Source organism: Bradyrhizobium sp. HKCCYLS1011 (assembly GCF_051167795.1).
In the GTDB taxonomy this organism is placed as follows: domain Bacteria; phylum Pseudomonadota; class Alphaproteobacteria; order Rhizobiales; family Xanthobacteraceae; genus Bradyrhizobium.
Genome location: NZ_JBNPTT010000016.1, coordinates 1 through 52,478 on the forward strand (window position 1 = coordinate 1; position 52,478 = coordinate 52,478).

The window sequence follows — 52,478 nt, forward strand, 5'->3', positions numbered from 1 at the left end:
GGCTGCGACCCGAAGGCGGATTCGACCCGCCTGATCCTGCACGCCAAGGCGCAGGACACGATCCTGAGCCTGGCGGCAGCCGCGGGCAGCGTCGAGGACCTCGAGATCGAAGAGGTCATGAAGGTCGGGTATCAGAACATCCGTTGCGTGGAGTCCGGCGGTCCGGAGCCGGGCGTGGGCTGCGCCGGCCGCGGCGTGATCACCTCGATCAACTTCCTGGAAGAGAACGGCGCCTATGAGGACATCGACTACGTGTCCTACGACGTGCTGGGCGACGTGGTGTGCGGCGGCTTCGCGATGCCGATCCGCGAGAACAAGGCGCAGGAGATCTACATCGTGATGTCCGGCGAGATGATGGCGATGTATGCCGCCAACAACATCTCGAAGGGCATTCTGAAGTATGCGAATTCGGGCGGCGTGCGTCTCGGCGGCCTGGTCTGCAACGAGCGTCAGACCGACAAGGAGCTGGAGCTTGCGGAAGCCTTGGCCAAGAAGCTGGGCACCAAGCTGATCTACTTCGTGCCGCGCGACAACATCGTGCAGCACGCCGAGCTGCGCCGCATGACGGTGCTGGAATATGCGCCGGATTCGGTTCAGGCCGGCCACTACCGGGAACTGGCGACCAGGATCCACAACAACGCGGGCAAGGGGATCATCCCGACCCCGATCACGATGGACGAGCTCGAAGACATGCTCATGGAGCACGGCATCATGAAGGCCGTCGACGAGTCCCAGATCGGTAAGACTGCCGCCGATCTCGCCGCGACGGCTTAAATCCAAACCGGCCATCCGGCCCTTCGCGAGAGGGCCGGATGGATGTCCGCAAATCGTATCATCGAGGAAAGCCAGATGAGCGTCACCGAGAAACAAAGCGTTGCCGAGATCAAGGCGCGCAACAAGGAACTGATTGCAGAGGTTCTGCAGGTCTATCCGGAAAAGACCGCAAAGCGTCGTGCCAAGCACCTCAACGTGCATGAATCCGGCAAGTCCGACTGTGGTGTCAAGTCGAACATCAAGTCGATCCCGGGTGTCATGACCATCCGCGGCTGCGCCTATGCCGGCTCGAAGGGCGTGGTATGGGGTCCGATCAAGGACATGATCCACATCAGCCACGGCCCGGTCGGCTGCGGTCAGTACTCCTGGGCGGCTCGCCGCAACTACTACATCGGCACGACCGGAATCGACACCTTCGTGACCATGCAGTTCACTTCCGATTTCCAGGAGAAGGACATCGTCTTCGGCGGCGACAAGAAGCTCGCCAAGATCATGGACGAGATCCAGGAGCTGTTCCCGCTGAACAACGGCATCACCGTGCAGTCGGAATGCCCGATCGGCCTGATCGGCGACGACATCGAGGCGGTCTCCAAGACCAAGTCGAAGGAATATGATGGCAAGACCATCGTGCCGGTCCGCTGCGAAGGCTTCCGTGGTGTGTCCCAGTCGCTCGGCCACCACATCGCCAACGACGCGATCCGCGACTGGGTGTTCGACAAGATCAACCCGGACACGCCGGCGCGCTTCGAATCCACGCCCTATGACGTCGCGATCATCGGCGACTACAACATCGGAGGCGACGCCTGGTCGTCGCGCATCCTGCTCGAGGAAATGGGCCTGCGTGTGATCGCCCAATGGTCCGGCGACGGCTCGCTCGCCGAGCTCGAAGCGACGCCGAAGGCGAAGCTCAACGTGCTGCACTGCTACCGCTCGATGAATTACATCTCGCGTCACATGGAAGAGAAGTACGGTATTCCGTGGTGCGAGTACAACTTCTTCGGGCCGAGCAAGATCGCGGAATCGCTGCGCAAGATCGCCAGCTATTTCGACGACAAGATCAAGGAAGGTGCTGAGCGCGTCATCGCCAAGTATCAGCCGCTCATGGATGCCGTGATCGCCAAGTACCGGCCGCGCCTCGAAGGCAAGACCGTCATGCTGTTCGTCGGCGGCCTACGCCCCCGTCACGTGATCGGCGCCTATGAAGACCTCGGCATGGAGGTGGTCGGCACCGGCTACGAGTTCGGCCACAATGACGACTATCAGCGCACGGCCCAGCATTACGTCAAGGACGGCACGCTGATCTATGACGACGTCACCGGCTACGAGTTCGAGAAGTTCGTCGAGAAGATCCAGCCGGATCTGGTCGGCTCGGGCATCAAGGAAAAGTACGTGTTCCAGAAGATGGGCGTGCCGTTCCGCCAGATGCACTCCTGGGACTACTCCGGTCCCTATCACGGCTATGACGGGTTCGCGATCTTCGCGCGTGACATGGACATGGCCATCAACTCGCCGATCTGGAAGATGGCCAAGGCTCCCTGGAAGCAGGCGCCGAAGCCGTTCCTGCAGGCCGCCGAGTAACCGTAACTAGCTCCACGGCCCGGCCCTCCTTCGGCGGAGGGCCGGTGCTCCCGATCGACACAGGAAATTGAGAGGGTTGTCCTATGACACAAAGTGCCGAACATGTGCTCGATCACTTCGAGCTTTTCCGTGGTCCCGAATACCAGCAGATGCTGGCCAACAAGAAGAAGATGTTCGAAAACCCGCGCGATCCCGCCGAGGTGGAGCGCGTGCGCGAATGGGCCAAGACGCCCGAATATCGCGAGAAGAATTTCGCCCGTGAGGCGCTGACGGTCAATCCGGCCAAGGCCTGTCAGCCGCTCGGCGCCGTGTTCGTCGCTGTCGGTTTCGAAGGCACGATGCCGTTCGTCCACGGCTCGCAGGGCTGCGTCGCTTATTATCGCAGCCATCTGTCGCGCCACTTCAAGGAGCCGAGCTCCTGCGTGTCGTCGTCGATGACCGAGGACGCGGCCGTGTTCGGCGGCCTCAACAACATGATCGACGGCCTCGCCAACACCTACAACATGTACAAGCCGAAGATGATCGCGGTCTCCACCACCTGCATGGCGGAGGTGATCGGCGACGACCTGAACGCGTTCATCAAGACCTCGAAGGAGAAGGGCTCGGTTCCGGCCGAGTACGACGTGCCGTTCGCCCACACGCCCGCCTTCGTCGGCAGCCATATCACCGGCTACGACAATGCGCTCAAGGGCATCATCGAGCACTTCTGGGATGGCAAAGCCGGCACGGCGCCGAAGCTGGAGCGCCAGCCGAACGAGAAGATCAACTTCATCGGCGGCTTCGACGGCTACACCGTCGGCAACCTCCGGGAGATCAAGCGCATCTTCAAGATGATGGGGATCGACTACACGATCCTCGGTGACAACGAGAATGTGTTCGACACCCCGACCGACGGCGAGTTCCGCATGTATGCCGGCGGCACTACGCTCGAAGACGCCGCCAACGCGATCCACGCCAAGGCCACCATCTCGATGCAGCAATATTGCACCGAGAAGACGCTGCCCGTGATCGGCAATCATGGCCAGGAAGTGGTCGCATTCAATCATCCGGTCGGCGTGACCGGCACCGATGCCTTCATTATGGCGCTGTCCCGCATCACCGGCAAGGAGATCCCGGAGGAGCTGGCGCTCGAGCGTGGCCGCCTGGTGGATGCGATCGCCGACTCCAGCGCGCATATCCATGGCAAGAAGTTCGCCATCTATGGCGATCCGGACCTCTGCCTCGGGCTCGCCTCGTTCCTGCTCGAGCTCGGCGCCGAGCCGACCCATGTGCTTGCCACCAATGGCAGCAAGCAGTGGGCTGAAAAGGTGCAGGAGGTGTTTGACGCGTCGCCGTTCGGCAAGAACTGCCACGTGTATCCGGGCAAGGATCTCTGGCACATGCGCTCGCTGCTGTTCACCGAGCCGGTCGACTTCCTGATCGGTAACACCTACGGCAAGTACCTGGAGCGCGACACTGGCACGCCGCTGATCCGCATCGGCTTCCCGATCTTCGATCGCCACCACAAGCATCGCTACCCGGTGTGGGGTTATCAGGGCGGCCTGAACGTGCTGGTCACGATCCTCGACAAGATCTTCGACGAGATCGACCGCAACACCAACGTGCCGGCCAAGTCGGACTACAGCTTCGACATCATCCGTTAAGACGCGACGGAGCGCGGTGGTCCTTAGTGGCCGCCGCGCTTCGGCTCTGACACGAGCAGGGCTCTTGGGGAAGACAACAGCTGTCTGAGCCGTGCTCGAAAGGCGCAAACGGTCCGTCAACAGGAGAAGCCAATGAGCTCGCTTTCGGCCACCATTCAGGACGTCTTCAACGAGCCGGGGTGCGGCAAGAACGCCAACAAGTCCGAAGCGGAACGCAAGAAGGGCTGCACCAAGCAGCTGCAGCCGGGCGGTGCGGCGGGTGGCTGCGCCTTCGACGGCGCCAAGATCGCGCTACAACCGCTCACTGACGTTGCGCACCTGGTGCATGGCCCGATCGCCTGCGAAGGCAATTCCTGGGATAATCGCGGCGCGGCGTCGTCTGGCCCCTCGATCTGGCGCACCGGCTTCACCACCGACATCAACGAGACCGACGTGGTGTTCGGCGGCGAGAAGCGCCTCTACAAGGCGATCAAGGAAATCATCGAGAAGTACGATCCGCCGGCGGTCTTCGTCTATCAGACCTGCGTGCCCGCGATGACCGGTGACGATATCAACGCCGTCTGCAAGGCGGCATCGGCCAAGTTCGGCAAGCCCTGCATCCCCGTCAATTCGCCGGGCTTCGTCGGCCCGAAGAACCTCGGCAACAAGCTCGCCGGCGAAGCGCTGCTGGAGCATGTGATCGGCACGGTCGAGCCGGAATTCACCACGCCCTACGATCTCAACATCATCGGCGAATACAACCTCTCCGGCGAGCTCTGGCAGGTGAAGCCGCTGTTCGACGAGCTCGGCATCCGCATCTCGGCCTGCATCTCCGGCGATGGCCGCTACAACGAAGTCGCGTCCTCGCATCGCGCCCGTGCGGCGATGATGGTCTGCTCCAAGGCCATGATCAACGTCGCCCGCAAGATGGAGGAGCGCTACGGCATCCCGTTCTTCGAGGGTTCGTTCTACGGCATCCAGGATTCCTCGGACTCGTTGCGCGAGATCGCGCGGCTCTTGGTCGAGCGCGGTGCGCCGGCCGATCTGCTGGAGCGCACCGAGGCCGTGATCGCGCGCGAGGAGGCCAAGGCCTGGGCTGCGATCGAGCCGTTCAAGCAGCGGCTCACCGGCAAGAAGGTGCTGTTGATCACTGGCGGCGTGAAGTCGTGGTCGGTGGTCGCGGCGCTGCAGGAGGCCGGCATGGAGCTGGTCGGCACATCCGTCAAGAAGTCCACCAAGGAGGACAAGGAGCGCATCAAGGAGCTGATGGGCCAGGATGCGCATATGATCGACGATATGGCGCCCCGCGAGATGTACAAGATGCTCAAGGACGCCAAGGCCGACATCATGCTCTCCGGCGGCAAGTCGCAATTCGTCGCGCTGAAGGCGGCGATGCCCTGGCTCGACATCAACCAGGAACGCGCCCACGCCTATATGGGCTATATCGGCATGGTGAAGCTGGTCGAGGAGATCGACAAGGCGGTTTATAACCCGATGTGGGAGCAGCTGCGCAAACGGGCTCCGTGGGAGACCGCTGGTAACAACTGGCAGGCCAGGGCGATCGCGCAGGCCGAGGCCGAAGCGGCCGCGCTCGCCGCTGATCCGGTCGCTGCCGAGGCCGCGCGCCGTGCCAAGAAAATCTGCTTCTGCAAGTCGGTCGATCTCGGCACCATCGAGGATGCGATCAAGGCCCATGGCCTGACCGACGTCGCCGGTGTCAGGCAGCACACCAACGCCTCCGGCGGCTGCGGCGCCTGCGCGGTCCGGGTCGAGGACGTCCTGGCCCAGTCAAACGCGCCGGCGAACCTGCTGCAGGCAGCCGAGTAGGGCAGGCGCCATGGCCAAGGTCATTACCGGAAAGAAAGCCTGCGCGGTCAATCCGCTCAAGATGAGCCAGCCGATCGGCGGTGCCTTCGCCTTTCTCGGCTTGCGCGGGGCAATGCCGCTGTTGCACGGCTCGCAAGGCTGCACCTCGTTCGGACTGACCCTGTTCGTGCGCCATTTCAAGGAAGCGGTGCCGATGCAGACGACCGCGATGAGCGAGGTTGCGACCGTGCTCGGCGGCTATGAGAACGTCGAGCAGGCGATCCTCAATATCCATAAGCGGCAGAAGCCGGAGATCATCGGCATCTGCTCGACCGGTGTCACCGAGACCAAGGGCGATGACGTCGACGGCTATATCAAGCTGATCCGCGAGAAACATCCGCAGTTGGCCGACTATCCGCTGGTCTATGTCTCGACGCCTGACTTCAAGGATGCGTTCCAGGACGGCTGGGACAAGACGGTGGCCAAGATGGTCGAGGTGCTGGTCGAGACCCCGAAATCCACCCGGCGCGACCCGGCGCGCGTCAACGTGCTGCCAGGCTGTCACTTGACGCCCGGCGACATCGAGGAGCTTCGCACCATATTCGAGGATTTTGGCCTCGAGCCGTCCTTCCTGCCCGATCTCGGCGGATCGCTCGACGGGCATATTCCCGATGAGTTCGTGCCGACGACGATCGGCGGCATCGGGCTCGAGGAGATTGCGACCATGGGCCGGGCCGCCTGGACCATCGCGATCGGCGCCCAGATGAAGCGCGCCGCCGAGGCCATGCAGGCCAAGACCGGTGTGCCGTACCGCCTGTTCGAGCGGCTGTGCGGGCTGTTGCCGAACGACGAGTTCATGATGTTCCTGAGCGAGATCTCAGGGCGTCCGGTGCCGGCGAAATATCGCCGCCAGCGCGGCCAGCTGGCGGACGCGATGCTGGACGCACATTTCCACATCGGGGGCCGCAAGCTTGCGGTCGGCGCCGAGCCGGACCTGCTATTCGACGTTTCCAGCATGCTGCAGGAGATGGGCGCCAAGTTGAGCGTCGCCGTGACGACGACGCAGTCGCCGGTGCTCGAGCGCATGCCGTGCGAGGAGGTGCTGATCGGTGATCTCGAGGATCTCGAGAACCTGGCCAAGGAGCGCGGCTGCGATCTGATGATGACGCACTCACACGGCCGCCAGGCGGCATCGCGCCTGAACATTCCGTTCTACCGCATTGGTTTTCCGATGTTCGATCGGCTCGGCGCCGGGCACCTGATGTCGATCGGCTATCGCGGCACCCGCGACCTGATCTTCACCTTGGCCAATCTCGTGATCGCCGATCGCGAAGACAATCGCCAGCCGACCCCGGATACGTGGCGGGACGCCTGGCACGATTCCTTACGCGAGACGACCGGCACTCCGCTGGAGTCCGCCGTCGTGGCGCCGCTGCACTGATCGCCTAAGTTCGAGAGAAAGGACGCTTGCATGAAGGTGGCATTCGCAACGCAGGACTTGAAGAGGGTCGATGCGCATTTCGGCTGGGCCAAGAACATCGCGATCTACGATGTGAACCCCGAAGGTCATCGCTTCGTCGAGGCGGTCGAGTTCGACGGCGACCTGAAGGAAGACGGCAACGAGGACAAGCTCGCGCCCAAGATCGACGCGATCAAGGACTGTGCCATCCTTTATGTCGCCGCGATCGGCGGCTCCGGTGCCGCGCGCGTCGTGGCCAACAACATCCACCCGATGAAGGTCAACCAGCCCGAGGAGATCACGGGTCTGCTCGACAAGCTGCAGGACGTGCTGAAAGGAACCCCGCCGCCCTGGCTGCGCAAGGCGCTGGCCAAGGGCCAGGAGCGCGCGCTCGATTTCGAGGAATGAGGATCAATCATGTCTGATATTGCGGTCGCAATCGAAGCCGTGCCCGACCAGGAACGGCCTTTTGTCAAGGAGCTCATCAAGATCTGGCGGGCTCAGGACACCCACGGCGCCTGGGAAGGCAAGAGCGACATGGATCTGCTCGAACCCTACCTCCTCGACAAGGAGAAGCGCCGGGCGCTGCCGATCGTCGGCGATCCCGATCCCGAGACGATCTGGCGGCTGGAGCTGTTCTACAACGCCGTCGCGCTCTCGATCGAGAGGGCGACCGGCGTGATGATCTCGCCGATGCTCAAGATGCATCACGAGGGCTTTGGCCGGATGGTCTTGATCGGCGGCCGGCTGATCGTGGTCAACAAGCAGCTGCGCGACGTGCATCGCTTCGGTTTCGACAATCTCGGCAAGCTCGCCGACGAAGGCGACAAGTTCGTCAAGTCCGGTGTCGAGATGATCGAGAAGTTCAAGGACGTCGCAAACTACTGAGAACGGCGAGGAGACGAGATGAGCGACCTGGAAGCGCTGAAAGCCGAGATCAAGAAGCTTTCCGCACGTGCGATGCAGGCCAAGATGGACCTGCATGACCTGTCGGAAGAGCTGCCCGTGAACTGGCAGCAGATCCTCTCGACTGCGCAGAAGACCCATGAGGCGTTCGCCGAACTGGAGAAGAAGCGCGCCGAGCTGAAGAAGCTCGAGGCCGCGTAGCCGAGGAAGGACCGACTGTCATGTCGAATGCAACCCGCGACGGCCGCGACTGGCAGCCGGACTATCTGGTCGCGATCGATGCCCACAAATGCATCGGTTGCGGCCGCTGCTACAAGGTCTGCGGCCGCGAGGTCATGACCTTGAAGGGCATCAACGACGAGGGCGAGTTCGTCGAGCTCGACGACGATGAGGATGACGAGGTCGAGAAGAAGATCATGGTCATGAACGACACTGGCGCCTGCATCGGCTGTGGTGCCTGCGCCCGCGTCTGTCCGACCAATTGCCAGACCCATACACCGGCGCCTTGATATCAGCGAGTGCTGCCATGAACACCATGGAGGCCAAATTCACGATCGGGCAGGTGGCGCGGCACCGCGTCTATGATCTGCGCGGCGTGGTGTTCGATGTCGACCCCTCATTCTCGAGCGACGAGGGATGGCGTGCGATCACCATGGACGCGCGCCTCGCGAAAGACCAGCCGTTCTACTACCTGCTCGCTGAATGCGGCGAGAACAGCTATATCGCCTACGTTCCAGAGCAGAACCTAGTGGAGGACGTCTCCGGCGATCCCGTGCGGCATCCTGACATCGGGGAGCTGTTCGATCGGGACGATCAGGGAAGCTATCGGTACCGCGGCCGGATATTTCAGTAAAACGTTTGGAGCTCGCAGCGCGGGCAGAGCGGCGGCTGTGGGGACGGTTCGTCAGCTGCCGTCCTTCGAGACGCCCGCCTCCGGCGGGCTCCTCAGGACGAGGCTTTAAATCCGGGCGAGATCTCGCACCTCATGGTGAGGAGCGCCGCTTGCGCCGTCCGGACGATGCTGACGCATCGCCGGGCGAACCATGAGGCAGGATAGCTGATGCAGCCTACTCAATCCCCTGTTCGCGCGCTTTCCACATCGCCGCGATCCGGAAACGTTCGTTGATAGCGGTCGGATTGGCCAGGATCTCGGTCTGCGCGGCAGCAAAGGCCTCGTTTACGATCTCGGCCTGCTCCCTGGTCAAGGTGACGCGCCCGGCCATATGGGTCGCATCCGGCGCCGCCTGCCAGATCTTGCGGCGATTGGGGTGCATCTTCACCTCGACCAGCTCGAACGCCTCGAGTTCGCCATCGAGACAGATCGCCAGTCCAACGACTTCGAGCTTGCGGCCGTCTTCGGTGGTCTTGACCAGGGTCCTTGCCATGTGTGCTGCTCCCGTCGTGGTGTGCTCGTTACGCCGCCGCCGGCGTGTCGTCCGTCAAGCTCCATTCCGCCCATGAGCCGTCATAGACGGCCGCGGTCGGAACGCCGATCCGGTAAAGCGCCAGCGCCACCATGCACGAGGTGATGCCGGAAGCGCAGCTCGTTACGATGGGCTTCTTCAAGTCGATCCCAGCTGCCGCGAAACGCGCCGCAAGCGCATCACGCCCGAGCAGCACACCTGTGTCCGCGTCGACCAGGTCGGCCCAGGGCAGATTGATCGCGCCCGGAATGTGCCCCTGCCGGCGGAAGGCGAAGACATCGGCCTGGCTGCCGTCAAACTTGCCGGGGCCGCGCGCATCGATCAGCTGCGCGGCGCCGCTCTGCAGCTTCGCTCTGATATCGTCGAGCGTCTCGACCAGATGGCCGTTGAAGCTTGCCTTGAAGCTATCAGGCGCGGGGCGCACCGGTGTCATTTCCGCCGGCAGCTTCTCCTTGGTCCATTTGCCGAAGCCACCGTCGAGCATCGCGATATTGTCGTGGCCGAACACGCGGAACATCCACCACACCCGCGCCGCCGCGGCTCCGCCATAGAGCCGATCGTAGACGACCACACGGTGCGCATTGCCGATGCCGAGCAGCCCGACCTTGTGGGCGAAGTCCTCGGAAGAAGGCAGCATATGCGGCAGTGCGGTCGATTTGTCGGCGACCTGGTCGATGTCGAAATGCACCGAGCCCGGCAGATGCCGGCCGCGATATTGCGTGCGGCCGTCGAGATTGGTGCTCGGATGATGCCAGGTGCAGTCGAGAATCTTGACGCTGGGATCCGTCAGATGCGCTGCCAGCCATTCCGTGCTGACCAGGGCGTCACAGGCTTCGGTGCTCATGGGGTGGCTCGTATCCGGAACATGACAATGAGGGCGGACAGCGTGGCTTGCCGAGCTCTGTTCAGAGCGATTTCGGCATCGGGAAGCCGGGACGCGGATGCGTGTCGTAGTATTCCGGCCGCTCCGGCCAGCCGCCCTCGGCGATGATCTTGAAGCTTGCCACGGTCACCGGTGCGCCCGGCGAGCACGACACCTCCGTGAACTTGATCTCGCGATCGCCCGGGCCGGCCGAGAAGTCCGCCACGGTGCTGCCATCCGCCTTGCGTGCGCGAGCGAAGCCGGGTGTGCCCACGGTCGAGGCGGGGACGGAGGCGGCGACGAAATTGGGCTGCTCCAGTCCGTCTTTGGCCGGGCCGAACGCGGGTGAGCCGAAAGTGAAGATAGCGAGCACGCCGCTGCGATCGACCGCCTTCTCGGCTGTGATCGGACGCGCGACCGAATAGACGGTCAACGTCCCACCATCCAAGCCGGCCTTGATGTCATCCAGCGAGCTTTCGACGAAATCCAGCGCGACGTTCATGTCGATCTCCTTACACAACGGTGTTGAGATCGAAATTTTTCAAGTTTTGTGCCAGTTTGCCGCGGGCGCGAAGGCGGACGGCCCGGGGCCTCGAGTTGCGCGAATCTTGCAATGTCGATGGTAGGTGGCCCGATTGGACGGCGCGAGGTCAGCGTCGGCCGATGTCGGGAGTACTCCGAAAGACGAGGGCCGACATGACGACAAACATCGCCTACGCGATCTGCAGCATCAACGACATTCCCAGCCGGCGCGCCATGGGCTTCAATCTGATGATCGTCGATGAGTACGGCACCAAGCGGCCGTGGCCGATCATCGTCGTGCGCTGGGGCAAGCAGGTGTTCGGCTATGTCAACCAATGCCCGCACGACAAGGTCAATCTCGATTGGGAACGCAATCAGTTCCTCGATCCGAACGGCCTGCGTATCATGTGCGGCAAGCATGGATCGTTGTTCGAGATTGGCACCGGCGTCTGCGTCGACGGGCCCTGCAAGGGCGACAGCCTGACGCCGGTGGCGCTGACCTTGCTCGACGATGATATCTGCGTCACCGGCGTGACCCTCGTCGAGGACGATGAGGTCCTCCCCGACGAGGAGCGCGAGGAAAACTAGAGCGAGCGCCCGGCTTACACCGGGCGGTTCTCGTTGCGGTTCTTGACCGGCTCCATCTTGGCTAGCGCGTCGGCGTAGGCGACGAGATCGTAGGGCTCGCTGAAGCTTTTCGCGGCATCCAGCACATAATCAAGCTTGCCGGCGGTATCGAGTTTCTTGATGTCGTTCTTGTCGATCGACAGCAGATCGAGCATCTCCTTCCACACCGTGGATTCGTCGCAGGGCAGCACATAGAAGGTGATGTCGCCGATCTTGATGCGGTATTTCGCCAACAGATCGATGTTGTTGCAGAACATGAAGTAGCTACCGTCGGGACGCAGCAGGCCGCTTAAAACCTCAGCGGCAGTCTCGAGATAGGCAAGTGAATGAATATAGCCGGCGAGCACGGGAATGGTGCTCTCGCCGTCCTGCACCACGGTCAGGACTTGTTCGACGGAAAAGTCCGGTGGCCGCTTCTCGTCGGCGACCTGGGCCTGGAATTTCAGCGCAATATCGCCGCGGAAGCCGAACCGGCCGGGCTTCGTGGTCGGCCCCTTCAGCACCGCGTTGAGGAGTCGCCCTTCAGCGTCGAGGCGCGCCAGTGCCGTGGCCTCGATCGCGACCGTCTTTTCCATCGTTGTCATCAACAATCCCTCGCATGTCCTGATGTCATGAGCCGTCTCGCCGTACGGCGCGGTCGAGCCAAGACGATGCAAATTGTCTGCCGTTGTTCATTGCGTGCTGATTTCCTTGAGCTTTCGCTGTTTCCGGCGTGGCTTTGTCGGTTTTGTGCCGAACAGCCAGATCCTGGCAGGGCCGGCCGGCATGAACCCGCCCTGTCGGAAACCCGACACGCGTCGGAAACGCCACAGCCGCTGAGCCTTAGAAATTGAGGCAGATCAAATAATTGCTGCATGGCACGAGACTTGCCAAACCCTTCACCAACGGCCGAAAGCAACGAGGGCTCAGCAATGATGATGATCAATCTGACCGACAGCGCAATCAGCGCGGTGCGTAACGCGATCTCCACTTCGGACAAGCCGGTCGACGGCTTGCGGATCATGGTGGAAGCCGGCGGCTGCGCCGGGCTGAAATACAATATGGGCCTCGTCAGCGGCACCGAGCCCGAGGATACCGTGATCGAGCGCGAAGGCGTGCGCGTTCTCGTCGATCACAAGAGCCTCGAATATCTCGAGGGCACCACGATCGATTTCGTGGTGGCGCTGGAAGGCTCCGGCTTCACCTTCGACAATCCCAACGCGAAGTCGAGCTGCGGCTGCGGCAAGTCATTCGCTTAAAGTCCTTCGCCTGATCATCAAGCATCATCGAGAGAAGTGAAATCATGCTGGTCGAATCCCAGGGCATTACCGAAGCGCCGGCGCCGATGAGCGAGCGCGAACGCATCATCCGCGCCGTCATCGAGGAGGTCCGCCCCAACCTGAAGCGGGACGGCGGTGACTGCGAGCTGGTCGAGATCGACGGCAACAAGGTCATGGTGAAGCTTGCCGGTGCCTGCATCTTCTGCAAGCTCGCCAGCGCGACCTTGGAAGGCATCCAGGCGCGGATGATCGAGAAGCTCGGCGAATTCGTCCGTCTCGTTCCGGTGGCCGGCCCAGCGAAGGCGCGGCATTAAGGAGCGGTCGTGCGCCCGGTCTATCTCGACAACAACGCCACGACGCGCGCCGATCCTGCGGTCGTCGCGGCGATGTTGCCGTTCTTCTCGGACCAGTTCGGCAATGCCTCGTCCTCGCATGCCTTCGGCAGCGAGGTGGCAGGCGCGCTGCGGGCTGCGCGCAAGAGCCTGCAGGCGCTGCTGGGTGCGGCGTTCGACCACGAGATCGTCTTCACCTCGGGTGGGACGGAATCAGACAATGCGGCGATCCTGTCGGCGCTGGAGACCCAGAGCGAGCGCGACGAAATCGTCACCGCGGCGGTCGAGCATCCGGCCATCCTGTCGCTCGTCGAATATCTGCGCGACCGGCGCGGCATAAAGGTGCATCTGATCGGAGTCGATGCTGCCGGCTGCCTCGACCTGGACGCCTACAAGCGTGCGATCGGCCCTCGCACCGCGATCGCCTCCGTGATGTGGGCCAACAACGAGACCGGCACCCTGTTTCCGATCGCCGAACTCGCCCAGCTCGCGCATGAGTGTGGTGCGCTGTTTCACACCGACGCGGTGCAGGCGGTCGGCAAGCTGCCAATCGATCTCAAGGCGATCAGCGTGGATATGCTGTCGTTGTCCGGCCACAAGCTGCACGGGCCTAAGGGCATCGGCGCGCTGTATGTACGGAAGGGCACGCCGTTCGCGCCGCTGGTGCGGGGCGGCCCGCAGGAGCGGCGCCGTCGTGGCGGCACCGAGAATGTCACGGGGATCGTCGGGCTCGGTAAGGCGGCCGAGCTTGCCGCAGTCCATCTTGCCGACGAGCAGACCCGCGTCCGCGCGCTGCGCGACCATCTGGAGCAGGGCATCATCGAGACGATCGGCCATTGCGCCGTGCTCGGCGATCTCGATCACCGGCTGCCGAATACGTCCAACATTGCCTTCCAGCATCTCGAGGGCGAGCCGATCGTGATGCGCCTGAACCAGGCTGGCATCGCCGCCTCGCTCGGCTCGGCCTGCGCGTCCGGCTCGATAGAGCCCTCGCATGTGCTGCGCGCGATGAACGTGCCTCCCGACCTGTTGCGCGGCGCTGTCCGTTTTTCATTGTCGCGCGACAATACGATCGACGACGTCGAGCGCGTGCTGCAGGTGCTGCCCGAGATCGTCGGCAGGCTGCGCGAGACGTCGCCCTCCTGGCTGCAGCATCGATCCTCGCAATCGGCGGAAACACTACGACCCACGGAGCTTACCCAATGAAAGTCATGATCCGCCGCTCGCCGGAAACCGGCCTCTCGATCTACGTGCCGAAAAAGGATCTGGAGGAGCCGATCGTCGAGACTGAGCACGAAACGCTGTGGGGCGGTTGGATCCGTATCGCCAATGGCTGGGTGCTCGATCTGCCTGACATGGCCAAGGACACGCGGCTGCCGATCACGATCAATGCGCGCAAGCGCGGCGACGAAGGGGATGAGTGATGAACGCGCCGCTCCCTCATATCGACATCATCAGGCAGGCCGACGCCGAAGCGCTGCTCAAGGACGTCGTGCAGCGACTGAAGGTCGGGGAGGTCGTGCCCTATCTCGGACCGGCGGTGTCGGAGCAATCGGGCGCGCCGGTGCCGATGAATCCGGAGGCCCTGGCGGCGTTCTTCGGCACCAAGGTTGCATTGCCGCGGCGAGCCAAGGGCAATGCCTGGGCCTCCGCGCAGCACATCGAGAGCACGCGTCATCGTTCCACCGTCACGGCGCTGATGGCGGAAGCGTTTGCGACCCCGGTCGCGCCGACGCCGCTGCATCAGCACCTCGCCTCGCTGCCGCTGCCGATGATCGTCGACAGCTGGTATGATGGCGTGATGCGCGCCGCGCTGGCCGGCCGCACCGGATGGGGTGAGGTGCAGGGCATCACCCGCGCCGGCATCGGTGAGGACCGCTGGTACCGCTTCTATGATGGCGATGGCGCGGAGGCCGATCGCGAAAGAGCCGCAAACTGGACCACGCTGCTCTACAAGCCGCATGGCGGCATTGCGCCGGCGAAGAACTTCCTGATCACCGACGCCGACTACGTCGAGGTCCTGACCGACATCGACATCCAGACCCCGATTCCGGACACCGTGAAGGATCGCCGTACCCATCGCAGCTTCCTCTTCATCGGCTGTCGCTTCAACGACCAGCTGCTGCGTACCTATGGGCGCCAAGTAATCAAGCGCTCCGGCTCCGAGCATTATGTTCTGGTCGAGCCCGACACGCTGTCCAGGAACGAGCTGAAATTCTTCATCGCCGAGCGGCTGACGCCGATCGCGATCCCGCTTGCACGCGCGACCGAGATCATTCTCGGCGGCTAAGCGCAGCGTGACAGAGCATCTCCCCGGCGCGGTCGCGGACCGCGCTGTTTTTGTTTGTCCAGGCCTGATCGGCCAGTCTGTAACGTTTCTAACATGGCCGCGATCGCGTCCCGCTCGCATGTTGGCAAGCCGACAGTTGCCGTCGTCCTACTAACATATTGATCGCACGACAAAATGAGCATGGCTGCGCAATGGCACGCGAGTTGCTGAACATCTGGCAAGGCGGTTTGCGGCTCGCCGGCAACGTAAGGAGCGGACATGGACGCATCAGTTCAGCACGAACAGGCGACGATACCCGACGGCGAGAAGCTCAGCGCAGTGATGCAGACCATTGCAGAACACAAGGGTTGTGGCACCTCGGGTGGCAGCGGCAAGGCGAGCTGCGGATCGGGGGCGGGGCAGAACGACCTGCCGCCGGACATCTGGGAGAAGGTCAAGAACCATCCCTGCTACAGCGAGGAAGCGCATCATCACTACGCCCGCATGCATGTGGCAGTGGCGCCGGCCTGCAACATCCAGTGCAACTACTGCAATCGCAAATATGACTGCGCCAACGAGTCGCGTCCGGGCGTGGTCAGCGAGAAGCTGTCGCCGGAGCAGGCGGCCAAGAAGGTGCTTGCGGTCGCTTCCACCATCCCGCAAATGACAGTGCTAGGCATCGCCGGCCCGGGCGATCCGCTCGCCAATCCTGAGAAGACCTTCAAGACCTTTGAGCTGATAGCGAAGACCGCGCCCGACATCAAGCTGTGCCTGTCGACCAATGGTCTCGCGCTGCCCGACCATGTCGATACCATCGCCGGCTTCAATGTCGATCACGTCACCATCACCATCAACATGGTCGATCCCGAGATCGGCGCCAAGATCTATCCCTGGGTGTTCTGGAAGCACAAGCGCTACACAGGCGTGGAGGCCGCCAAGCTCCTGACCGATCGTCAGCTGCAGGGCCTGGAGATGCTGACCGAGCGCGGCATCCTCTGCAAGGTCAACTCGGTGATGATTCCCGGCGTCAACGACAAGCATTTGGTCGAGGTCAACAAGGCGGTGAAGTCGCGTGGCGCCTTCCTGCACAACATCATGCCGCTGATCTCCTCGCCCGAGCACGGCACGGTGTTCGGTCTCACCGGCCAACGCGGCCCAACCGCGCAGGAGCTGAAGGCGCTGCAGGACGAGTGCGAAGGCGAGATGAATATGATGCGGCACTGCCGCCAGTGCCGTGCGGACGCCGTCGGCCTGCTCGGCGAGGACCGCTCGGCCGAGTTCACCACCGACAAGATCATGGCCATGGAGGTGAACTACGACATCGACTCACGCAAGGCCTATCAGGCCGCGGTCGAGGAGGAGCGCGTCGCCAAGGTCGTCGCCAAGCAGGAAGAGCTGGCGTCGCTCGCCGGCCAGTCCAGCGACATCAAGCTGCTGGTGGCGGTCGCGACCAAGGGCTCGGGCCTCATCAACGAGCATTTCGGTCACGCCAAGGAGTTCCAGGTCTACGAGCTCTCCACGGCTGGTGCGAAGTTCGTCGGTCACCGCCGCGTGGATCTCTACTGCCAAGGCGGCTATGGCGACGAGGACAGCCTGGAGACGGTGATCCGCGCCATCAACGACTGCCACGCGGTGTTCGTCGCCAAGATCGGCGGCTGCCCGAAGAGCGATCTGCTTGCGGCCGGGATCGAGCCTGTCGACCAGTACGCGCATGAGTTCATCGAGAAGTCCGCGATCGCATGGTTCAAGGACTATCTCGAGAAGGTCAACAGCGGCGAGATGGCGCACGTCGTGCGCGGCGACGCTGAGATCCGCCAGGGCGCCCTGATCTCGGCGGCGTGAAATCTGATCTCGGCGGTGTCGAGGCGCCGCCGAGCCCTTACAGGAGCAATCGATGACTTTGAAGATCATTGCCTCGCAGTGCACGAGCTGCTCGGCCTGCGAGCCCGAATGTCCGAATGTGGCGATCTCGGAGAAGAACGGCACCTTCGTGATCGACCCCAAGAAGTGCACCGAGTGCATCGGTCATTTCGACGAGCCGCAATGCGCGGCGGTCTGCCCGGTCGACAACACCTGCGTGATCGACACGTCCTATCCGCGTTACCAGGCGCCGGCGTGAGGAGAGATCGATGAACTTCACGATGACACAAGCGGCGCAGAAGTTCATGCGGATGATGCTGCGGGCCGATGGAAAGGCGGGCAGCGGCTTCAGGCTCGCAGTCTCTCCGGGCGGCTGCTCCGGTCTTGCGGCTGATATTAGCGTGCTCGGTGCGCCGCTGCCCGGCGACGCCGTGGTCGAGCGCGACGGCGTCCGCCTGTTTCTGCCCGTGGAGAGCCGGCTGCTGCTCGATGGCGTGACCATCGACTTTGCGGATACGGCGACGCAGACCGGTCTCGTGTTCCACGATCCGAAGCAGGTGACCTGTTCAAGCCACGCCGAAAAGGCGCTGCAATAACGGGGAAGGCTCGAATGCCCACGGATGCCAGGCCCATCTCGCAGTCTGCCGCCGACGACGCGTTGCTCGCCGATGCGCTGCTCGGCGGCGGCCTGCCGGAAGAGGCCGAGTATCATTTGTGGCAGGCGGGCCAGAGCTACCATCTCAATGACGTGGCCGAGAAGCACCTTCGCGATGCCCAGGTAGTCGCGCCTGGGCACGCTGCTGTCCTGATCGGCTTCTACCGCTTCTACTTCTACAAGGGACGGCTTACCGAGGCGTTGCAGATCGCGAAGCAGTGTCTGGCCAAGGCGGCCGTCGAAAACCGCTTGCCGCCGCATTGGCGCGATGTTCGCGCCAGCCACGCGGATTTCGGCGATTACGGCAACATCCTGCCGCGCTTCTTCCTCTTCACCTTGAAGGGCTATGCGTACTTGCAGATGCGCCTCGGCAATCTGGTGGAGGGGCGGCTGGCGGTGCAGAAGCTGCTCGAGCTCGATCCGAGCGACAAGATCGGCGCACGCGTGCTGCTCGAGGTCGTCGACCGTGTGGGGCTGGACGATGACTGACGACATCGACGAAGCCATCGATTGGCAGGGTAACGAGATCAGCTGCGCCGGTTGCGCCCATGAGGCGCTGGGCGCTTCTGGTGGCTGCAGGCTGAAGCATGCCTGCGTCCACGACCGTTATGCACGCCGGATCGATCGCTTCTTCAACTGGAATTCAGCGCTTGCCAACGACTACGTCAAGCACCCGCATTTCGAGGTGCGCGCCATCGCCGCCAAGCATGCGAGCCTGTTCCATCTGCCGCCGCTGCTCGACGATCCCGAGGAGACCGTGCGCTGGAATGCCGCGCGCCGGCTACCGAAACGCCTGGTGCTGCGACTGCGCAACGATCCGCATCGCGAGGTGCGCATCCGCATCGCGACGGTGATCGACCCTGAAGACCTGCTGCCGATGATGATGGACGAGGATTACTACGTCCGCCTCGTCGTCGCGCGGCGGATCGTGCCGTCGGTGCTGGGGCGCATGATGGGCGACCCGGAAGCCGAGGTGCGGCGCGTGGTGGCGCGGCGCATTCCCTCCGACTGGCTGCTCGGCATGGTGAGCGATCCGGACGCGCGCGTGCGGCTGGAGATCGCCGAGCGCCTCTCCTCCGATCTCCTGACGGTGCTGCGCAATGATCTCGACTGGCGGGTGCGCTACGAGGTCGCGAGCCGGATCGCGGTGAGCGAGCTCCCGTTGCTGGCCGACGATGAGGACCCGCTGGTGCAGGAGATGGCCCGCAACAGGCTGCAGAACCGGTCGGGACTGCCGATGGAGAAGCCGGCATGAGCAATATCGTTAGGGACAGCGAGGTCGTCGAACTGTCCGCGCCGCCCTTTTTCAGCTTCGGCGAGAAGGTGAAGGCGAAGCGGACCATCCGTAACGACGGCACCTATGCCGGCAAGGAAATCGGCGAGATCCTCGCTAAGAAGGGCGAGATCGGTTACGTGGTCTCGATCGGCACCTTCCTGCAGCAGTTCTACATCTACGGCGTCGAGTTCCTGGAAAGCGGCAACCGCGTCGGGATGAAACGCAAGGAGCTCGAGCTCGCCGTGCCGCGTGCAGAGCTCGAGGACGAACTGCCGCCGCCGGGAGCCATGTCGCCATGATCGAACCACGCCAGCCGAAATATCAATGGGGTCAGCGCGTGAAGGCGCTGATCGATCTGCGCAACGACGGCTCTTTTCCCGATGCGCCGCCGGAAGGGCTCCTGGTCGGCATCGGTGACATGGGCGAGATCGTGCAGGTCGGAACGCACACCGAAGCCAATATGCCGATCTATTTGGTCGAGTTCGGTGAGCGCCTGGTTGTCGGCTGCCTCGAGGAGGAGATCGTCCCGGTCTAGGGAGATCAGTAGGCCATGGCAGCTGTCGCGCTCAAACCAAAGCTTCTCATCCCTGCGCATCCGAACGATCTGGATCGCAAGCGGATCGAGCGCGCGTTGAAGGCGCGCAAGCGCTACCGCTACGTCGAACCTTGCGTGCTGCCGGTCAACGACGGCTACCATATCCAGAGCCCGTGCTGCTCGCGCAATATCGACAAGGACGGCGGCATCGTTGACGTCGCTTTGCTCTGCCACGATGCAGCGAATGGGATGTGGAAGTTGTTCTGGAAGGATCACGACAAGCGCGTTTGGGAGTTGCACAGCGTACATCAGCGGCTGACCGCTGTTCTGGAAGAGCTCAACGCCGATCCGGAACGCATATTCTGGCAGTAGAGAAGGACGGGTCATGGCATTGGCCGAGCAGGAATTGATCGAGATCGAGCAGGTCCTTACCGGACCGGACGCGAGCGGCGCTGCCTTCGGCGAGCTCCGCAAGCGGTTTCCCGGTCTCGCATTGACCCGATGCGATGCGTCGGACGTGACCGAAGAGCCGTTTCGCAGCTATCCGGCATTCGACCTGCATCTGCTCGATGCCGGCGACCATTGCGCTCAGGTCACTGCCGATCCGGCGCGGGCCACCGGGCTGATCCTGGCCAAGCGGAGCCAATCATGAGCAAGCCGGTGCTGGTTCACGACGCCGACAGGCTTGAGGATGAGGAGACCGTCCTTACGCCTGTGAGCTCCGGCTTCATTCCGCTGTCCGACCCCGATATCACGTTGGCCGAGATCGAAGCGGTGGAAGGCACGTTGCGCTCGCCGCGGCTGTCGAACGGGCCGCTCGTCGAGGAGTTCGAGGCGGCCTTTGCCGCTTATCTCGGCCGCAAATATGCGATCGCGGTGCCCAGCGGTACGCTTGGGCTGCTGATGGCGCTGAAGGCGTATGGGATCGGCCCGGGCGACGAGGTCATCGCGTCGTCCTATTCGTTCCGCGAGATTGCGCATGCGATCAGCATCGTCGGCGCGCGGCCCGTCTTTGCGGACATCGACTATTACTCAGGCACGCTGGCACCGGCCAAGGTCGAGGCGCGGATCACCGACAAGACCAAGGCGATCGTCGCCGGCAACACCAACGGTCATCCGGCGCGATGGACGGAGCTGCGCGAGATCGCGACCAGGCACCGGCTGCCGCTGCTGGAGGATTCAACCGAGGCGATCGGCTCGAAGTACAAGGGGTCGTTGGTCGGCAGCTTCGGCGACGTCGCCATCTTCGACTTCGCCCAGCCCTTCGCGATGACCTGCGGCGAGGGCGGCATGGTGGTCACCGATGACGTCGATATCGCCGTCGCCATGCGGCGGAATCGGTCGCATCGCCTGGATGAACGTGCGTCGGTGGTGGTCAGCGGCACGCCATCGCACCACGCTGTCATGAGCGATCTGACGGCGGCGCTCGGTCTGGCCCAGCTGAAGCGGATCGAGGAGATCCTCGAGCGCCGCAGGCTGATCGAGCAGATCTATTACAGCCAGGTGCAGTCGTTCGAAGGCATCAAGGATCCCTATGTCGGGCCCGATGTCACGGATGTGAACTGGTTTCTCTATCAGGTGCATCTCGGAACCCGCTTTTCGCGATCGAGCCGCGATTCGATCGTCGAGGATCTGCGGGTGGAGCAGGTCGAGGCGGTTGTCTATTCGAATCCGCTGCATCTGCAGCGGCACTATTTCGATCTTGGATATCGGCGCGGCGACTATCTGGTGACGGAAAAGGTCGCAGACCGCGTGGTCGCGCTGCCTTTTCACGTCCATCTCACCACGGATCAGATCGCCTTCATCGTTGCGACCATGAAGGATGCCTCGGTCAATGTCGGGGCAGGGGCGGCGATCTACTAGAGCTCATTGTTATCAAACTGGAGAAGGAGACATCCATGACGACCTTGACGATAATGCCCTCGGGCCAGACCATCGAAGTCGGCGAGGGAACCACCATCCTCGCGGCATTGCTCGGCGCCAATATCGAGATCCAGCACAAATGCGAGGGTCAGGCGAAGTGCGGCTCCTGCCACATCTTCCTGCAGGAGGGCCGCAAGGGCGTATCAAAGGTCAGCAAGCTCGAGAACGAGAAGCTCGATACCATCGTCGGCGTCGGATCGAAATCGCGTCTGGCCTGCCAGGCAACGATCCTCGGCACCGAGAACGTCAAGATCGAGCTTCTGGGCTTTGCCTCTGGGCTTTGATGGAGGGTCACATGGAAAACGTCACGCTTCACGTTCGTTTCGCCTCTGACGGAACAGTTGCCGAGATAAGTGAACGGCCTGCTGGATTGACGCCGCAGCAATGGTTCAACCGTCTGAGCGAGGCGATCGGGATGAAGGCCTATCAGACCTTTGCCGGTGGTCGCGGCGTGTTCAAGGTGGCGCGTGACCAGGTCGAGGCTCTGAAGACCGCCGTCGCTTGATGAGCGAGAGCCGGGCGAGCGCAGTCAACTCCAGGTGGCCAAGGCGGTCAGCATGACAGGTGACGCGGAGCACGACTGTCGCTTCTTCGTGTCGTATACCGGAGTCAAGCTGCCGCTGCGGCTCGTCAATGCGATCGAGCCGGACCAGCTCTCGAACCGCAATACCTTCATCCGGGGTTTTTTCGATCGGGCCGGCGCATTGACGGGGTTCGAGAAGGTGGTCTATGGCGAGATCGAGCTTACGCACAGCTACGCCTATCATCCCAGCGGCGCACTGCGCCGCGCGGAGATCGTGATGCTGGACGAGGACCCGGTGACGTTGCATTTCGACGAGAGCGGAGCGCCGATCACCGGGGCAACCAGCGCGTCAGGAGAGGCTCGATCGTGACGGTTGCCAAGCTGATCGAGGTCCTTGCGGGCATGCCGAAGGACGCTATCGTGCTGATGGACAGCGGCGCCGGACTCTCGCGCGTCGACGCGCTTGAACTTGTCGACGGGCAGGGGCCGGGCGCGCCGGCCGAGGTGATCCTGCAGCCGAGCATGGATGAGTAGCAGGAAAGCGGAAAGGTGCAGATGTCCGAGACGGAAGCGGTCGTGACACCCTATGAGCGGATCGGCGGTGCGGTGGTTGTCGACCGCCTGGTCGAGGCGTTCTATCGGCGGATGGACAGTCTGCCGGAAGCCAAGCTGATCCGCGACATGCATGCGTCCAACCTTGAACCGGTGAAGCGGACTCTGAAGCGCTATCTCTCGGAATGGCTCGGCGGCCCAAAACTCTATTCGCCGGAGAAGGGCCATCCGCGGCTGCGCCAGCGTCACATGGGATTTAGCATCGGTGCCGCCGAGCGCGACGCCTGGCTGCTGTGCATGCGCGGCGCGCTCGAGGAGACCGTGGCGGATGCCGAGGCGCGCCAGGACGTCGATGCCGCCATGACCAAGCTCGCCGACTGGATGCGCAACCAGGCCGGCAATCCGCACGATGCGCGGGCCGCGCGGCCGTGAGCTGATCTTTTGACCAGCCGTCCTCGGACTTTTCGCGACGGCCCGGGAGGGTTCAAGAATGACGGTGCACATGGATGCGCCCTCTCCCCTTGCGGGAGAGGGCATGTAGGACGGAGCAGCAAGCTCGCTTGGGTGAGGGGTATGCTTCGACGAGCGCAGTTCGCGGAGACATACCCCTCACCCAACCGAGCACTTGGATGAATCGGAGATGCCCTCTCCCGCAAGGGGAGAGGGCGCTGCATCGCGCAGCTCGATGCACGTTTTTCTAGCCGTCGGCGCCTTTGCTCATGCGAGGGAGCCTAACTAATACAACGGCACACCAAAGAAGCTCTCATCATCCCCGCCCCAGGCGCGATGCAGCGCCAGCGCGTTTTGCCATTGTGACATCTCGTCGTCGCTGGCGCCGCGATGGGTGATCTTGCCGTCCGGCTTTTCAGCGAGCAGAAAGGTCTTGCCGTTGCGGATGAAGCGGTTCAGATCCTTGGTGTCGTTCGGCCGCACCACGCAACGCGGCCGTTCGTCGATCAGGATCGTGGTTGGCAGCATCGCCGCTCCTCCTCAATCCGCCGGCGGCCCCATATCGTCGTCCTTTTTCTTCTTTTTCTTGTCGGTCTTGGCCAGCGCGTAGGCGCCGGCGTTTTTCAAGGTCACCGGCGGTTGGCCGACGACATATTGCGAGATCCAGGCCGCGGTCCGGTCATGCGCGAGCTTGGTTGCGGTCTCGTCATGGCTTTCGCCGTCGTCGTCGAAATCATGCTTGGCGCCGGGGTACGAAAACGCGCTGACCTCGGGATGGTAGGCTCTGAATTGGTCGACCTCGATGAAGGGAACGACCGGATCGGCTTCGCCGAAATGCAGCAGGGTCGGAATTTTGCGTTTCGCGCCGGCGTTCTCGATGATTCCGATGCCGTAATAGGACACGGTACAGGCAAGCCCGGTGACGCGATTGGCCGCGGTGTAGGCAAGGCCGCCGCCGGCACCGTAGCCGATCAGCGCGACCTTGCCGCAGTCGTTGACGCTGTCGATGGCCGACTGGATTTCCGCGAACAGCGGCGCTGCCGGATCCGGCGCGACCTCCTTTGCGCTGTCATCGCCATCGGCTTCGGCCGGCGGCGCCGGCTCGGACAGAGCGGGCGCGATCACGAGGTAACCACCCGCAGCGAAGGTCTCGGCCAGCTTACGGACCCTGCTTTCGGCCTTTGCATTGTCGAGCAGCACGACAACGGCGCCCTTGGGCGCATCAGCCGGATCGGCGCGAAAGGCCGTGAACGTATGTCCATCATTGGCGGTCAGCTTGACCGTGCTTTCCTTAAGCATGCGAAGCTCCCTCATCAATTGCGGCCTGCGTCGCGCAGGCCGCGAACTACAACAATCCAAGCTCCAGCGCGACGTCTTCGGACATCCGCGACTTGTCCCACGGCGGCTCGAACACCAACGTCACTTTCACGGTGTGAACGCCGTCGACCGCCTGCACCGCATCTTCCACCATGCGTACGATCTCGCTGGCCACCGGGCAGCCCGGTGCGGTCAGCGTCATGTCGATCTCGACCGCGCCGCCGCCCTGATGCGCGACACGATAGACCAGACCGAGATCGTAGATGTTGACCGGGATCTCTGGATCATAGACCGTACGCAGCGCCGCGATGATGCTTTCGGCCGCATCCTGCGAGCCTGTCGCCATCGTCGTCGACATTGCGGGTGGGGCGGTGACGGCTTGCATGCTGTTCATGCGTGAGGTCCTCTCTGATCTGCGCTGTGGTCGAGCCGGGTTCGCCCGGCAGCCACGATGGTATTGGGCAGCCCGTCGTTCCGATTGTGCAAGCGAGGTGCCATGCCAATCCCTCCGCTCAGCCGATGCCGTCCGCGAGCGCTGCGACGACCGGCCATCCGACAGCGCCGCTAGGATCGAGCTGTCGTAGCGCGCCGAGCATCTGCTCCGCGCTGTCGCGCTCGTCCTTGCGCAGGTGAATGAAGGCGAGCGCCTTCAGCGTGTAGAGAGCGAAGCGGCCGGCGCCATCAGGGATTGGAACGTGTGGTGTCCACCGACGCCAGTCCCGGGGCCAGCCGGCCTGACGCGCCGCTTCTTGCAGTCCGAGCTCGGCGACCGCCTTGGCCTCGTCGAGATTGCCTTGATAGGTGTGGATCTTGTAGAGACAGAAATAGGTCGGAAGCTCGTCCGGCGCGGCCGCGAGCGCCTGCCGGAACAGGCGATCGGCACGCGCATGATCGCGCCGATAGGCGGCGACGCCCTGCTGTAGCAACGCGTCGATTTCGTCGGGCAAATCGCCGAAGTTGATCGTGTCGGGTTCGGACGCCAATTCGAGCATTGCATTGACCTCGATCAATGCATTGCAAGAGATGGACCGCTTTTGCGCGGTCAATAGTGCAGGGTCTGCAGATCGAAACACGCCAAACCGGTGCAGCCTGTTGCATTTGGAACGTTGTGCCGCGATCTCAGCCGCGCTCCTGTCGCAAATGCGACGCCGGTTCCAGCCGCCCCCTTTGAAAAAGCATAGTTGCGGCAGGCTCTGCGGCGGTTTTTCGACTGGTTCGGACCTTGCATAATCGTCGTCGGTCCAACGGGAGGTGTTGCGATGGCGATGGCGGCAGCGGATATCGAACGCATGATCAAGGAGGCGTTCCCGGATGCGGTGGTCGTGATCGAAGATCTCGCAGGCGATGGCGATCATTATTCGGCGCGCATCACCTCCGTAGCGTTCGCCGGCAAGAGCCGGGTGCAGCAGCATCAGATGGTCTATTCGGCGTTGAAAGGGCAGATGGGCGGCGTGCTGCACGCGCTGGCGCTTGAGACGTCGCTGCCGAAATGAACGGCCGCATTCAGGGGTGAAAGGATCTGATCAATGTCGACATCCGAACGCATTCAAAAGCTGATCGACAGCAATGATATCGTTCTCTTCATGAAGGGCGTGCCGGCGGCGCCGCAATGCGGCTTCTCCGCGGCCGTGGCGCAGATCCTGGCCAAGCTCGACGTGCCCTATGAGAGCGTCAACGTGCTGGCCGATCCCTTCATCCGCGAAGGCATCAAGGAATTCTCCAACTGGCCGACCATTCCGCAGCTCTACATCAAGGGCGAGTTCGTCGGCGGCTGCGATATCGTGCGCGAGATGTTCCAGGCAGGCGAGCTCGCAACGCTGCTGGCCGAGAAAGGCATCAAGGCACCAGCATCATGAGTGAGACCACGATCGAGGCCGATGACGACTTCGAGATCCCGCAGCTCTACAAGTATCACGCCTTCGTCTGTCTGACCCAGCGGCCGCCGCAGCATCCGCGCGGCAGCTGCGGCGCGCTTGGGGTGCAGCCACTGTGGGATCGTCTCACCAAGACCATCGAGGCGCAGCGCCTGACTGATATCGGCGTGACGGCCGCCGGCTGCTTCGGCTTCTGCAGCGCCGGGCCGATGATGGTGGTCTATCCGGACGGCATCTGGTATCGGCCGACCAGCCCGGAGGACATCGACGAGATCGTCGAGTCCCATTTCAAGCAGGGCAAGCGCGTCGATCGCCTAGTCATGGTGTTGAAGCGGTGACGATCGATCCGGAGCTGTTAGCGCGGCTCCGGGCAAGGCGTAGCGCTATCGGGACGCGTACAGCCCTGCACGTCATCGAGATCACGACGTCCAAGCAAAGAGGGCACCGGCTCGCGCTCGAAGCCGGCACAACGCTGGCCATCGGCTTCGATCAGCGGCCTTCGGATCAACAGCGGGTCTTCGAGCATCAGGTCGATCGCGGCCACCGCGCCGATCGTCTCGGGCTTGATCTCGCCGGATTTGACCCGCGGCGAGGCTGGGTTGAACCAGGCCGGCACCGGCATGTCAGCGAAGAAGGTCCGCAGCCGCTCGCCGGTCCAGGGCTCGGAGAGCAGGCTCTTTGCCGTGACCGTATGGCCGGCGCGCTCCAGCATCAGCTTCTGGCGCGCATTGGTCCCGCAGCCCGGCTTCTCATAGAAGACCACGGTCGTCATGTCAGAGGCTGCCGAGCTGAACCAGCGTGGCACCGCCGGCGCGGCCAAGAATGGTGTCGACCTTCTTGCGCACGGTTTCGATCGTCAGCGGCTTGACCACCGCGCCATGCGCGCCGGCCTTCAGTCCCTCGATCGCGGCCGCCTCATCGGCCTTGGCAGTCACGATCAGAATCCGGACGCCTGGGAATTTCGCGAGGATCTCGCGCACCAGCTCCGGGCCGCGCTGCTTGAGGAACGATGCGCCGAGCATCACGACATGAGGCATCAACCAGTCGACGCCCTTCTCATAGGCCTCCTCGGGCGTGGCGAGCTCATGGGTCTCGATCTCGTCGTGGAGCATGAACTGCAGGGCCGCGCGCGTGATCTCGTCGTCATCGATCACGAACACCCGTCGCTGGTCGACCGCCTTTGCCGTTTCAACGCCGATCTGCATTGCATCCTCCTCGATGTGCCGCGCGCACGCCCGCAACTACGTGCAGTTGCTTTCTAGCAAGTTCTGTTCCGCCCGTCGCGCCGCCGCGAATGTTGCGTCCGTTGTGTCGTTTGCAACAGCGAGATGCCTCGGCGGCACTTGCGAGGCATTCCGATGTCGGGTTTGCAACAACCGGTCGCCGGTCACGGTCATTTCTGCATCTTATTAGAAAGACGTCTGATTTAACGATTCTAAAGGTCTGGCATGGGGGTTGCAAAACTGGTTGCCAGGCAAAGGTTGAGGGCTGAGTGCACGCCGACGCTTCGGACGAGCGATGCTCTCCTTCCCAATAACCCGTCTGCCGGTTCGAACAGAGAGGACACGGTCTCGTCATGCCAGGGGCATGGGGGACATTGGCAATCGGTTGATGGAGAGCAGAATGTCACTGCGACAAATCGCATTCTACGGCAAAGGCGGCATCGGCAAGTCGACGACGTCGCAAAACACCTTGGCGGCGCTGGCTCAGATGGGTCATCGGATCCTGATCGTCGGCTGCGACCCGAAGGCGGATTCGACCCGCCTGATCCTGCACGCCAAGGCGCAGGACACGATCCTGAGCCTGGCGGCAGCCGCGGGCAGCGTCGAGGACCTCGAGATCGAAGAGGTCATGAAGGTCGGGTATCAGAACATCCGTTGCGTGGAGTCCGGCGGTCCGGAGCCGGGCGTGGGCTGCGCCGGCCGCGGCGTGATCACCTCGATCAACTTCCTGGAAGAGAACGGCGCCTATGAGGACATCGACTACGTGTCCTACGACGTGCTGGGCGACGTGGTGTGCGGCGGCTTCGCGATGCCGATCCGCGAGAACAAGGCGCAGGAAATCTACATCGTGATGTCCGGCGAGATGATGGCGATGTATGCCGCCAACAACATCTCGAAGGGCATTCTGAAATATGCCAATTCGGGCGGCGTGCGTCTGGGCGGCCTGGTCTGCAACGAGCGCCAGACCGACAAGGAGCTGGAGCTTGCGGAAGCCTTGGCCAAGAAGCTCGGCACCAAACTGATCTACTTCGTGCCGCGCGACAACATCGTGCAGCACGCCGAGCTGCGCCGCATGACGGTGCTGGAATATGCGCCGGATTCGGTTCAGGCCGGCCACTACCGGGAACTGGCGACCAGGATCCACAACAACGCCGGCAAGGGCATCATTCCGACCCCGATCACGATGGACGAGCTCGAAGACATGCTGATGGAGCACGGCATCATGAAGAGCGTCGACGAAACCCAGATCGGTAAGACTGCCGCCGAACTCGCCGCAACGGCTTAAGCAGTCTTGGTGCCGGCCTTCCACCCGTCGGAAGGCCGGCACCTCATCGGCACGACATCCGGGCGATGTGAAGGAGAGCTTGGAGTTTTCCATGGCAACATCGATGCAGGCCGCCACTCCACTCGCCCCGCCGGTGCCGTCGCACGGGCATGACGAGCTCATCACCTCAGACAATGCGCGCCGCTATGGGCGCGAGATCTACCGGCTGCTCACTGGATCGGATCCGGCCGATGCCAATATTGACACCGACCACAGTTTTGATCGTCATGTGATCGCCGCGATCCTCGCGGTGTCGGCGATGGAGCAGGGCATGCTCGCCGAGCGGGTCGGCCTGTCGACGGTCGAGCTGATCGCGCTCGTGGCGCAGTTCTTTCCCTCCGCCGCCCTCGATTCCTCGTGGCTGCCGGTCACTGGAGCTGCAGCCGCGCCCGATGATGACGAGGTCGCGATGGTGCGCGATCTCCTGCTGGCACAGCGTTCGACCAAAGGTGACATCAGCCGCTGGCTGGCCGCGATGGTTGCGCGACGTGCGATGGAGCCCAACCATCTCTGGGAGGATCTGGGCCTGCGCGAGCGCTCCGAGCTCACCCGGCTCCTGATGCGGCATTTCGCCCCGCTCGCCAGCCGCAATACCAGAAACATGCGCTGGAAGCGCTTTTTCTACCGGATGCTGTGCGAAGACGACGGCTTTGTCATGTGTACGACGCCGGTTTGCACCCAATGCAATGATTTCGATCAATGCTTCGGCGACGAAAGCGGTGAAAGTCGCATGGCGGAACGCCGCCGTCAGGTCGCGCTGCAGGAGGCGGCCGAAAGCGCCGCCGTCATAGCCTAGGGTATTTGGAGATGTTCACGGAGACGCAGCTCGGATTTTCCTGCGGCGCCGACGCGGTCGGGTGCGCCGAGCGGGACGTCTGCGCCGCGGGCGATATCTTGATGCGCCGCTGCGAGGAGGCGCTCCGGCGGGCGGGATTGCGGCCCACCCAGCAACGGCAGCAGCTCAGCCAGCTTCTGTTCGGCAACGGCGATTGTCACGTGACCGCGGATGCGCTCTATGCGGCGGCCGTCGCCAGCGGCATGAAGATCTCGCAGGCCACCGTCTACAACACGCTCAACCAGTTCACCCAGCTCGGCCTGTTGCGCCAGATCGGCATCGACGGCTCGAAATCGTTCTTCGACACCAACACGACGGTTCACCCGCATTTCTTTTATGAGGATGAGGGCGTGCTGGTCGATGTGCCGGAGACCGTGGCGTTCGATCATCTGCCTGAGCCGCTGCCCGGCTACGCCATGGAGCGGGTGGACGTCGTCATCCATCTGCGTCGCAGGCAGCACGGCTGAAATCTGCCCTTGGGGCGACCGGCGCCGAGATCTCCGCGCTTGTCCGGTCGACGACGTCGTCGTTTCCGGTCCCGTTGCATTCACGACCCTGTCGCGAATCCGACATTTGGCACCGATCTGAAATATCGTTTCATATCAGCTATCTAGCCTGGGCTTGGAAGGCTGGCATGGGCGTTGCTCTTTGAACCAAGCAGCCGCGCGCGTGGGCTTTGCCCGACACGCGGATGCAGGTTGCGAGGAGCCACGTGAATGCCTGACGTTCCCGGACAGCGCGGAGCAAAACCTGTCCAAGATGCCGGTTCTGCCACGATGAACCCGGTGCCGCCGGTCATCCTCAATGACACGACGTTGCGCGATGGCGAACAGGCGCCAGGTGTCGCCTTCGCCCTCAATGAGAAGCTTGCGATTGCGCGCGCGCTGGCGCGTGCGGGGGTGCCGGAGATCGAGGCCGGCACGCCGGCCATGGGGGCCGATGAGGTCGCCGCGATCCGGGCGATCGTCGAGGCCGAGCTACCCGCAACCATCATCGGCTGGTGCCGGATGCGCGAGGCGGATGTCGATGCCGCCATCGCCGCAGGCGTGTCGATGGTCAATGTGTCGATCCCGACATCGGACGTGCAGATCGGAGCCAAGCTCGGCGGTGGACGCGAGGTCGCGCTGGAGCTCCTGAAGCGGGTGGTCGGCTATGCGCGCGGTCGCGGGCTGGAGGTCGCGGTCGGCGGCGAGGATTCCTCGCGCGCCGATGTCGCATTTCTCGCTAAGGCGATCGCGACCGCACGATCGCTCGGCGCGCGGCGGTTTCGGATTGCCGATACGCTCAGCGTGCTCGACCCCGACGCGACCTATGCCCTGGTCGCCGCGTTGCGTGCCACCACCGATCTCGAGCTTGAATTCCATGGCCACGATGATCTCGGCCTCGCTACCGCCAACACGTTGGCCGCGATCAAGGCGGGTGCGACGCATGCATCGGTGACCGTGATCGGCCTCGGCGAGCGGGCGGGCAACGCGCCGCTGGAAGAGGTTGCCGTGGCGCTGCGTCAGCTCTACGGCCGCGACACCGGTGTCGATCTGGCCGAGCTCGACAACGTCGCCAAGGTGGTCGCTGCCGCCGCGGCCCGGACCATTCCGCTGAACAAGGCCATCGTCGGCGAGCACGTCTTCACGCATGAATCGGGCATCCATGTCGATGGCCTGCTGAAGGATCAGCGGACCTATCAGGCGCTCGATCCAAAACTGTTCGGCCGCGCCAATCGCATCGTGATCGGCAAGCATTCCGGGCTGTCGGCGATCACGGCGCTGCTGTCGGATCTGCGGCTGCAGGCGAGTGCAGACGAGGCGCAACGGATTCTCGCGCGCGTGCGCAAGCACGCGGTCGCCATCAAGGGACCGGTGCCGAGCGAAGCCGTGGCTGCGATCTGGCGCGAGGTCTGTGATCACCCGGTAGCGAGCCTGGTCTAGCCATGAGCGATATCAGCCAAGCCGACGCCGCCAAATCTGTTGTCATCGTCGAGAAGGCGCCCTCGCTGTTGCGGCTGATCCGCGAGGACATCGGCTGCGTCCGCTCCCGCGATCCGGCTGCGCGCAGCGAGCTCGAGACCTTGCTGACCTATCCCGGCATCCACGCCCTGATCTGGTATCGGCTGGCGCACCGGCTCTGGATCGGCGGCTGGCGTTTCCCGGCGCGGCTGTTGTCCTGGCTTGGGCGCTTCTTCTCCAATGTCGACATCCATCCGGGAGCGACCATCGGACGCCGCTTCTTCATCGATCACGGCGCCTGCGTCGTGATCGGCGAAACCGCCGAGGTCGGCGATGACGTGACGCTCTATCACGGGGTGACGTTGGGCGGCACGTCATGGTCACCCGGCAAGCGGCATCCGACCTTGGAAGACGGCGTGATCGTCGGCGCCGGCGCCAAGATCCTGGGGCCGATCACGATCGGCCCGCGCACCCGGGTCGGCGCCAATTCCGTCGTGATCCAGGGCACGCCGCCGGATGTCACCGTGGTCGGCATCCCCGCCAAGGTGGTGCGCCCGGAGTTCACCCATCGCCGCACCGTCGGCCGTATCGACCTCGACCATCATCTGATGCCGGACCCCGTGGGCGAAGCGCTTTCGGTGATGCTGGACCGAATCGAATTTCTCGAAGCGCAGCTCGCTCACGTCAAACAGCGGCTGCGCCATGGCCCGCCCGCGCCGGCGCCCACCGGGGCCTGCGAGGCGGACCCCGTCTTGACGCAAGGAGCCAAGCCATGACCGGAACGCCTGATGTGCTGGAGCAGTTGAACAAGACTTCGACGGCCGAGGACTTCTTCAAGCTCCTGGGAGTCGACTACGATCCCAAGGTTCTGAACGTCTGCCGGCTGCATATCCTGCGCCGCATGGGACAATATCTCGTCAGCGAGGATTTCGCCGGCGTCTCCAATGAGGATGCCGCAGCGCGTTGCAAATCATTCCTCGAACAGGCCTATCAGGACTTCGTGACCTCTACGCCGCTCGACCAGCGGGTATTCAAGGTGCTGAAGGAAGCCGTGGCGCCGCCGAAGCCGGCACCGAAGCCCTTTGTTGCGCTCACGACCTTGAAGTAGTTTCTGAATAGACCACGGATCGACGCGAGAAGCCGCCACGCCTTGAGCGTCGGCGGCTTTGTTCTTTCTCGCCTCTGTCGCATTCCCGACGCGTGCTGCATCCGACCTGTCGGACCTCTGCAAAAAGGCTGAGCAACAAATCAGGTGCGTTCTCGAAGGTCTTGAATCAGCATCGATATTCGGCGTGATGAAAACTGGTACGACAATTGCTGTCCTCCCCAGTAGGCCCCACGCTCGGGAGTGATCGCATGCATATCGTGGTTTGCATCAAGCAGGTTCCGGACTCCGCTCAGATCCGGGTTCATCCGGTGACCAACACGATCATGCGTCAGGGTGTGCCGACCATCATAAACCCCTACGACCTGTTCGCGTTAGAGGCGGCGCTGCAGCTGCGCGACAAGTTCGGCGGCGAAGTCACGGTGCTGACCATGGGCCCGCCATCAGCCGCGGATTCCCTACGCAAGGCGCTGACCTTCGGCGCCGACCGGGCCGTGCTGCTGACCGATCGCTTCTTCGCCGGCGCCGATACGCTGGCGACGACCTACGCGCTAGCGACCGCGATCCGCAAGATCAGCGAGACCTTTGGCGCGCCGGATATCGTCTTCACCGGTAAGCAGACCATCGACGGCGACACCGCGCAGGTCGGGCCTGGCATCGCCAAGCGGCTCGGGCTGTTGCAGCTGACTTACGTCGCCAAGATCTGCGAGGTCGATCCCGTCGCACGCACCATCGAGGCCGAGCGCCGCTCAGAGGGCGGTGTCCAGGTGCTCAAGACCAAGCTGCCATGCCTGGTCACGATGCTGGAGGCCACCAACGAGATCCGTCGCGGCGCGATGGTCGATGCCTTGCGCGCGGCACGCGCTGACATCGTGACCTGGAGCGCCAAGGACGCCGGCGTCGAGGACATCTCGAAGTGCGGGCTGAAGGGATCGCCGACCATCGTCAAGCGCGTGTTCGCGCCATCGGCGCGCGCCGAGAAGGCGGCCTTTGTCGATTTTGCCAACCGCGCGCCAGCCGAGGCACTGATCGAGGAGATGTTCAAGCGGCAACCGAAGCTCGAAGCCGAGCTGGTTGTTTCGGCGCGTGGCTTCTGACGGACAGACGGGAACCCAGATCATGAGCGAACCGACCAAAGCACCGGCTCCCGCAGGGCGCGCCGCAACCAAGAAAGAGCTGCCCGAGCATTTCAGGGACTATAAGCACGTCTGGGTGTTCATCGAGCAGGAGCGCGGCCAGGTGCATCCAGTGTCCTGGGAGCTGATGGGCGCCGGGCGCAAGCTCGCCGACAAGCTCAAGGTCGACCTTGCGGCCGTCGTCATCGGCCCGCCCGGCGACGCCGTTCAGCATGCCGCGGCCGAGGCGTTTTGCTACGGCGCCGATCTCGCTTATATCGTCGCCGACGAGGTGCTGGCCGATTACCGCAACGAGGCCTACACCAAGGCGCTGACCGACACCGTCAACACCTTCAAGCCCGAGATCCTGCTGCTCGGCGCCACCACCCTGGGCCGCGATCTCGCCGGCTCGGTCGCCACCACCCTGCTGACCGGCCTCACCGCCGATTGCACCGATCTCGATGTCGATGCTGACGGCTCGCTCGCGGCCACGCGTCCGACCTTCGGCGGCTCGCTGCTCTGCACGATCTATACGTTGAACTACCGCCCGCAGATGGCGACCGTGCGCCCGCGCGTGATGCCAATGCCGGAACGGGTGGAGAAGCCTGCGGGGCGCATCATCGTGCACAAGCTCGGCCTGGTGGAAGACGACATCGTCACCAAGATCCTCTCCTTCATTCCCGACCGCGACTCGGCCAAGTCGAATCTCGCCTATGCCGATATCGTGGTGGCCGGCGGCCTCGGCCTTGCTTCGCCGGAAAACTTCCAGCTGGTGCGCGGGCTCGCCGCCGTGCTCGGCGCCGAATATGGCTGCTCGCGGCCGTTGGTGCAGAAGGGCTGGGTCACCTCCGATCGCCAGATCGGCCAGACCGGCAAGACCATCCGTCCCAAGCTTTACATCGCCGCCGGCATCTCCGGCGCGATCCAGCACCGGGTGGGCGTCGAAGGCGCCGATCTGATCGTCGCGATCAACACCGACAAGAACGCGCCGATCTTCGACTTCGCCCATATCGGCATCGTCACCGACGCGATCCGGCTGCTGCCGGCGCTGACGGAAGCCTTCCGGGCGCGGCTGTCGCCGCATTCCCGCGACCGCATCGCAAGCTAGAGGAGCAGGGCAATGATCGAGGAAAGGTTCGACGCGATCGTCGTCGGCGCCGGCATGGCCGGCAATGCCGCCGCGCTGACCATGGCCAAGCGCGGCATGAAGGTGCTGCAGCTGGAGCGCGGCGAGTATTCCGGCTCGAAGAACGTGCAGGGCGCCATCCTCTACGCCGACATGCTGGAGAAGCTGATTCCGGATTTCCGCGAGGAAGCGCCGCTGGAGCGGCATCTGGTCGAGCAGCGCTTCTGGATGCTCGACGACAAGTCGCATGTCGGACTGCATTACCGCTCCGATGACTTCAACGAGGAGAAGCCGAACCGCTACACCATCATCCGCGCGCAGTTTGATAAGTGGTTCTCATCCAAGGTGAAGGAAGCCGGCGCCACGGTGTTGTGCGAGACCACGGTGACGGAGCTGGCGCAGGACGCCTATGGCAAGGTGATCGGGGTGAAGACCGATCGTCGCGACGGCGAGATCCATGCTGATGTCGTCGTGCTCGCCGAGGGCGTCAATGGCCTCTTGGGGACGCGCGCAGGCCTGCGCGAGCGGCCGAAGCCGGAGAACGTCGCGCTCGCGGTCAAGGAGATGCATTTCCTGCCGCGCGAGACCATCGAGGCGCGCTTCAATCTGAAAGGCGACGAGGGCGCCGTCATCGAGGCCGTCGGCACCATCTCCCGTGGCATGACCGGGATGGGCTTCATCTACTCCAACAAGGAATGCATCTCGCTCGGCATCGGCTGTCTGGTCGCCGACTTCCAGAAGACCGGCGAGACGCCATACGGCCTGTTGGAGCGCTTCAAGCAGCATCCGTCGGTGGCGCCGCTGATCGAGGGCTCCGAGGTCAAGGAATATGCCGCGCATCTGATTCCCGAAGGCGGCTACAACGCGATCCCGCAGCTCTGCGGCGACGGCTGGGTCGTGGTCGGCGATGCCGCCCAGCTCAACAACGCTGTTCATCGCGAGGGCTCCAACCTCGCGATGACCTCGGGGCGGATTGCGGCGGAAGCGATCTTCCAGGTGAAGTCGCGGCGCGATCCGATGACCAAGGAGAACCTCGCGCTCTATAAGAAAATGCTGGAGGACTCCTTCGTCATCAAGGATCTGAAGAAATACAAGGACATGCCGGCGCTTCTGCACAACCAGTCGCAGAACTTCTTCCTGACCTATCCGCAGCTCGTCTCGAAGGCGATGCAGAACTTCGTGCGGGTCGATGGCACGCCGAAGAAAGAGAAGGAAAGCAGCACGTTGCGCTCGTTCGTGAATGCCCGGTCGTGGACCGGCCTGTTCGGCGACGCCTTCCGCTTCGCGCGGGCGTGGCGATGAAACTGACGTGAGACATTTGATGAAGGGAGATCAGCCATGACCACCGAAGTCGCAGTCCGGGTCGAAGACAAGCTGTTCTACAATCGTTATCTCGTCGATGCCGGGCGGGCCCATATCAAAGTGCGCCCGCACACGACGCCCACGCCACAATTGCTGTCGCTGTTGAAGGCCTGCCCGGCGCGTTGCTACGAGCTCAACGACAAGGGCCAGGTCGAGATCACGGCCGATGGCTGCGTCGAATGCGGTACCTGCCGGGTGATCGGCGAGGCCAGCGGCGACATCGAGTGGAGCTATCCGCGGGGCGGCTACGGCGTGCTGTTCAAGTTCGGTTGAGACGTTCGGTTTCGACGTTTCGCTTCGGAACGCACGGCGTGGCGGAAGACTGCGAGCCGTGGCAAGATACCGCAATCTGCGGGAATCGGGCGGGCGGATGAAAGGTGTGGCATGCCGAGAGTTGCGTCGCGAAGCGAACTGGAGGCCTTGCTCGACGACGATGTGCCCTATGGGGACCTGACCACCGACGCGCTCGGCATTGGCGCGATGGCGGGCGCGATGCAGTTCAGCGCTCGGGATCAGATGGTCCTCGCGCTCGCGGAAGATGCCGCCGCGCTGATCGAGCTCGCCGGATGCCGGGTCGAATTGACCGCACCAAGCGGCGCGCGGCTTGAGAAAGGCGCTGCCATTCTCACGGCGCGCGGACCGGCCAGTGCGCTGTTGCGAAGCTGGAAGGTGGCGCAAACCCTGATCGAGATCTGGTCGGGGGTGGCAACCGAGGCCCATGCGATCGTCGTGGCGGCGCAAGCCGTTGCTCCCGGCATCGCTGTCGCGTGCACGCGCAAGAACGTTCCAGGCGTCAAGCGCTTCGCAGTGGCCGCGGTACGGGCGGGCGGGGCGGCGATGCATCGGCTCGGCCTGTCCGAGACGGTCCTGGTGTTTCCCGAACATTGCGCGTTTCTTGGCGGCACACCGTTGACAGACGTGGTGGCGCAGCTGCGGCGTGCCGCACCCGAGAAACGGCTGGTCATCGAGGTTGCGACGCTGGAGCAGGCGGTTGCCGGCGCCGTGGCCGGGTTCGACGTGATCCAGGCCGAGAAGTTCTCGCCCGATCAGATTGCTGCGCTGGTGGCGCGGATGAATGCGGTGGCCGCGATGGGGGCGCGTCCCATCATTGCTGCCGCAGGCGGCGTCAATGCCGCTAATGCTGCTGATTACGCGAGGGCCGGCGCCGACGTATTGGTCACTTCGGCCCCCTATGTCGCCCGTCCCCGCGACGTGCAGGTGCATATCGCGCCGGTCTGACTGGCTGCGTCACGAGCGCCGCCATTCCGGGACAGCCCGCGCGACAAAATGGCAAAGCCATTTTGCGCGGAGGGCTGAACCCGGAATCTCGAGATTCTCAGGTGCGCAATTGCGCATCATAGTTCGACGCTGCCGCATCGCCCCGGAATGACGGTCAAGCAGGCCATGTTTCCTGCTTGTGGTGCAGTCAGACTAAGCCTCGTGCGGGGAGAGGCGGCCTCCTGCCGCGCTATTTCCCGTGTCCCGCTGCTCGTGCGTCGGCGATCGCCTGCTTGAACGCTTTTGCATTCGGTGCGCCGGGCACCCGGAAATGACCGATGATGAAGGCCGGCGTGCCTTGGAAGCCGAGACCGACCGCCTGTTCGTGATTGCGGGCAAGGATGGCGTCGATGGCCGCGCGATTGGCTTGGAGATCGTTCTTGGCGCGCGCGAGATCAATGCCGGCGGCGTCGAGCGTCGCGTCGACCTTCTCTTCCGACAGTTTCTCATTCAAGGAGATCAGCGCTTCATGCGCCTCCAGGAACTTGCCCTGGTATTTCGCCGCAAGCGTGAGCCGCGCGGCATAGATCGACGGGCCGCCGAAGATCGGCCAGTCCTTGAACACCAGGCGCACGTGCCCGTCCTCGCGCACGACCTGTGCAAGCTCGGGACTGACCTTGCGACAATAGGGACATTGGAAGTCGAAATACTCGACGATCGTGATGTCGCCCTTGTCATTGCCGGCCACCGGAATCTCCGGATCGCGCAGGATGCGGGCTTGGCTCAACGGATCAGCATCATCGGCGCGGGCGTGAGACGACAGCGATGCTGCAGCCAGCACGGCGAGGGCCGCGATCCATACGGTCATTGTCTTGGTCATCTGGGATTTCTCTTCTAGTGAGCGGTGACGGGGCGGGAGGCGGTATCGATCGCGTCCAGCACGATCTCTTGGGTGAGCAGTTCGGGAAGGACGATGCCGTTCGGCGCGCCAGGTCCGAACACGACGTTGAACGGCAGCCCATAGCGATCGAAGGATTTGAGGTAGGCGGCGATGGTGTCGTTCGGCTTGGTCCAGTCCGCCTTGACCGGAATGACATCCGAGGCGAGGCGCCGGTGGACGGCGGCGCCGTCGAGGACGAGCGTCTCGTTGACCTTGCAGGTGACGCACCACGACGCGCCGATGTCGACGAAGACCGTGTGTCCGGTGCGGACCTGGTCTGCGATCTCCGCCGGCACGAGCGGCTGCCATAAGATCTCCTGTCCCTTTGTCTCCGTGGCAGGAGGTCGCGTCGCGGCAACCACGACCAGCGCGATGGCCGCAGTGGCCAGCGCAGCCGGGATGGCGTGCCTCAGGCGGATGCGGGATGCGGCGAGGGCCAGAACAAACGCAAGAAGGAGCGCACCGGTGACGCCCGCCGTTGCGATGCCGCTGATCTCGGCGAGGATGATGATGAGCCACAGCGTGGTCGCGATCATCGCGGCTGCGGCCAGCGCGCGAACGGCAATCATCCAGCGGCCAGGCCGCGGCAACAGGGCCGCGAGCCGCGGCACTGCCGCGAGTGCCAGATAGGGTGACGCCATACCGAGGCCGAGACCGGCGAAGACCAGCAGGATCTGCGGTGCCTGCTGCGACAACGCGAAAGCGACTGCTGTGCCGACGAAGGGCGCCGAGCATGGCGTTGCCAGCAAGGTCATGACGAAGCCGTTGAAGACGTGGCCCGCAAGCGATCGTCCATGCCCCGCCTGACCAATGCGACTCCCGAGCCACCACGGCAGACCGATCTCGAACAGGCCAAGCAGGTTGGCCGCGAAGGCGACCAGCACCACGCTCATCGCGATCAGAAATGCAGGCTGCTGGAATTGCAGACCCCAGCCAATCTGTGCGCCCGCGGCCTTGAGCGTTGACAGCGTCACGGCAAGCGCCGCGAAGGAAGCCAGAATACCGGCGGCCGTTGCCAGGAGGGCCGCCCGGAGCGGAGGGGCGTCCGTCGTGCGGTGGTCGATCAGCGAGACCACCTTGAGCGACAGCACCGGGAATACGCAGGGCATCAGGTTGAGAATGAAGCCGCCAAGCAGAGCGATCCCGAGAATGACCCAGATCGAACTCGTCGCAGCGGCGGTCTTGGAGACCGATGAGGATGGAGCGGCGGCCACCTGCGGGAGCGCGGCTTCGAGCGCACGCTCGCCATCGACGAGCGTGACCCGAAGCGGTCGCTGCAAGCCGGTCTGGTCGAGGCCGTTGACCGGAATTGAGATCAGTGCATCGCCCTCAGCGCGCGGCTCCACGTGTGGCCGGCCGGCCGCGACCGCGAGGTCGCCATCGACGAAAACGTCAGGTGCAGTGAGTTCTGGCTGCGCATGCGCTTCGATCACCAGATGCGGCTTGGGCTGTCGCTCCAGCCGCAGCGATTGGATGGAGAGCGTCGGCGACGAGTTGCGTGGGACCTTGTGGCGCCATTCATCGATTTGCGTCTGGGCCGCGTTCTGATGTGATCCTGGCGCGATCTCCGCCTCAAGCTGCGCCTCGTTCTGGGTGCAGATGACGGAGCAGACGTAAAGGACCGCCTTCAGCGACAGATGCGCCGGCGCCGAAGCATCCTTGAGGCGGACGTGCAGCGGAAACAGCACATGGTTTTCATAGCCATAGGTATCAATATCCGCCTCGGTGAAGCGGCGGGGTGCCGGCCACTCGACCGTCACGTCGGCCACGTTCTGCGAGCCCGACCAGTCGAACTCGGGCGGGGCCCCGGCATCGCCTGCGGAGCGCCAATAGGTGTGCCATTCCGGCCCGAGCCTGACGTCGAGTCCAAGCCAGGCGGCTGACCCGGCGTCGTCGGCATCGCCAACAAGCAGTCGGGTCGACACATCGGCCTTGGGATGAAAGCCGGCTGTCTGCGCCGCGGCAGGCGCGAGCGCCAAAGCTGCCAGCAGTGCGACAACGGCCGTGAGCCGAACGAACATGAAACTCTCCCTCGCAAAAGGCTCATCGCAGCCGGAGGCGTCACGGCGTGACGAGCCTCCGGATTCCCCCGCTCGGAATGGAGCGTTTCCGCCCCGGACCGGCCAGGTGCTCTGCGATTGCCGATAGATGTTCGATTTCTCCAGCCGCGGCGTTACGCTGCGACAAAGAGAACAAACACATTTGGCAGAGCGGACGCCTGCATTCGTCTCATCCCGTCGCAAAACGGGGCATGAGCGGTCCGCTCGCGCTGTTACGCGAGGCGACGGGGAGGGCGGTAGGGCGAGGAAGCACCGCATTGTGGCGGCAGACGCAAATGAGCAGTCCGCCAATGCAACGCATGAACGACTGGACTCGGCGCCGCGGCGCCGGGATCATTCGACGGCAGCCCGTTGACGCTGAATGCTGCGAGCGGGCAGGTGTTGATGGCTCCGGGCAACACCGCCTTCTGGCAGGGCTTTGGAACGCTCTGATACGGGCCGGACCACGCGGCCGCAGACACTCTGGTCGCTGCAATGGCGGGAGAGGCGGCTACGCTGCTGGCGATCGAAACCGTCGCCAGGACAAGCACCATCAGCGCCGCGGTAATGCGGCGGGCAAAGGCTGCTATGCTGGTCGGGTCAGATGCCATCCTAAGCTCTTGCATGAACGATCGAGCCTTGGCTCATAAGCCGCCGACAGGCAATTCAAATATCCGCTAGCAGATATCTTGACCTGCTCGTCCGTCATTCCGGGCTCCCTCGCTGCGCTCGGGCCCCGGAATGAACAGGACGTGAAGCGAAAGACCGGCTCTTCTCGCGACCACGCCGATCGAGATTTTGTCCGCAGCTCGATTTCAGGCAGCTTTCGCCCTGCGCTCGAATTCCTCGAACGCGCCGATCGCCTCGGCCGCATACATCAGCGCGGGACCGCCGCCCATATAGATGGCCATGCCGAGGGTCTCCTCGATCTCCTGACGCGTCGCGCCAAGCCGGACCAGGGTCTCGGTATGAAAGCCGATGCAGCCGTCGCAACGGACGGCGACGCCGATCGCGAGCGCGATCAGCTCCTTGGTCTTCTTGTCCAGCGCGCCGTCGCGGGTGGCCGCCTGCGCCAGCGCAGAGAAGCCCTGCATGACGTCTGGGATGTCCTTGCGCAGCGTCTTGAGATTGCCGGAGAGATCCCTGCAGAGTTCGGTAAATTTGCTGTCCACGATGTCCTCTCCTATTTTGGTTTGGCGACGGATTGGCGCGGCCCGCGGAGCGCGATGTAGATCGCGGGGATCACGAGCACGGTCAGAAGCGTCGATGAGGCCAGGCCGAACAGGAGTGAGATCGCGAGCCCCTGGAAGATCGGATCGAGCAGGATGGTGGCCGCACCGATCATCGCAGCGAGTGCAGTCAGCAGGATCGGCTTGAAGCGCACCGCGCCGGCCTCGAGCACGACGTCGCGCAGGCTCTTGCCCTCGCCGCCGCTGTGGCGGATGAAGTCGACCAGAAGGATCGAGTTGCGCACGATGATGCCGGCGAGCGCGATGAAGCCGATCATCGAGGTTGCGGTGAACGGCGCACCCAGCAGCCAATGGCCGAGCAGGATGCCGATCAAAGTGAGCGGGATCGGCGTCAGGATCACCAGCGGCAGGCGGAAGCTGCCGAATTGCGCCACGACCAGCACGTAGATGCCGAGGATCGCCGCGCCGAACGCAGCCCCCATGTCGCGGAAGGTCACGTAGGTGATTTCCCATTCGCCGTCCCACAGCAGCGTCGGGTGCGACTCGTCCGCGGGCTGACCGTGGAAGGCGATGACCGGCTTCGGCAGCTTGCCCCAGTCATGCGCGTCGATCCGGTCGGCCACCGCCATCATGCCGTAGAGCGGGGCCTCGAAACGTCCGGCCAGCTCGGCGGTCACCATGTCGGCGAAACGGCCGTCGCGGCGGAAGATCACGGGCGAGCCCTGTTCGACGGTGGCCTTCACGACTTGGCCGAGCTCGACGACGGTCTTGCTGCCGGGCACGGTGTTCGCCGGCACCGGCGTCGACGCCAGCGCCTCGGTCCAGGTCTTGTCCCGCTTCGGCAGCTTGACTGCGATCTCGATCGGATTGCGGTCCTCGCCGCGATGGGAGTAGCCGATCGACACGCCGCCGAACAGGGTCTGGATCGTGTCGTAGACGTCGCGCTGCTCGACCCCGAAATATTCGAGGCTGTCCTGGTCGATCGAGAGCCGCAGCCGCGGGCGCTTCTCGCCGATGGAGTCGTCGACATCGACGATGAACGGCACCTCGCCGAAGATTGTCTTCACCTCGTTTGCGACGGCGCGCCGCGTCGCTGCGTCCGGACCATAGATCTCGGCGAGCAGGGTGGCGAGCACCGGCGGTCCCGGCGGCACTTCAACGACCTTGACGCTGGTGCCCGCCGGTAGCGGCACCGCCTTGAGTCGCTGGCGCAGGTCGAGCGCGATCTCGTGGCTGCTGCGTACGCGGTCTCCTCGCGCCGTCAGGTTGACCTGCAATTCGCCGAGCTCGGGTCGTTCGCGCAAGTAGTAGTGGCGGACCAGACCGTTGAAATTGAACGGCGCCGGCGTTCCGGCGTAGCTCTGGACGGTGGTGATCTCCGGCAGCTGACGGGCGATGTCGGCTGCGGCGAACAGCAGCCGCTCGGTGTCCTCCAGGCTCGCGCCTTCGGGCAGATCGGCGATGACGGCGATCTCCGACTTGTTGTCGAACGGCAAGAGCTTCACCGTGACCGACTTGGTCGCAAACAACGTCATCGACAACAGCGTCGCGATGCCGACCCCGAGCAGGAAGATCCACGCCGAGCGCCTGCTTGCGACGATCGGGCGCGCCACGCGGCGGTAAAGCCGGCCGAGCCTGCCTTCGTCATGCGTAGCGGGCACGGCCGCGCCGCCTTCGTCGGCCTTGTCGAAGTCCTTTTTCGGCGCCAGCCGCAGCATCAGCCACGGCGCGACCACCATCGCGACGAAGAACGAGAACAGCATGGCGGCCGAGGCGTTGGCCGGAATCGGCGCCATATACGGGCCCATCAGGCCCGACACGAACAACATCGGCAGCAAGGCCGCGACCACGGTGAGCGTTGCCACGACGGTGGGATTGCCGACCTCGGCGACCGCTTCGATCGTGGCCTGCAGGCGCGGGCGGCCGTCGCGCATCCCCCAGTGTCGCGCGATGTTCTCGACCACCACGATCGCGTCGTCGACCAGGATGCCGATCGAGAAGATCAGGGCGAACAGGCTGACCCGGTTGATCGTGTAGCCCATCAGGTTGGCGGCGAATAAGGTCAGCAGGATCGTGGTCGGGATCACGACGAGGGTCACGATCGCCTCGCGCCAGCCGATCGCAATCGCGATCAGGACCACGATCGAGAGAGTCGCAAGCCCGAGATGGAACAGGAGCTCGTTGGCCTTCTCGTTGGCGGTTTCGCCATAGTCCCGCGTGACCGTGACCGTGACGTCATCCGGGATCAGTCGCCCTTTGAGACCTTCCAGCCGCTGGGCGATGTCATGCGACACGATCACGGCGTTGGCGCCGGCACGTTTGGCGATCGCCACGCTGACCGCAGGCACGCGATTCCAGGCGCCATTGTCGTGGCGCGCATCGTTCCAGACCCGGTGTTCGGCGAGGCCAGGTCCGATCACGACGGTCGCGACATCGCGAACGTAGACCGGGCGGCCGTCGCGGGTGGTGATCAGGAGCAGGCCGATATCCGGAATTCCCGCAAGCGTTTGCCCGGCCGCGACATTGCGGACGATGCCGCCGTCTCTGACGTCGCCGGCCAGGAAGGAGCGGTTGGCATCCTTCACCTTGGCGACGAGCTGCTGCAACGTGATGCCGAACAACGAGAGCTTTTCCGGATTGGGCTCGACCCGGATCTGCTGCGCGCCGCCCCCGGAGATATAGGTGAGGCCGACATTGTCGACCTTGGTGAGCTCGGCGCGGAGCTTGTCCGCAAGCTCATACAGATCCTTGTCGGTCCAATGGTCGGCAGCCTCCGGCTTGGGCGACAGCGTCAGCACGGTGACGGCGACATCGTTGATGCCGCGTCCCACGATCAGGGGCTCGGCGATGCCGACCGGAATGCGATCGAGATTGGCGCGGATCTTCTCATGTACGCGCAGGATCGCGTCTTCGAACTTGGTGCCGACCAGGAAGCGCGCGGTGACCATCACCCGGTCGTCTTCGGTCTGGCTGTAGACATGCTCGACGCCGTCGATCGCCTTGACGATGGTCTCGAGCGGCTTGGTGACGAGCTCGACCGCATCCGGCCCGCGCAATCCGTCCGCATTGATGCGGATGTCGACCATCGGCACGCTGATCTGCGGCTCCTCCTCGCGCGGGATCACGATGACCGCGATCAAGCCGACCACCAGAGCTGCCAGCAGGAACAGCGGCGTCAGCGGCGAGCCGATCGTCGCCTGAGTGAGCTTGCCTGATAATCCCAGCTTCACGGCAGCACCAGCTGGTCGCCCGCGCGCAGGCCGGACAGGATCTCAAGGCCATCGGGAAGATCGGCGCTCGGCAGCTCGCGGCCGCGTTGCACCGGGACGACGACGGTCTGATCGCGTTGCCGCAACTGGACATAGTCGATCCCGAAGCGGGTGGTGACATAGCGTGCCGGGATCACGAAAGCGTTGCGCGTGCCGCCGGAGATCCACACCCGCAGCCGGTCGCCGACGAAATACTGGCCGAGGCCTGTGACGATCGCGTCCGCGACGACCCGGCCTTCCTCGATCTGCGGATAGACCAGATCGATCACGCCCCATTTGTCGCCTTGCTCGCCCAATTCGGCGCCGTCGACGCGAACCTTGTCCCCGGCCTTCAGGAACAGCGCGTGGCGCTCCGGCACGCGCAGCCGCAGCTTGAAGTTCTGCTGCGCGATGGTGACGATCGGATCGCCTTGCAGCACCACTGATCCCACCGTCACGAGCTTCTTCAGCACCCGGCCGTCGTCGGGCGCCAGCACCTGTCCTTCGGTCAGCTGCTGCTGCACAACGCCGCGCTCGGCGGTCTTCGATCGCAAATTGTTCTGTGCGACGTTGAGCGCCGTCCGCGCCTGATCCAGATTGGTGCGCGGCAGCGTCCCGCGCTCGACCAGCCCCTGGATGCGGTCGAAGTCGATCTGCGTCTGATCCGCCTGGGCCTGCAGGGCCAGGATCTGGGCATCCAGCGACTTCATCTGCAGCACCAGCTTCTCGTCGCCGACCACTGCGATGGCCTGGCCGCGCGTCACGGCATCACCTTCCCGGACATGAAGCTGAGCTACTGTGCCGCCAATCCGCGCACGCGCCGGCACCACGCTGACGCTCTCCACCGTGGCGAACACCGCCTTCTCGTCGGCAACCTCGCGCGAGGACACCGTCAAGGTTTCCGCCCTGGCCAGCGCTGGCCAAGTCGCAATGGCGATCAAGCACAGGAGCAATAGTCTTCGCATCAGCCCGTTCCGTTTTGCTGAATTCCGCAGGATCGTCCGGCAGCCGCGAAGCTTCCGTACGCATGCCATGACGGCCGTCCTCAACCGTTGATTTGCCTCAAGGCACGATCCGCGCCTCTATGTTGCTTTCCGCCCGGATCTTGCAGACTTCGGCGCGCAATAGACCTGATAGAGCGTCTTCAGCACCTCGCGCGCCGGATCGCTTGCGATCGCGTAGTAGATCGTCTGCCCGTCGCGCCGTGCCGACACCAGCCCGTCCCTGCGCAGGAGCGCCAGATGTTGCGAGACGGTGGAATCGCGCAGATTCAGGTACGTGGCGAGATCGCCGACGGAACGCTCGCCGTCGATCAGTTGGCAGATGATCAGAAGCCGGTGACGGTTCGAGAGCGCCTTGAGGAGATCGCTCGCCTGATCCGCCGCAACTTCCATGACGTCAGCATCAATTTTCATAGTTGCGTATATACAGATATTCGAATATATAGTCAAGCAAGATCGATAAGCCACGGAGCACGTGGCGGCGAAAAAGGGAACCAAGGAGAGCACCATGGCAGAGATTGTCGTAATCGGAGCCGGCCTGAGCGGGACGCTGATGGCCTATGAATTGCTGGCGCAGGTGAGACGCGAGGATCGCCTGACGGTCATATCCGAGGGGCCGGCCTATCATTTCGTGCCGTCGAACCCCTGGGTCGCGGTTGGCTGGCGCAAGCGCGACGAGATCGAGATCGATCTGGTCGACATCATGAAGCGCAAGGGGATCCGCCTGCTCACCCAAGGCGCCAAGCGCGTGCATGCGTCCGACAAGCAGATCGAGCTGAATGACGGTGCGATCGTGGACTATGACTATCTCGTCATTGCCACGGGGCCGGAGCTCGCCTTCGACGAAATTCCGGGGCTCGGCCCGCAGGGCCATACCCAGTCGGTCTGTCATGTCGACCATGCTGCCCACGCCAAGGCTGCGTTCGACAAGCTCGCCGAGAACCCGGGCCCGGTGGTGATCGGCGCGGTGCAGGGGGCGTCCTGCTTCGGCCCGGCCTACGAATTCCTGTTCATCCTGGAGACCGAGCTGCGTCGCCGCAAACTGCGCGACCGCGTGCCGATGACGTTCGTGACCTCGGAGCCCTATATCGGACATCTCGGTCTCGATGGCGTCGGCGACACCAAGGGCCTGCTCGAGAGCGAGCTGCGCGAGAAGCACGTCAAGTGGATCACCAATGCGCGCGTCACCTCGGTCGAAGCGGGACGCATGATGGTGGAGGAGCTGACCGAGGACGGTGCGCTGCGCAAGACCCATGAGCTGCCCTTTGCCTATTCGATGATGCTGCCGGCCTTTCGCGGCGTTGCCGCGGTGCGCGGCATCGAGAAGCTGACCAATCCGCGCGGCTTCATCATCGTCGACAAGCATCAGCGCAATCCTGATTTCCCCAACGTGTTCGCGGTCGGGGTTTGCGTCGCCATTCCGCCGATCGGCCCGACGCCGGTCCCGGTTGGCGTGCCGAAGACCGGCTTCATGATCGAATCGATGGTCACGGCGACGGCGATGAACATCGGCGCGCTGCTGCGCGGACGGGAGCCGGCAGCGCAGCCGACCTGGAATGCGATCTGTCTCGCCGATTTCGGCGACTCCGGCGTCGCGTTCCTGGCGCAGCCGCAGATCCCGCCGCGCAACGTCAACTGGTCGTCAAAAGGGGAATGGGTGCACTACGCCAAGGTCGCGTTCGAAAAATACTTCCTGCGCAAGATGCGGCGCGGTGCGCCGGAGCCGTTCTATGAGCGCTTCCTGCTCGACCGGCTCAACATCGCCAAGGTCAAGGAGCTCAGAACCGGGACATGAGCGACACGTTTCAGGTGGTGTGCGGTCATTGCGGGCAGATCAATCGGCTGCCCGCAGCGCGCACGCCGGCAGCCGCCAAATGCGGCAAATGTCATACGCCCATCTTCGACGGCCATCCGATTGAGGTCGACGAGGCGGCGTTCAAGCGCCATCTCGCCCATAGCGACCTGCCGCTCCTGATCGACGTCTGGGCGCCGTGGTGCGGTCCCTGCCGCGCGATGGCACCGATGTTCGAGCGGGCGACGGCAGAGCTCGAGCCGCGCGTGCGGACGCTCAAGCTCAACTCCGACAATGCGCCGGACGTCTCGGCCCGTTTCGGCATTTCGGGCATCCCGACGCTGCTTCCTGTGAAAGGCGGCCGGGAGCTGTCGCGCATCTCAGGTGCGATGGATTCGCAAAGAATCGTCGCGTGGACTTTGTCCGGCCTAGGCCGACTTTGATCACGCTCAAACCGAACCACAAAGGAGCATGCCATGAACATCGACAAAGCAGTTCTCACCTTCGCAGGGTTCGTCGTCCTGCTCGGCCTCGCGCTCGGCTGGACGATCAATCCCTATTGGTATCTGCTGACGGCTTTCGCAGGGTTGAACATGATCCAGGCATCTTTCACCGGCTTCTGCCCTGCGGCGATCGTGTTCAAGAAGCTCGGCTTGAAGAGCGGTCACGCGTTCTCTTGATTGTCGAGCTGGCCGGTGGGACGAGGCGATCACGAGGATCAAAATGGCTGATTCAGACGATACCGTTATCGTCGGCCCGCTCTATAAGGCGCGTACGAAAGTCTATCCGCAGGCCGTTCACGGCCGCTTTCGCCGCATCAAGTGGACGATCCTGTGCATCGCGCTCGGCATCTACTACCTGCTGCCGTTCGTGCGCTGGGATCGCGGTCCCGGCCTGCCCAACCAGGCAGTCCTGATCGACTTCCCGCACCGCCGCTTCTACTTCTTCTTCATCGAGCTGTGGCCGCAGGAGGTCTATTACTTCACCGGCCTCCTGATCCTCGCGGCGGTGACGCTGTTCCTGATGAATGCGGTGGCGGGCCGGCTGTGGTGCGGCTATCTCTGCCCGCAGACGGTCTGGACCGATCTGTTCTATGCGGTGGAGCGCTGGGTCGAGGGCGACCGCCGCGAGCGGATCCTGAGCGACAAGCGCGGCTGGACCTTCACCCATGCGCGCCGGGTCGCCACCAAGCATTTTCTGTGGCTGATGATCGCGTGGTGGACGGGCGGCGCCTGGGTGCTCTACTTCGCTGACGCGCCGACGCTGGTAAAGGATCTCGCGACCTTCCAGGCGCCGTTTGTGGCCTATCTCTGGATCGGCATTCTCACCGCCACCACCTACACCTTCGCCGGCCATGCCCGCGAGCAGATGTGCATCTATATGTGCCCGTGGCCGCGCATCCAGGCGGCGCTGACCGATGAATGGGCGCTCAACGTCACCTATCGCGGCGACCGCGGCGAGCCGCGCATGTCGGTCAAGAAGGCGGAGCACGCGCGCGAGCAGGGGCAGCCGGCCGGCGACTGCGTCGACTGCCATCAATGCGTCAACGTCTGTCCGACCGGCGTTGATATCCGAAATGGCCTCCAACTCGGCTGCGTTCAGTGCAGCCTGTGCATCGACGCCTGCGATACGGTGATGAAGGAGATCGGACGGCCAACCGGCCTGATCGCCTATGACACCGACATCAACGTGCAGCGGCGCAGGGAAGGCAAGCCGGAAATCTACCGGCTGATCCGGCCGCGCACCATCATCTATGCGAGCTTCATCGCCATCGTCGGCAGCATCATGCTGTACAGCCTGGCGACACGCGGCACCTTGAGCCTCAACGTGCTGCATGAGCGCAATCCGCTGTTCGTGCAGCTCTCCGATGGCGGCGTGCGCAACGACTATACGGTGCGGCTGCTCAACAAGCGCGCTGCGCGCGAGGTCGTGCTCGATGTGACCGGCGTGGCCAACGCCAAGGTGACTGTTGCAGGTGTCACGCGCAACGCCGACGGCCGCATGCTCCTGGAAATCGGCCAGGACCAGACCCGCGAGATCCGCATGTCGGTGGAGGCTGCGAGCGCCGACATTCCGCCGGCGCCGCTCGATATCGAGATCAGGATCACCGATCCTGCCACCGGAACGTCGGCCAGCACCCACGACCATTTCGTGCCGCCACGGGGATAGGATCAGCGGTGTTCCGTACGCGGGGCCGGCGAAGAAGCGCGATCTTCATCTCTCCGAACGGCTACGTCATTTTGCCGCAGCGGCGACCGACAATTCGAAGACGAAGGGACGCTCGCGGAGCAACCGGTTCAATGCCGCTTTCCCCGCTTGCGTGCGAAGCTCTCGATCAGCTCACGCAGTTTGGCCTGGCGGATGCGGCGGGCCGCCTTGGCCGCCGGCAGCCAGACCACCTTGCGTTGGCCGCGCTCCGGCCACCGCGCGTGCTGCTTCTTCACCTCGAGCGGAAACAGCTGGACCTCGCAGGTGATCTTGCGCTTGCCCTTGCGCTTGCGATGCTTGAACTGCCCGACGGGCCGGCGGCTGACTTTGCCGCGTAGCCCGGCCTCTTCATAGGCTTCGATGGCAGCCGTCCGGTGCGGGCGCTTGCGCCAGATCGGCCAGCCTTTCGGCACCGACCAACGGCGCTTGCCGCGAGTCGTGATCAGCAGGATGCTGAGCTCCATCTCCTCGATCCGGAACGGCAAGGCGGCCACTTGCTTGTTCTTCATCAAGACCCCCGTTTTGAGCTGAACCCGAGCGCGATCCCGGCTCCTATCCACGCCTGCAGGACCTGCATACGCAATAACCCTCGGAAGATGCAATCTGGAGCGAGCCCGGGGGACGTCATGTTCAGCCGTCGAGGCGGTGGCGGCGTGGAGCTGATCGGAGTTGGTCTGATTCGCGCGAGACAAGCAAACGGTGTCCGGATTGGACCGATGCTCTCTTGCGATGCACCGCTCGATATGCGACGACGCGCTTCGATTGTTCGCCGGGGCTGGCAAAGCAAGCAATATCTCGCTGCTGATGCGCGTCTGCGTATCTGCGCGGCGGCCACATGCTTTGCACACGTCGCCTGTCACGAGGGGGCCACAAAATCATGGCATCAGGCCGCCCATCGGCCGTCGCGTCGCTAAGCCTCCGGCTTGAGAGCGGCAGCCGCACCGGCATTAACACAGTTGATATTGCGCGTGTCCGACCCGGATTAATTTGCGGTGGCTTGGGTACGGAGCTGACCATGCACGACCCGGACGAAATCCTTGGCACAGACGGCGGCGATCAAGACGCGGATCAGCGTCCTGCGGCTATGCCTTTGCAAGGGTCGCGGCAGCTTCCGACGTCACCGGCGCTGCAGCCGAATCAGCTGTCGCCTCAGCCAACCGATCCATCAATCGATCCATCGGGCGCTGTCGCGAACGACGCGACGGCGGATGCCGACGGCGCCGATTCGGATGACACGGCAGATGGCGACAATGCGCCGCGCGTCGTGCCGACGATGTGGCGCTGATCAGGGACAGTCTCTGCCCTTCGGCCATCCGCCAACGTGGTTCATTTGCAGTAGGTTTCGTCCGGACATGAGAGCCAAAGTGCAGGCGCATCTTTAGGCGACCAACGAGCAGCTCAAGCGGCTCGAACAATGTCTGAGCGCTTGCGGCGAAAGCACGTCCAGTCTGAAGGATACCACGCAGTCCGCCAGGGCGAATCTTCAGGCGATCGGCCCATTCGATGGCCGGCGACGAGATCCTGAAGAACACCTTCGCCAACAAGGCGTTCGAGAATTTCGAGATCGCTGCCTACAAGTCGCTGCTCACACTATGCCAGGCTGCCGGGATGGCGGAAGCACGTGCCCCGCTCGAACAATCCCTGAAGGAAGAGGTGCGGATGGCGGAGTGGGTCGATTCGCATGTCGAGCAGGTCACCCGCGAATATCTCGTTCATGAAGAGCGTCAGGCGACCTGATCGACAGCCGGCCTGATTATCAAGCGTGATCCTATCCTGCTGAGCTCAGCCGATCCGGGCCGGTGTCTGTTCCGCAGACCCGTGGCCCGGATCTGGTCCTTGCACCGGGGCGGAGGTCGATGCGCGCAGGCGACGGCTGCGCAATGCCGGCAAGCTCACTCCCGCGATCATCAAGACAAGGCAAAGGCCGATCGGGACGAACGGCAGGAGGCCGAGCGAGGCCGCCCACATCGACGACCAGCCGAGCGTGAACAGGATCTGGCCGAATCCAAGAGCGCGCATCTCGCTATGTTCACGCGCCGTTATCCAGCGCTTGGCGCTCGCGGCAAGTCGGGACGCGACATTGTCTTGCACGGTCCCTCCTGTTTCGACTCCGTAGCTGATCCGATCCGGACGGTGCGAGCGCGACGTAAGCAGATCGCACCCGGAGCGCCTGAATGAAGCAGGTAGGCAACTGCCGAATGGCGACAGCACGACGATCCTTGAGCTGACAGCCGCCACGGTGCAGAACTGCTCCGAAGAGCCCATGTTCCAAACGGGTGTGCGGGTGCAGGCGTCGCGCGTGACGTCCGACGCGAGTATTGCGCAGATCGTCTTTTGTTTCCAGGGTGCGGCTCGCACCTGACTCAAATCAGCACCGGTCGGCGGTAGAACTGTTCTCATTAGC

At 63.6% G+C, this 52,478-nt stretch carries 70 protein-coding genes; 51 read left to right on the forward strand and 19 right to left on the reverse strand.

The window, feature by feature from the left end:
* The 10 genes from nifH (ACQR1W_RS37250) to hspQ form a co-directional block, all read left to right on the forward strand.
* The coding region (gene nifH / locus ACQR1W_RS37250) for a nitrogenase reductase (protein WP_434855437.1) at window positions 1-774 on the forward strand (774 nt) is incomplete at its 5' end.
* A gap of 75 nt (window positions 775-849) precedes the next feature.
* Window positions 850-2,352 (forward strand): nitrogenase molybdenum-iron protein alpha chain, encoded by a 1,503-nt coding sequence (gene nifD, locus ACQR1W_RS37255; protein WP_008973641.1) that lies wholly within the window; start codon window positions 850-852, stop codon window positions 2,350-2,352.
* A gap of 83 nt (window positions 2,353-2,435) precedes the next feature.
* Complete coding sequence (nifK, locus tag ACQR1W_RS37260) at window positions 2,436-3,995, forward strand: nitrogenase molybdenum-iron protein subunit beta (RefSeq protein ID WP_008973640.1); 1,560 nt, start codon at window positions 2,436-2,438, stop codon at window positions 3,993-3,995.
* A 132-nt stretch (window positions 3,996-4,127) separates the two neighbouring features.
* Complete coding sequence (gene nifE, locus ACQR1W_RS37265) at window positions 4,128-5,801, forward strand: nitrogenase iron-molybdenum cofactor biosynthesis protein NifE (RefSeq protein ID WP_434855438.1); 1,674 nt, start codon at window positions 4,128-4,130, stop codon at window positions 5,799-5,801.
* Window positions 5,802-5,811: 10 nt separating this feature from the next.
* Entirely contained in the window at window positions 5,812-7,221 is a 1,410-nt protein-coding gene (gene nifN / locus ACQR1W_RS37270) for a nitrogenase iron-molybdenum cofactor biosynthesis protein NifN (protein ID WP_434855439.1), read from the forward strand.
* Between the two features lie 30 nt (window positions 7,222-7,251).
* Entirely contained in the window at window positions 7,252-7,647 is a 396-nt protein-coding gene (gene nifX / locus ACQR1W_RS37275; RefSeq protein WP_008973637.1) for a nitrogen fixation protein NifX, read from the forward strand.
* A gap of 9 nt (window positions 7,648-7,656) precedes the next feature.
* Window positions 7,657-8,127 carry a NifX-associated nitrogen fixation protein gene (locus tag ACQR1W_RS37280; RefSeq protein ID WP_434855440.1) on the forward strand — a complete coding sequence of 157 codons (471 nt, stop codon included), beginning with the start codon at window positions 7,657-7,659 and terminating at the stop codon, window positions 8,125-8,127.
* Window positions 8,128-8,145: 18 nt separating this feature from the next.
* Complete coding sequence (locus ACQR1W_RS37285; RefSeq protein WP_434855441.1) at window positions 8,146-8,346, forward strand: CCE_0567 family metalloprotein; 201 nt, start codon at window positions 8,146-8,148, stop codon at window positions 8,344-8,346.
* Window positions 8,347-8,366: 20 nt separating this feature from the next.
* A complete protein-coding gene (gene fdxB, locus ACQR1W_RS37290) occupies window positions 8,367-8,654 on the forward strand; it encodes a ferredoxin III, nif-specific (RefSeq protein WP_434855442.1) in 288 nt (95 codons plus the stop codon).
* Window positions 8,655-8,671: 17 nt separating this feature from the next.
* Window positions 8,672-8,998: a heat shock protein HspQ gene (gene hspQ, locus ACQR1W_RS37295; protein ID WP_434855443.1), complete on the forward strand. Its 327-nt coding sequence runs from the start codon at window positions 8,672-8,674 to the stop codon at window positions 8,996-8,998.
* A gap of 214 nt (window positions 8,999-9,212) precedes the next feature.
* On the opposite strand, the gene ACQR1W_RS37300 is transcribed toward hspQ, so the two are convergent.
* From ACQR1W_RS37300 to ACQR1W_RS37310, 3 genes are all read right to left on the reverse strand, one after another.
* Window positions 9,213-9,530, reverse strand: a complete 318-nt coding sequence (locus ACQR1W_RS37300) for a hypothetical protein (RefSeq protein ID WP_434855444.1) — start codon at window positions 9,528-9,530, stop codon at window positions 9,213-9,215.
* Between the two features lie 28 nt (window positions 9,531-9,558).
* Window positions 9,559-10,413, reverse strand: coding sequence for a sulfurtransferase (locus tag ACQR1W_RS37305; RefSeq protein WP_434855445.1), 855 nt, complete (start codon window positions 10,411-10,413; stop codon window positions 9,559-9,561).
* A 61-nt stretch (window positions 10,414-10,474) separates the two neighbouring features.
* The gene (locus ACQR1W_RS37310; RefSeq protein WP_434855446.1) at window positions 10,475-10,933 is read right to left on the reverse strand and encodes a hypothetical protein; all 459 of its coding nucleotides are present in this window, start codon (window positions 10,931-10,933) and stop codon (window positions 10,475-10,477) included.
* A 194-nt stretch (window positions 10,934-11,127) separates the two neighbouring features.
* On the opposite strand from ACQR1W_RS37310, the gene ACQR1W_RS37315 reads away from it, so the two are divergent.
* Complete coding sequence (locus ACQR1W_RS37315; protein WP_434855447.1) at window positions 11,128-11,541, forward strand: Rieske (2Fe-2S) protein; 414 nt, start codon at window positions 11,128-11,130, stop codon at window positions 11,539-11,541.
* Window positions 11,542-11,555: 14 nt separating this feature from the next.
* Here the strand turns inward: ACQR1W_RS37315 and ACQR1W_RS37320 are convergent, their stop codons facing one another.
* Window positions 11,556-12,164 carry a hypothetical protein gene (locus ACQR1W_RS37320; protein WP_434855448.1) on the reverse strand — a complete coding sequence of 203 codons (609 nt, stop codon included), beginning with the start codon at window positions 12,162-12,164 and terminating at the stop codon, window positions 11,556-11,558.
* Window positions 12,165-12,497: 333 nt separating this feature from the next.
* On the opposite strand from ACQR1W_RS37320, the gene ACQR1W_RS37325 reads away from it, so the two are divergent.
* The 20 genes from ACQR1W_RS37325 to ACQR1W_RS37420 all read left to right on the forward strand — a co-directional run bounded on the left by ACQR1W_RS37325 (window position 12,498) and on the right by ACQR1W_RS37420 (window position 23,196).
* A complete protein-coding gene (locus tag ACQR1W_RS37325; protein WP_008973628.1) occupies window positions 12,498-12,818 on the forward strand; it encodes a HesB/IscA family protein in 321 nt (106 codons plus the stop codon).
* Window positions 12,819-12,862: 44 nt separating this feature from the next.
* Entirely contained in the window at window positions 12,863-13,153 is a 291-nt protein-coding gene (locus ACQR1W_RS37330; protein ID WP_008973627.1) for a NifU family protein, read from the forward strand.
* A 9-nt stretch (window positions 13,154-13,162) separates the two neighbouring features.
* Entirely contained in the window at window positions 13,163-14,377 is a 1,215-nt protein-coding gene (gene nifS, locus ACQR1W_RS37335) for a cysteine desulfurase NifS (RefSeq protein WP_434855449.1), read from the forward strand.
* Window positions 14,374-14,595, forward strand: coding sequence for a putative nitrogen fixation protein NifT (nifT, locus tag ACQR1W_RS37340; protein ID WP_434855450.1), 222 nt, complete (start codon window positions 14,374-14,376; stop codon window positions 14,593-14,595). The genes nifS and nifT overlap by 4 nt, the downstream gene beginning before the upstream one ends.
* Complete coding sequence (locus ACQR1W_RS37345; RefSeq protein ID WP_434855451.1) at window positions 14,595-15,461, forward strand: SIR2 family NAD-dependent protein deacylase; 867 nt, start codon at window positions 14,595-14,597, stop codon at window positions 15,459-15,461. The genes nifT and ACQR1W_RS37345 overlap by 1 nt, the downstream gene beginning before the upstream one ends.
* Window positions 15,462-15,719: 258 nt before the next feature.
* Entirely contained in the window at window positions 15,720-17,282 is a 1,563-nt protein-coding gene (nifB, locus tag ACQR1W_RS37350) for a nitrogenase cofactor biosynthesis protein NifB (RefSeq protein ID WP_434855452.1), read from the forward strand.
* 52 nt (window positions 17,283-17,334) lie between these two features.
* The gene (locus ACQR1W_RS37355; RefSeq protein ID WP_434855453.1) at window positions 17,335-17,559 is read left to right on the forward strand and encodes a 4Fe-4S binding protein; all 225 of its coding nucleotides are present in this window, start codon (window positions 17,335-17,337) and stop codon (window positions 17,557-17,559) included.
* A gap of 10 nt (window positions 17,560-17,569) precedes the next feature.
* Window positions 17,570-17,896, forward strand: coding sequence for a HesB/IscA family protein (locus ACQR1W_RS37360; RefSeq protein WP_434855454.1), 327 nt, complete (start codon window positions 17,570-17,572; stop codon window positions 17,894-17,896).
* A 14-nt stretch (window positions 17,897-17,910) separates the two neighbouring features.
* Window positions 17,911-18,444, forward strand: a complete 534-nt coding sequence (locus ACQR1W_RS37365) for a hypothetical protein (protein WP_434855455.1) — start codon at window positions 17,911-17,913, stop codon at window positions 18,442-18,444.
* Window positions 18,437-19,210, forward strand: coding sequence for a 4Fe4S-binding leucine-rich repeat protein (locus tag ACQR1W_RS37370; protein WP_434855456.1), 774 nt, complete (start codon window positions 18,437-18,439; stop codon window positions 19,208-19,210). The genes ACQR1W_RS37365 and ACQR1W_RS37370 overlap by 8 nt, the downstream gene beginning before the upstream one ends.
* On the forward strand, window positions 19,207-19,530 hold the full coding sequence (locus tag ACQR1W_RS37375) for a nitrogen fixation protein NifZ (RefSeq protein ID WP_434855457.1): 324 nt from the start codon (window positions 19,207-19,209) through the stop codon (window positions 19,528-19,530). The genes ACQR1W_RS37370 and ACQR1W_RS37375 overlap by 4 nt, the downstream gene beginning before the upstream one ends.
* Window positions 19,527-19,766 carry a nitrogen fixation protein NifZ gene (locus ACQR1W_RS37380; RefSeq protein WP_008971608.1) on the forward strand — a complete coding sequence of 80 codons (240 nt, stop codon included), beginning with the start codon at window positions 19,527-19,529 and terminating at the stop codon, window positions 19,764-19,766. Before ACQR1W_RS37375 ends, ACQR1W_RS37380 begins: the two co-directional genes overlap by 4 nt.
* Window positions 19,767-19,781: 15 nt before the next feature.
* Window positions 19,782-20,138, forward strand: a complete 357-nt coding sequence (locus tag ACQR1W_RS37385; protein ID WP_434855458.1) for a DUF3024 domain-containing protein — start codon at window positions 19,782-19,784, stop codon at window positions 20,136-20,138.
* Between the two features lie 13 nt (window positions 20,139-20,151).
* Window positions 20,152-20,418, forward strand: a complete 267-nt coding sequence (locus ACQR1W_RS37390) for a hypothetical protein (RefSeq protein ID WP_434855459.1) — start codon at window positions 20,152-20,154, stop codon at window positions 20,416-20,418.
* Window positions 20,415-21,629, forward strand: a complete 1,215-nt coding sequence (locus ACQR1W_RS37395) for a DegT/DnrJ/EryC1/StrS family aminotransferase (RefSeq protein ID WP_434855460.1) — start codon at window positions 20,415-20,417, stop codon at window positions 21,627-21,629. Before ACQR1W_RS37390 ends, ACQR1W_RS37395 begins: the two co-directional genes overlap by 4 nt.
* 35 nt (window positions 21,630-21,664) lie before the next feature.
* The gene (locus tag ACQR1W_RS37400; RefSeq protein ID WP_434855461.1) at window positions 21,665-21,973 is read left to right on the forward strand and encodes a 2Fe-2S iron-sulfur cluster-binding protein; all 309 of its coding nucleotides are present in this window, start codon (window positions 21,665-21,667) and stop codon (window positions 21,971-21,973) included.
* Window positions 21,974-21,984: 11 nt separating this feature from the next.
* Window positions 21,985-22,194, forward strand: a complete 210-nt coding sequence (locus ACQR1W_RS37405; RefSeq protein ID WP_008971613.1) for a hypothetical protein — start codon at window positions 21,985-21,987, stop codon at window positions 22,192-22,194.
* A gap of 52 nt (window positions 22,195-22,246) precedes the next feature.
* Window positions 22,247-22,582, forward strand: coding sequence for a DUF6156 family protein (locus tag ACQR1W_RS37410; RefSeq protein ID WP_434855462.1), 336 nt, complete (start codon window positions 22,247-22,249; stop codon window positions 22,580-22,582).
* The gene (locus ACQR1W_RS37415; protein WP_008971615.1) at window positions 22,579-22,746 is read left to right on the forward strand and encodes a hypothetical protein; all 168 of its coding nucleotides are present in this window, start codon (window positions 22,579-22,581) and stop codon (window positions 22,744-22,746) included. Before ACQR1W_RS37410 ends, ACQR1W_RS37415 begins: the two co-directional genes overlap by 4 nt.
* A gap of 21 nt (window positions 22,747-22,767) precedes the next feature.
* Complete coding sequence (locus tag ACQR1W_RS37420; RefSeq protein WP_434855463.1) at window positions 22,768-23,196, forward strand: group II truncated hemoglobin; 429 nt, start codon at window positions 22,768-22,770, stop codon at window positions 23,194-23,196.
* Window positions 23,197-23,499: 303 nt separating this feature from the next.
* Here the strand turns inward: ACQR1W_RS37420 and ACQR1W_RS37425 are convergent, their stop codons facing one another.
* The 4 genes from ACQR1W_RS37425 to ACQR1W_RS37440 all read right to left on the reverse strand — a co-directional run bounded on the left by ACQR1W_RS37425 (window position 23,500) and on the right by ACQR1W_RS37440 (window position 25,523).
* Window positions 23,500-23,742 (reverse strand): hypothetical protein, encoded by a 243-nt coding sequence (locus ACQR1W_RS37425; RefSeq protein WP_434855464.1) that lies wholly within the window; start codon window positions 23,740-23,742, stop codon window positions 23,500-23,502.
* Between the two features lie 12 nt (window positions 23,743-23,754).
* Window positions 23,755-24,513, reverse strand: coding sequence for a dienelactone hydrolase family protein (locus ACQR1W_RS37430; protein WP_434855465.1), 759 nt, complete (start codon window positions 24,511-24,513; stop codon window positions 23,755-23,757).
* A 46-nt stretch (window positions 24,514-24,559) separates the two neighbouring features.
* Entirely contained in the window at window positions 24,560-24,925 is a 366-nt protein-coding gene (locus ACQR1W_RS37435) for an iron-sulfur cluster assembly protein (protein WP_434855466.1), read from the reverse strand.
* Window positions 24,926-25,043: 118 nt separating this feature from the next.
* A complete protein-coding gene (locus ACQR1W_RS37440; RefSeq protein ID WP_434855467.1) occupies window positions 25,044-25,523 on the reverse strand; it encodes a hypothetical protein in 480 nt (159 codons plus the stop codon).
* 267 nt (window positions 25,524-25,790) lie between these two features.
* Between ACQR1W_RS37440 and ACQR1W_RS37445 the strand changes: the two genes are divergently transcribed.
* From ACQR1W_RS37445 to ACQR1W_RS37455, 3 genes are read left to right on the forward strand one after another with little or no spacing between them, the layout of a single operon-like run.
* A complete protein-coding gene (locus ACQR1W_RS37445) occupies window positions 25,791-26,024 on the forward strand; it encodes a BolA/IbaG family iron-sulfur metabolism protein (RefSeq protein WP_434855468.1) in 234 nt (77 codons plus the stop codon).
* A 33-nt stretch (window positions 26,025-26,057) separates the two neighbouring features.
* The gene (grxD, locus tag ACQR1W_RS37450) at window positions 26,058-26,387 is read left to right on the forward strand and encodes a Grx4 family monothiol glutaredoxin (RefSeq protein ID WP_434855469.1); all 330 of its coding nucleotides are present in this window, start codon (window positions 26,058-26,060) and stop codon (window positions 26,385-26,387) included.
* The gene (locus tag ACQR1W_RS37455) at window positions 26,384-26,743 is read left to right on the forward strand and encodes a (2Fe-2S) ferredoxin domain-containing protein (RefSeq protein WP_434855470.1); all 360 of its coding nucleotides are present in this window, start codon (window positions 26,384-26,386) and stop codon (window positions 26,741-26,743) included. Before grxD ends, ACQR1W_RS37455 begins: the two co-directional genes overlap by 4 nt.
* A 17-nt stretch (window positions 26,744-26,760) precedes the next feature.
* Here the strand turns inward: ACQR1W_RS37455 and ACQR1W_RS37460 are convergent, their stop codons facing one another.
* Entirely contained in the window at window positions 26,761-27,177 is a 417-nt protein-coding gene (locus ACQR1W_RS37460) for an ArsC/Spx/MgsR family protein (protein ID WP_434855471.1), read from the reverse strand.
* 1 nt (window position 27,178) lies between these two features.
* Window positions 27,179-27,610: a response regulator gene (locus ACQR1W_RS37465; protein ID WP_434855472.1), complete on the reverse strand. Its 432-nt coding sequence runs from the start codon at window positions 27,608-27,610 to the stop codon at window positions 27,179-27,181.
* Between the two features lie 406 nt (window positions 27,611-28,016).
* On the opposite strand from ACQR1W_RS37465, the gene nifH (ACQR1W_RS37470) reads away from it, so the two are divergent.
* The 11 genes from nifH (ACQR1W_RS37470) to modD all read left to right on the forward strand — a co-directional run bounded on the left by nifH (ACQR1W_RS37470) (window position 28,017) and on the right by modD (window position 37,677).
* Window positions 28,017-28,913 carry a nitrogenase iron protein gene (gene nifH, locus ACQR1W_RS37470; RefSeq protein WP_434855473.1) on the forward strand — a complete coding sequence of 299 codons (897 nt, stop codon included), beginning with the start codon at window positions 28,017-28,019 and terminating at the stop codon, window positions 28,911-28,913.
* Between the two features lie 91 nt (window positions 28,914-29,004).
* Entirely contained in the window at window positions 29,005-29,748 is a 744-nt protein-coding gene (locus ACQR1W_RS37475) for a nitrogen fixation protein NifQ (RefSeq protein WP_434855474.1), read from the forward strand.
* 11 nt (window positions 29,749-29,759) lie between these two features.
* On the forward strand, window positions 29,760-30,254 hold the full coding sequence (gene irrA, locus ACQR1W_RS37480) for an iron response transcriptional regulator IrrA (RefSeq protein ID WP_434855475.1): 495 nt from the start codon (window positions 29,760-29,762) through the stop codon (window positions 30,252-30,254).
* 318 nt (window positions 30,255-30,572) lie between these two features.
* Window positions 30,573-31,712 carry a homocitrate synthase gene (gene nifV, locus ACQR1W_RS37485; protein WP_434855584.1) on the forward strand — a complete coding sequence of 380 codons (1,140 nt, stop codon included), beginning with the start codon at window positions 30,573-30,575 and terminating at the stop codon, window positions 31,710-31,712.
* A gap of 2 nt (window positions 31,713-31,714) precedes the next feature.
* Entirely contained in the window at window positions 31,715-32,506 is a 792-nt protein-coding gene (cysE, locus tag ACQR1W_RS37490; protein WP_434855476.1) for a serine O-acetyltransferase, read from the forward strand.
* Window positions 32,503-32,838 carry a nitrogenase stabilizing/protective protein NifW gene (gene nifW, locus ACQR1W_RS37495; protein WP_434855477.1) on the forward strand — a complete coding sequence of 112 codons (336 nt, stop codon included), beginning with the start codon at window positions 32,503-32,505 and terminating at the stop codon, window positions 32,836-32,838. The genes cysE and nifW overlap by 4 nt, the downstream gene beginning before the upstream one ends.
* A 248-nt stretch (window positions 32,839-33,086) precedes the next feature.
* Entirely contained in the window at window positions 33,087-33,932 is an 846-nt protein-coding gene (locus tag ACQR1W_RS37500) for an electron transfer flavoprotein subunit beta/FixA family protein (protein ID WP_434855478.1), read from the forward strand.
* Window positions 33,933-33,954: 22 nt separating this feature from the next.
* Window positions 33,955-35,058, forward strand: a complete 1,104-nt coding sequence (locus ACQR1W_RS37505; RefSeq protein WP_434855479.1) for an electron transfer flavoprotein subunit alpha/FixB family protein — start codon at window positions 33,955-33,957, stop codon at window positions 35,056-35,058.
* Between the two features lie 12 nt (window positions 35,059-35,070).
* On the forward strand, window positions 35,071-36,378 hold the full coding sequence (locus ACQR1W_RS37510) for an FAD-dependent monooxygenase (protein ID WP_008971504.1): 1,308 nt from the start codon (window positions 35,071-35,073) through the stop codon (window positions 36,376-36,378).
* 36 nt (window positions 36,379-36,414) lie between these two features.
* Window positions 36,415-36,711: a ferredoxin family protein gene (locus ACQR1W_RS37515; RefSeq protein ID WP_008971505.1), complete on the forward strand. Its 297-nt coding sequence runs from the start codon at window positions 36,415-36,417 to the stop codon at window positions 36,709-36,711.
* A 111-nt stretch (window positions 36,712-36,822) separates the two neighbouring features.
* Window positions 36,823-37,677, forward strand: a complete 855-nt coding sequence (gene modD / locus ACQR1W_RS37520) for a ModD protein (protein ID WP_434855480.1) — start codon at window positions 36,823-36,825, stop codon at window positions 37,675-37,677.
* Window positions 37,678-37,906: 229 nt separating this feature from the next.
* Here the strand turns inward: modD and ACQR1W_RS37525 are convergent, their stop codons facing one another.
* The 7 genes from ACQR1W_RS37525 to ACQR1W_RS37555 form a co-directional block, all read right to left on the reverse strand.
* Window positions 37,907-38,536: a DsbA family protein gene (locus ACQR1W_RS37525; protein ID WP_434855481.1), complete on the reverse strand. Its 630-nt coding sequence runs from the start codon at window positions 38,534-38,536 to the stop codon at window positions 37,907-37,909.
* Window positions 38,537-38,550: 14 nt separating this feature from the next.
* Window positions 38,551-40,617, reverse strand: coding sequence for a protein-disulfide reductase DsbD family protein (locus ACQR1W_RS37530; RefSeq protein WP_434855482.1), 2,067 nt, complete (start codon window positions 40,615-40,617; stop codon window positions 38,551-38,553).
* Window positions 40,618-40,868: 251 nt separating this feature from the next.
* Window positions 40,869-41,246: a hypothetical protein gene (locus ACQR1W_RS37535; protein ID WP_434855483.1), complete on the reverse strand. Its 378-nt coding sequence runs from the start codon at window positions 41,244-41,246 to the stop codon at window positions 40,869-40,871.
* Window positions 41,247-41,450: 204 nt separating this feature from the next.
* A complete protein-coding gene (locus ACQR1W_RS37540) occupies window positions 41,451-41,807 on the reverse strand; it encodes a carboxymuconolactone decarboxylase family protein (RefSeq protein ID WP_434855484.1) in 357 nt (118 codons plus the stop codon).
* Between the two features lie 11 nt (window positions 41,808-41,818).
* On the reverse strand, window positions 41,819-45,055 hold the full coding sequence (locus ACQR1W_RS37545; protein WP_434855485.1) for an efflux RND transporter permease subunit: 3,237 nt from the start codon (window positions 45,053-45,055) through the stop codon (window positions 41,819-41,821).
* A complete protein-coding gene (locus ACQR1W_RS37550) occupies window positions 45,052-46,038 on the reverse strand; it encodes an efflux RND transporter periplasmic adaptor subunit (protein ID WP_434855486.1) in 987 nt (328 codons plus the stop codon). The genes ACQR1W_RS37545 and ACQR1W_RS37550 overlap by 4 nt, the downstream gene beginning before the upstream one ends.
* A 117-nt stretch (window positions 46,039-46,155) precedes the next feature.
* Window positions 46,156-46,467, reverse strand: a complete 312-nt coding sequence (locus ACQR1W_RS37555; protein WP_434855487.1) for an ArsR/SmtB family transcription factor — start codon at window positions 46,465-46,467, stop codon at window positions 46,156-46,158.
* A 115-nt stretch (window positions 46,468-46,582) separates the two neighbouring features.
* On the opposite strand from ACQR1W_RS37555, the gene ACQR1W_RS37560 reads away from it, so the two are divergent.
* Genes ACQR1W_RS37560 through ccoG form a run of 4 tightly spaced genes read left to right on the forward strand, consistent with a single transcriptional unit; the run spans window position 46,583 to window position 50,035 of the window.
* Window positions 46,583-47,869, forward strand: a complete 1,287-nt coding sequence (locus tag ACQR1W_RS37560; protein WP_434855488.1) for an NAD(P)/FAD-dependent oxidoreductase — start codon at window positions 46,583-46,585, stop codon at window positions 47,867-47,869.
* Window positions 47,866-48,309 carry a thioredoxin TrxC gene (gene trxC / locus ACQR1W_RS37565; RefSeq protein ID WP_434855489.1) on the forward strand — a complete coding sequence of 148 codons (444 nt, stop codon included), beginning with the start codon at window positions 47,866-47,868 and terminating at the stop codon, window positions 48,307-48,309. The genes ACQR1W_RS37560 and trxC overlap by 4 nt, the downstream gene beginning before the upstream one ends.
* Window positions 48,310-48,342: 33 nt before the next feature.
* The gene (locus ACQR1W_RS37570) at window positions 48,343-48,546 is read left to right on the forward strand and encodes a YgaP family membrane protein (RefSeq protein WP_434855490.1); all 204 of its coding nucleotides are present in this window, start codon (window positions 48,343-48,345) and stop codon (window positions 48,544-48,546) included.
* 43 nt (window positions 48,547-48,589) lie between these two features.
* A complete protein-coding gene (gene ccoG / locus ACQR1W_RS37575) occupies window positions 48,590-50,035 on the forward strand; it encodes a cytochrome c oxidase accessory protein CcoG (RefSeq protein WP_434855491.1) in 1,446 nt (481 codons plus the stop codon).
* A gap of 128 nt (window positions 50,036-50,163) precedes the next feature.
* On the opposite strand, the gene ACQR1W_RS37580 is transcribed toward ccoG, so the two are convergent.
* Window positions 50,164-50,583 carry an NUDIX hydrolase gene (locus ACQR1W_RS37580; protein ID WP_008971519.1) on the reverse strand — a complete coding sequence of 140 codons (420 nt, stop codon included), beginning with the start codon at window positions 50,581-50,583 and terminating at the stop codon, window positions 50,164-50,166.
* 368 nt (window positions 50,584-50,951) lie between these two features.
* Here ACQR1W_RS37580 and ACQR1W_RS37585 point away from each other — a divergent pair, with 368 nt between their 5' ends.
* Both ACQR1W_RS37585 and ACQR1W_RS37590 read left to right on the forward strand, forming a co-directional pair.
* The gene (locus tag ACQR1W_RS37585; RefSeq protein WP_434855492.1) at window positions 50,952-51,359 is read left to right on the forward strand and encodes a hypothetical protein; all 408 of its coding nucleotides are present in this window, start codon (window positions 50,952-50,954) and stop codon (window positions 51,357-51,359) included.
* 218 nt (window positions 51,360-51,577) lie between these two features.
* Window positions 51,578-51,811 carry a DUF892 family protein gene (locus ACQR1W_RS37590; protein ID WP_434855493.1) on the forward strand — a complete coding sequence of 78 codons (234 nt, stop codon included), beginning with the start codon at window positions 51,578-51,580 and terminating at the stop codon, window positions 51,809-51,811.
* Between the two features lie 45 nt (window positions 51,812-51,856).
* Here ACQR1W_RS37590 and ACQR1W_RS37595 read toward each other — a convergent pair whose 3' ends face one another.
* Entirely contained in the window at window positions 51,857-52,165 is a 309-nt protein-coding gene (locus tag ACQR1W_RS37595) for a hypothetical protein (RefSeq protein WP_434855494.1), read from the reverse strand.
* Window positions 52,166-52,478 lie beyond the last annotated feature (313 nt).

Coding starts and splice junctions, on each gene's coding strand:
- nifD (WP_008973641.1), top strand. CDS start 850: ATGAGCGTCACCGAGAAACAAAGCGTTGCCGAGATCAAGGCGCGCAAC.
- nifK (WP_008973640.1), top strand. CDS start 2,436: ATGACACAAAGTGCCGAACATGTGCTCGATCACTTCGAGCTTTTCCGT.
- nifE (WP_434855438.1), top strand. CDS start 4,128: ATGAGCTCGCTTTCGGCCACCATTCAGGACGTCTTCAACGAGCCGGGG.
- nifN (WP_434855439.1), top strand. CDS start 5,812: ATGGCCAAGGTCATTACCGGAAAGAAAGCCTGCGCGGTCAATCCGCTC.
- nifX (WP_008973637.1), top strand. CDS start 7,252: ATGAAGGTGGCATTCGCAACGCAGGACTTGAAGAGGGTCGATGCGCAT.
- ACQR1W_RS37280 (WP_434855440.1), top strand. CDS start 7,657: ATGTCTGATATTGCGGTCGCAATCGAAGCCGTGCCCGACCAGGAACGG.
- ACQR1W_RS37285 (WP_434855441.1), top strand. CDS start 8,146: ATGAGCGACCTGGAAGCGCTGAAAGCCGAGATCAAGAAGCTTTCCGCA.
- fdxB (WP_434855442.1), top strand. CDS start 8,367: ATGTCGAATGCAACCCGCGACGGCCGCGACTGGCAGCCGGACTATCTG.
- hspQ (WP_434855443.1), top strand. CDS start 8,672: ATGAACACCATGGAGGCCAAATTCACGATCGGGCAGGTGGCGCGGCAC.
- ACQR1W_RS37300 (WP_434855444.1), bottom strand. CDS start 9,530: ATGGCAAGGACCCTGGTCAAGACCACCGAAGACGGCCGCAAGCTCGAA.
- ACQR1W_RS37305 (WP_434855445.1), bottom strand. CDS start 10,413: ATGAGCACCGAAGCCTGTGACGCCCTGGTCAGCACGGAATGGCTGGCA.
- ACQR1W_RS37310 (WP_434855446.1), bottom strand. CDS start 10,933: ATGAACGTCGCGCTGGATTTCGTCGAAAGCTCGCTGGATGACATCAAG.
- ACQR1W_RS37315 (WP_434855447.1), top strand. CDS start 11,128: ATGACGACAAACATCGCCTACGCGATCTGCAGCATCAACGACATTCCC.
- ACQR1W_RS37320 (WP_434855448.1), bottom strand. CDS start 12,164: ATGACAACGATGGAAAAGACGGTCGCGATCGAGGCCACGGCACTGGCG.
- ACQR1W_RS37325 (WP_008973628.1), top strand. CDS start 12,498: ATGATCAATCTGACCGACAGCGCAATCAGCGCGGTGCGTAACGCGATC.
- ACQR1W_RS37330 (WP_008973627.1), top strand. CDS start 12,863: ATGCTGGTCGAATCCCAGGGCATTACCGAAGCGCCGGCGCCGATGAGC.
- nifT (WP_434855450.1), top strand. CDS start 14,374: ATGAAAGTCATGATCCGCCGCTCGCCGGAAACCGGCCTCTCGATCTAC.
- ACQR1W_RS37345 (WP_434855451.1), top strand. CDS start 14,595: ATGAACGCGCCGCTCCCTCATATCGACATCATCAGGCAGGCCGACGCC.
- nifB (WP_434855452.1), top strand. CDS start 15,720: ATGGACGCATCAGTTCAGCACGAACAGGCGACGATACCCGACGGCGAG.
- ACQR1W_RS37355 (WP_434855453.1), top strand. CDS start 17,335: ATGACTTTGAAGATCATTGCCTCGCAGTGCACGAGCTGCTCGGCCTGC.
- ACQR1W_RS37360 (WP_434855454.1), top strand. CDS start 17,570: ATGAACTTCACGATGACACAAGCGGCGCAGAAGTTCATGCGGATGATG.
- ACQR1W_RS37365 (WP_434855455.1), top strand. CDS start 17,911: ATGCCCACGGATGCCAGGCCCATCTCGCAGTCTGCCGCCGACGACGCG.
- ACQR1W_RS37370 (WP_434855456.1), top strand. CDS start 18,437: ATGACTGACGACATCGACGAAGCCATCGATTGGCAGGGTAACGAGATC.
- ACQR1W_RS37375 (WP_434855457.1), top strand. CDS start 19,207: ATGAGCAATATCGTTAGGGACAGCGAGGTCGTCGAACTGTCCGCGCCG.
- ACQR1W_RS37380 (WP_008971608.1), top strand. CDS start 19,527: ATGATCGAACCACGCCAGCCGAAATATCAATGGGGTCAGCGCGTGAAG.
- ACQR1W_RS37385 (WP_434855458.1), top strand. CDS start 19,782: ATGGCAGCTGTCGCGCTCAAACCAAAGCTTCTCATCCCTGCGCATCCG.
- ACQR1W_RS37390 (WP_434855459.1), top strand. CDS start 20,152: ATGGCATTGGCCGAGCAGGAATTGATCGAGATCGAGCAGGTCCTTACC.
- ACQR1W_RS37395 (WP_434855460.1), top strand. CDS start 20,415: ATGAGCAAGCCGGTGCTGGTTCACGACGCCGACAGGCTTGAGGATGAG.
- ACQR1W_RS37400 (WP_434855461.1), top strand. CDS start 21,665: ATGACGACCTTGACGATAATGCCCTCGGGCCAGACCATCGAAGTCGGC.
- ACQR1W_RS37405 (WP_008971613.1), top strand. CDS start 21,985: ATGGAAAACGTCACGCTTCACGTTCGTTTCGCCTCTGACGGAACAGTT.
- ACQR1W_RS37410 (WP_434855462.1), top strand. CDS start 22,247: ATGACAGGTGACGCGGAGCACGACTGTCGCTTCTTCGTGTCGTATACC.
- ACQR1W_RS37420 (WP_434855463.1), top strand. CDS start 22,768: ATGTCCGAGACGGAAGCGGTCGTGACACCCTATGAGCGGATCGGCGGT.
- ACQR1W_RS37425 (WP_434855464.1), bottom strand. CDS start 23,742: ATGCTGCCAACCACGATCCTGATCGACGAACGGCCGCGTTGCGTGGTG.
- ACQR1W_RS37430 (WP_434855465.1), bottom strand. CDS start 24,513: ATGCTTAAGGAAAGCACGGTCAAGCTGACCGCCAATGATGGACATACG.
- ACQR1W_RS37435 (WP_434855466.1), bottom strand. CDS start 24,925: ATGAACAGCATGCAAGCCGTCACCGCCCCACCCGCAATGTCGACGACG.
- ACQR1W_RS37440 (WP_434855467.1), bottom strand. CDS start 25,523: ATGCTCGAATTGGCGTCCGAACCCGACACGATCAACTTCGGCGATTTG.
- ACQR1W_RS37445 (WP_434855468.1), top strand. CDS start 25,791: ATGGCGATGGCGGCAGCGGATATCGAACGCATGATCAAGGAGGCGTTC.
- grxD (WP_434855469.1), top strand. CDS start 26,058: ATGTCGACATCCGAACGCATTCAAAAGCTGATCGACAGCAATGATATC.
- ACQR1W_RS37455 (WP_434855470.1), top strand. CDS start 26,384: ATGAGTGAGACCACGATCGAGGCCGATGACGACTTCGAGATCCCGCAG.
- ACQR1W_RS37460 (WP_434855471.1), bottom strand. CDS start 27,177: ATGACGACCGTGGTCTTCTATGAGAAGCCGGGCTGCGGGACCAATGCG.
- ACQR1W_RS37465 (WP_434855472.1), bottom strand. CDS start 27,610: ATGCAGATCGGCGTTGAAACGGCAAAGGCGGTCGACCAGCGACGGGTG.
- nifH (WP_434855473.1), top strand. CDS start 28,017: ATGGAGAGCAGAATGTCACTGCGACAAATCGCATTCTACGGCAAAGGC.
- ACQR1W_RS37475 (WP_434855474.1), top strand. CDS start 29,005: ATGGCAACATCGATGCAGGCCGCCACTCCACTCGCCCCGCCGGTGCCG.
- irrA (WP_434855475.1), top strand. CDS start 29,760: ATGTTCACGGAGACGCAGCTCGGATTTTCCTGCGGCGCCGACGCGGTC.
- cysE (WP_434855476.1), top strand. CDS start 31,715: ATGAGCGATATCAGCCAAGCCGACGCCGCCAAATCTGTTGTCATCGTC.
- nifW (WP_434855477.1), top strand. CDS start 32,503: ATGACCGGAACGCCTGATGTGCTGGAGCAGTTGAACAAGACTTCGACG.
- ACQR1W_RS37500 (WP_434855478.1), top strand. CDS start 33,087: ATGCATATCGTGGTTTGCATCAAGCAGGTTCCGGACTCCGCTCAGATC.
- ACQR1W_RS37505 (WP_434855479.1), top strand. CDS start 33,955: ATGAGCGAACCGACCAAAGCACCGGCTCCCGCAGGGCGCGCCGCAACC.
- ACQR1W_RS37510 (WP_008971504.1), top strand. CDS start 35,071: ATGATCGAGGAAAGGTTCGACGCGATCGTCGTCGGCGCCGGCATGGCC.
- ACQR1W_RS37515 (WP_008971505.1), top strand. CDS start 36,415: ATGACCACCGAAGTCGCAGTCCGGGTCGAAGACAAGCTGTTCTACAAT.
- modD (WP_434855480.1), top strand. CDS start 36,823: ATGCCGAGAGTTGCGTCGCGAAGCGAACTGGAGGCCTTGCTCGACGAC.
- ACQR1W_RS37525 (WP_434855481.1), bottom strand. CDS start 38,536: ATGACCAAGACAATGACCGTATGGATCGCGGCCCTCGCCGTGCTGGCT.
- ACQR1W_RS37530 (WP_434855482.1), bottom strand. CDS start 40,617: ATGTTCGTTCGGCTCACGGCCGTTGTCGCACTGCTGGCAGCTTTGGCG.
- ACQR1W_RS37535 (WP_434855483.1), bottom strand. CDS start 41,246: ATGGCATCTGACCCGACCAGCATAGCAGCCTTTGCCCGCCGCATTACC.
- ACQR1W_RS37550 (WP_434855486.1), bottom strand. CDS start 46,038: ATGCGAAGACTATTGCTCCTGTGCTTGATCGCCATTGCGACTTGGCCA.
- ACQR1W_RS37555 (WP_434855487.1), bottom strand. CDS start 46,467: ATGGAAGTTGCGGCGGATCAGGCGAGCGATCTCCTCAAGGCGCTCTCG.
- ACQR1W_RS37560 (WP_434855488.1), top strand. CDS start 46,583: ATGGCAGAGATTGTCGTAATCGGAGCCGGCCTGAGCGGGACGCTGATG.
- trxC (WP_434855489.1), top strand. CDS start 47,866: ATGAGCGACACGTTTCAGGTGGTGTGCGGTCATTGCGGGCAGATCAAT.
- ACQR1W_RS37570 (WP_434855490.1), top strand. CDS start 48,343: ATGAACATCGACAAAGCAGTTCTCACCTTCGCAGGGTTCGTCGTCCTG.
- ccoG (WP_434855491.1), top strand. CDS start 48,590: ATGGCTGATTCAGACGATACCGTTATCGTCGGCCCGCTCTATAAGGCG.
- ACQR1W_RS37580 (WP_008971519.1), bottom strand. CDS start 50,583: ATGAAGAACAAGCAAGTGGCCGCCTTGCCGTTCCGGATCGAGGAGATG.
- ACQR1W_RS37585 (WP_434855492.1), top strand. CDS start 50,952: ATGGCATCAGGCCGCCCATCGGCCGTCGCGTCGCTAAGCCTCCGGCTT.
- ACQR1W_RS37590 (WP_434855493.1), top strand. CDS start 51,578: ATGGCCGGCGACGAGATCCTGAAGAACACCTTCGCCAACAAGGCGTTC.